48 protein-coding genes and 2 riboswitches (2 of these 50 only partly in view) are annotated in these 57,240 nt (G+C 60.1%); of the genes, 26 read left to right on the forward strand and 22 right to left on the reverse strand.

Translation table 11 applies throughout. The annotated features are described in order from the left end of the window. From ACP0KA_RS12190 to araD, 3 genes are all read left to right on the forward strand, one after another. Window positions 1-511, forward strand: partial view of a multidrug efflux RND transporter permease subunit gene (locus ACP0KA_RS12190; RefSeq protein ID WP_424629040.1) — the end only. Its footprint begins 2,657 nt before the window's first position; 511 of the gene's 3,168 nt are visible here — the last part of the coding sequence; its start codon lies off the left edge, out of view; its stop codon occupies window positions 509-511. 112 nt (window positions 512-623) lie between these two features. Further along, window positions 624-840: riboswitch (cobalamin riboswitch) on the forward strand. A 99-nt stretch (window positions 841-939) separates the two neighbouring features. After that, window positions 940-3,300: a 5-methyltetrahydropteroyltriglutamate--homocysteine S-methyltransferase gene (gene metE / locus ACP0KA_RS12195; protein ID WP_424629041.1), complete on the forward strand. Its 2,361-nt coding sequence runs from the start codon at window positions 940-942 to the stop codon at window positions 3,298-3,300. Window positions 3,301-3,498: 198 nt separating this feature from the next. Continuing rightward, window positions 3,499-5,241 (forward strand): L-arabinonate dehydratase, encoded by a 1,743-nt coding sequence (gene araD / locus ACP0KA_RS12200; RefSeq protein WP_424629042.1) that lies wholly within the window; start codon window positions 3,499-3,501, stop codon window positions 5,239-5,241. On the opposite strand, the gene ACP0KA_RS12205 is transcribed toward araD, so the two are convergent. Then, on the reverse strand, window positions 5,230-7,356 hold the full coding sequence (locus ACP0KA_RS12205) for a molybdopterin-containing oxidoreductase family protein (RefSeq protein WP_424629043.1): 2,127 nt from the start codon (window positions 7,354-7,356) through the stop codon (window positions 5,230-5,232). The genes araD and ACP0KA_RS12205 overlap by 12 nt on opposite strands. A gap of 239 nt (window positions 7,357-7,595) precedes the next feature. Here ACP0KA_RS12205 and ACP0KA_RS12210 point away from each other — a divergent pair, with 239 nt between their 5' ends. Continuing rightward, complete coding sequence (locus ACP0KA_RS12210; RefSeq protein WP_424629044.1) at window positions 7,596-9,908, forward strand: xanthine dehydrogenase family protein molybdopterin-binding subunit; 2,313 nt, start codon at window positions 7,596-7,598, stop codon at window positions 9,906-9,908. 24 nt (window positions 9,909-9,932) lie between these two features. On the opposite strand, the gene ACP0KA_RS12215 is transcribed toward ACP0KA_RS12210, so the two are convergent. Then, window positions 9,933-10,808, reverse strand: a complete 876-nt coding sequence (locus ACP0KA_RS12215) for an SDR family oxidoreductase (RefSeq protein ID WP_424629045.1) — start codon at window positions 10,806-10,808, stop codon at window positions 9,933-9,935. 73 nt (window positions 10,809-10,881) lie between these two features. Between ACP0KA_RS12215 and ACP0KA_RS12220 the strand changes: the two genes are divergently transcribed. Next, complete coding sequence (locus tag ACP0KA_RS12220; protein WP_424629046.1) at window positions 10,882-11,154, forward strand: DUF7662 domain-containing protein; 273 nt, start codon at window positions 10,882-10,884, stop codon at window positions 11,152-11,154. Here the strand turns inward: ACP0KA_RS12220 and ACP0KA_RS12225 are convergent. Then, window positions 11,151-11,861, reverse strand: a complete 711-nt coding sequence (locus ACP0KA_RS12225; protein ID WP_424629047.1) for a molybdate ABC transporter substrate-binding protein — start codon at window positions 11,859-11,861, stop codon at window positions 11,151-11,153. The genes ACP0KA_RS12220 and ACP0KA_RS12225 overlap by 4 nt on opposite strands. A gap of 10 nt (window positions 11,862-11,871) precedes the next feature. Further along, window positions 11,872-12,834: a tripartite tricarboxylate transporter substrate binding protein gene (locus ACP0KA_RS12230; RefSeq protein ID WP_424629048.1), complete on the reverse strand. Its 963-nt coding sequence runs from the start codon at window positions 12,832-12,834 to the stop codon at window positions 11,872-11,874. 200 nt (window positions 12,835-13,034) lie between these two features. Here ACP0KA_RS12230 and ACP0KA_RS12235 point away from each other — a divergent pair, with 200 nt between their 5' ends. After that, window positions 13,035-14,228 carry an ABC transporter substrate-binding protein gene (locus ACP0KA_RS12235; protein ID WP_424629049.1) on the forward strand — a complete coding sequence of 398 codons (1,194 nt, stop codon included), beginning with the start codon at window positions 13,035-13,037 and terminating at the stop codon, window positions 14,226-14,228. 161 nt (window positions 14,229-14,389) lie between these two features. Beyond that, window positions 14,390-14,791, forward strand: a complete 402-nt coding sequence (locus ACP0KA_RS12240; RefSeq protein ID WP_424629050.1) for a DUF1496 domain-containing protein — start codon at window positions 14,390-14,392, stop codon at window positions 14,789-14,791. A 43-nt stretch (window positions 14,792-14,834) separates the two neighbouring features. Here the strand turns inward: ACP0KA_RS12240 and ACP0KA_RS12245 are convergent, their stop codons facing one another. Further along, a complete protein-coding gene (locus tag ACP0KA_RS12245; RefSeq protein WP_424629051.1) occupies window positions 14,835-16,256 on the reverse strand; it encodes a caspase family protein in 1,422 nt (473 codons plus the stop codon). A 343-nt stretch (window positions 16,257-16,599) separates the two neighbouring features. On the opposite strand from ACP0KA_RS12245, the gene ACP0KA_RS12250 reads away from it, so the two are divergent. The 4 genes from ACP0KA_RS12250 (at window position 16,600) to ACP0KA_RS12265 (ending at window position 23,180) form a co-directional block, all read left to right on the forward strand. Then, window positions 16,600-17,769, forward strand: coding sequence for a mandelate racemase/muconate lactonizing enzyme family protein (locus tag ACP0KA_RS12250; protein ID WP_424629052.1), 1,170 nt, complete (start codon window positions 16,600-16,602; stop codon window positions 17,767-17,769). Between the two features lie 94 nt (window positions 17,770-17,863). After that, complete coding sequence (locus tag ACP0KA_RS12255) at window positions 17,864-18,475, forward strand: hypothetical protein (protein WP_424629053.1); 612 nt, start codon at window positions 17,864-17,866, stop codon at window positions 18,473-18,475. A gap of 292 nt (window positions 18,476-18,767) precedes the next feature. Continuing rightward, window positions 18,768-18,999, forward strand: a riboswitch (cobalamin riboswitch). A 110-nt stretch (window positions 19,000-19,109) separates the two neighbouring features. After that, on the forward strand, window positions 19,110-21,989 hold the full coding sequence (locus ACP0KA_RS12260) for a ribonucleoside-diphosphate reductase subunit alpha (RefSeq protein WP_424629054.1): 2,880 nt from the start codon (window positions 19,110-19,112) through the stop codon (window positions 21,987-21,989). A 69-nt stretch (window positions 21,990-22,058) separates the two neighbouring features. Continuing rightward, a complete protein-coding gene (locus ACP0KA_RS12265) occupies window positions 22,059-23,180 on the forward strand; it encodes a ribonucleotide-diphosphate reductase subunit beta (RefSeq protein ID WP_424629055.1) in 1,122 nt (373 codons plus the stop codon). A gap of 367 nt (window positions 23,181-23,547) precedes the next feature. On the opposite strand, the gene ACP0KA_RS12270 is transcribed toward ACP0KA_RS12265, so the two are convergent. Further along, window positions 23,548-25,779 (reverse strand): tetratricopeptide repeat protein, encoded by a 2,232-nt coding sequence (locus ACP0KA_RS12270; protein WP_424629056.1) that lies wholly within the window; start codon window positions 25,777-25,779, stop codon window positions 23,548-23,550. Between the two features lie 394 nt (window positions 25,780-26,173). Here ACP0KA_RS12270 and ACP0KA_RS12275 point away from each other — a divergent pair, with 394 nt between their 5' ends. After that, window positions 26,174-27,406 (forward strand): MFS transporter, encoded by a 1,233-nt coding sequence (locus ACP0KA_RS12275; RefSeq protein ID WP_424629057.1) that lies wholly within the window; start codon window positions 26,174-26,176, stop codon window positions 27,404-27,406. Here ACP0KA_RS12275 and ACP0KA_RS12280 read toward each other — a convergent pair. Together ACP0KA_RS12280 and ACP0KA_RS12285 are read right to left on the reverse strand one after the other, a co-directional pair. Then, complete coding sequence (locus tag ACP0KA_RS12280; protein ID WP_424629058.1) at window positions 27,403-27,924, reverse strand: VOC family protein; 522 nt, start codon at window positions 27,922-27,924, stop codon at window positions 27,403-27,405. The two genes, ACP0KA_RS12275 and ACP0KA_RS12280, sit on opposite strands and share 4 nt — an antisense overlap. Window positions 27,925-27,966: 42 nt before the next feature. Further along, a complete protein-coding gene (locus tag ACP0KA_RS12285) occupies window positions 27,967-28,515 on the reverse strand; it encodes a carboxymuconolactone decarboxylase family protein (RefSeq protein WP_424629059.1) in 549 nt (182 codons plus the stop codon). Between the two features lie 178 nt (window positions 28,516-28,693). Between ACP0KA_RS12285 and ACP0KA_RS12290 the strand changes: the two genes are divergently transcribed. After that, entirely contained in the window at window positions 28,694-29,878 is a 1,185-nt protein-coding gene (locus ACP0KA_RS12290) for an acyl-CoA dehydrogenase family protein (RefSeq protein ID WP_424629060.1), read from the forward strand. A gap of 42 nt (window positions 29,879-29,920) precedes the next feature. Beyond that, window positions 29,921-31,060, forward strand: a complete 1,140-nt coding sequence (locus ACP0KA_RS12295; protein ID WP_424629061.1) for an acyl-CoA dehydrogenase family protein — start codon at window positions 29,921-29,923, stop codon at window positions 31,058-31,060. Between the two features lie 98 nt (window positions 31,061-31,158). Here ACP0KA_RS12295 and ACP0KA_RS12300 read toward each other — a convergent pair whose 3' ends face one another. From ACP0KA_RS12300 to ACP0KA_RS12340, 9 genes are all read right to left on the reverse strand, one after another. Next, window positions 31,159-32,199, reverse strand: a complete 1,041-nt coding sequence (locus tag ACP0KA_RS12300; RefSeq protein WP_424629062.1) for an amino acid ABC transporter substrate-binding protein — start codon at window positions 32,197-32,199, stop codon at window positions 31,159-31,161. A 63-nt stretch (window positions 32,200-32,262) separates the two neighbouring features. Beyond that, window positions 32,263-32,877, reverse strand: a complete 615-nt coding sequence (locus ACP0KA_RS12305; protein ID WP_424629063.1) for a L,D-transpeptidase — start codon at window positions 32,875-32,877, stop codon at window positions 32,263-32,265. A 138-nt stretch (window positions 32,878-33,015) separates the two neighbouring features. Next, entirely contained in the window at window positions 33,016-33,144 is a 129-nt protein-coding gene (locus ACP0KA_RS12310) for a DUF2474 domain-containing protein (RefSeq protein WP_424629064.1), read from the reverse strand. Then, window positions 33,141-34,160: a cytochrome d ubiquinol oxidase subunit II gene (gene cydB / locus ACP0KA_RS12315; RefSeq protein ID WP_424629065.1), complete on the reverse strand. Its 1,020-nt coding sequence runs from the start codon at window positions 34,158-34,160 to the stop codon at window positions 33,141-33,143. Before cydB ends, ACP0KA_RS12310 begins: the two co-directional genes overlap by 4 nt. Next, on the reverse strand, window positions 34,157-35,551 hold the full coding sequence (locus ACP0KA_RS12320; protein WP_424629066.1) for a cytochrome ubiquinol oxidase subunit I: 1,395 nt from the start codon (window positions 35,549-35,551) through the stop codon (window positions 34,157-34,159). The genes cydB and ACP0KA_RS12320 overlap by 4 nt, the downstream gene beginning before the upstream one ends. Before the next feature lie 114 nt (window positions 35,552-35,665). Further along, window positions 35,666-36,424, reverse strand: a complete 759-nt coding sequence (locus ACP0KA_RS12325) for a TonB family protein (protein WP_424629067.1) — start codon at window positions 36,422-36,424, stop codon at window positions 35,666-35,668. Between the two features lie 35 nt (window positions 36,425-36,459). Further along, window positions 36,460-36,894 carry a TonB system transport protein ExbD gene (exbD, locus tag ACP0KA_RS12330; RefSeq protein WP_424629068.1) on the reverse strand — a complete coding sequence of 145 codons (435 nt, stop codon included), beginning with the start codon at window positions 36,892-36,894 and terminating at the stop codon, window positions 36,460-36,462. 8 nt (window positions 36,895-36,902) lie between these two features. Further along, window positions 36,903-37,667, reverse strand: coding sequence for a tonB-system energizer ExbB (gene exbB, locus ACP0KA_RS12335; RefSeq protein ID WP_424631573.1), 765 nt, complete (start codon window positions 37,665-37,667; stop codon window positions 36,903-36,905). A 96-nt stretch (window positions 37,668-37,763) separates the two neighbouring features. Continuing rightward, window positions 37,764-38,945, reverse strand: coding sequence for a PepSY-associated TM helix domain-containing protein (locus tag ACP0KA_RS12340; RefSeq protein WP_424629069.1), 1,182 nt, complete (start codon window positions 38,943-38,945; stop codon window positions 37,764-37,766). 253 nt (window positions 38,946-39,198) lie between these two features. On the opposite strand from ACP0KA_RS12340, the gene ACP0KA_RS12345 reads away from it, so the two are divergent. Both ACP0KA_RS12345 and ACP0KA_RS12350 read left to right on the forward strand, forming a co-directional pair. Beyond that, the gene (locus ACP0KA_RS12345; protein WP_424629070.1) at window positions 39,199-41,550 is read left to right on the forward strand and encodes a TonB-dependent receptor; all 2,352 of its coding nucleotides are present in this window, start codon (window positions 39,199-39,201) and stop codon (window positions 41,548-41,550) included. A 132-nt stretch (window positions 41,551-41,682) separates the two neighbouring features. Next, the gene (locus tag ACP0KA_RS12350; protein WP_424629071.1) at window positions 41,683-42,363 is read left to right on the forward strand and encodes a Fe2+-dependent dioxygenase; all 681 of its coding nucleotides are present in this window, start codon (window positions 41,683-41,685) and stop codon (window positions 42,361-42,363) included. Between the two features lie 73 nt (window positions 42,364-42,436). Here the strand turns inward: ACP0KA_RS12350 and ACP0KA_RS12355 are convergent, their stop codons facing one another. Further along, a complete protein-coding gene (locus ACP0KA_RS12355; RefSeq protein WP_424629072.1) occupies window positions 42,437-43,237 on the reverse strand; it encodes an SDR family oxidoreductase in 801 nt (266 codons plus the stop codon). 130 nt (window positions 43,238-43,367) lie between these two features. Next, entirely contained in the window at window positions 43,368-44,426 is a 1,059-nt protein-coding gene (locus tag ACP0KA_RS12360; protein WP_424629073.1) for a polysaccharide deacetylase family protein, read from the reverse strand. 171 nt (window positions 44,427-44,597) lie between these two features. Between ACP0KA_RS12360 and ACP0KA_RS12365 the strand changes: the two genes are divergently transcribed. The 4 genes from ACP0KA_RS12365 to ACP0KA_RS12380 all read left to right on the forward strand — a co-directional run bounded on the left by ACP0KA_RS12365 (window position 44,598) and on the right by ACP0KA_RS12380 (window position 48,959). Beyond that, on the forward strand, window positions 44,598-45,992 hold the full coding sequence (locus tag ACP0KA_RS12365) for an OmpA family protein (RefSeq protein ID WP_424629074.1): 1,395 nt from the start codon (window positions 44,598-44,600) through the stop codon (window positions 45,990-45,992). 5 nt (window positions 45,993-45,997) lie between these two features. Next, a complete protein-coding gene (locus ACP0KA_RS12370; RefSeq protein ID WP_424629075.1) occupies window positions 45,998-46,294 on the forward strand; it encodes a hypothetical protein in 297 nt (98 codons plus the stop codon). A 279-nt stretch (window positions 46,295-46,573) separates the two neighbouring features. Next, complete coding sequence (locus ACP0KA_RS12375; protein ID WP_424631574.1) at window positions 46,574-47,623, forward strand: lysylphosphatidylglycerol synthase domain-containing protein; 1,050 nt, start codon at window positions 46,574-46,576, stop codon at window positions 47,621-47,623. A 40-nt stretch (window positions 47,624-47,663) separates the two neighbouring features. Next, entirely contained in the window at window positions 47,664-48,959 is a 1,296-nt protein-coding gene (locus tag ACP0KA_RS12380; RefSeq protein ID WP_424629076.1) for an ATP-binding protein, read from the forward strand. A gap of 140 nt (window positions 48,960-49,099) precedes the next feature. Here ACP0KA_RS12380 and ACP0KA_RS12385 read toward each other — a convergent pair whose 3' ends face one another. Beyond that, window positions 49,100-49,609: a GcrA family cell cycle regulator gene (locus ACP0KA_RS12385; protein WP_424629077.1), complete on the reverse strand. Its 510-nt coding sequence runs from the start codon at window positions 49,607-49,609 to the stop codon at window positions 49,100-49,102. 570 nt (window positions 49,610-50,179) lie between these two features. Here ACP0KA_RS12385 and ACP0KA_RS12390 point away from each other — a divergent pair. The 3 genes from ACP0KA_RS12390 to ACP0KA_RS12400 all read left to right on the forward strand — a co-directional run bounded on the left by ACP0KA_RS12390 (window position 50,180) and on the right by ACP0KA_RS12400 (window position 53,448). Then, window positions 50,180-51,367, forward strand: a complete 1,188-nt coding sequence (locus ACP0KA_RS12390; RefSeq protein WP_424629078.1) for an aspartate aminotransferase family protein — start codon at window positions 50,180-50,182, stop codon at window positions 51,365-51,367. After that, window positions 51,364-52,290, forward strand: a complete 927-nt coding sequence (argF, locus tag ACP0KA_RS12395; RefSeq protein ID WP_424629079.1) for an ornithine carbamoyltransferase — start codon at window positions 51,364-51,366, stop codon at window positions 52,288-52,290. Before ACP0KA_RS12390 ends, argF begins: the two co-directional genes overlap by 4 nt. A 153-nt stretch (window positions 52,291-52,443) precedes the next feature. Continuing rightward, a complete protein-coding gene (locus ACP0KA_RS12400; protein ID WP_424629080.1) occupies window positions 52,444-53,448 on the forward strand; it encodes an Hsp33 family molecular chaperone in 1,005 nt (334 codons plus the stop codon). Between the two features lie 100 nt (window positions 53,449-53,548). On the opposite strand, the gene apaG is transcribed toward ACP0KA_RS12400, so the two are convergent. Then, window positions 53,549-53,941 (reverse strand): Co2+/Mg2+ efflux protein ApaG, encoded by a 393-nt coding sequence (gene apaG / locus ACP0KA_RS12405; protein WP_424629081.1) that lies wholly within the window; start codon window positions 53,939-53,941, stop codon window positions 53,549-53,551. Between the two features lie 293 nt (window positions 53,942-54,234). Between apaG and ACP0KA_RS12410 the strand changes: the two genes are divergently transcribed. The 3 genes from ACP0KA_RS12410 to ACP0KA_RS12420 are packed head-to-tail and all read left to right on the forward strand — an operon-like array spanning window position 54,235 to window position 57,100. Further along, the gene (locus ACP0KA_RS12410; protein WP_424631575.1) at window positions 54,235-55,410 is read left to right on the forward strand and encodes an OpgC domain-containing protein; all 1,176 of its coding nucleotides are present in this window, start codon (window positions 54,235-54,237) and stop codon (window positions 55,408-55,410) included. Then, window positions 55,407-56,177 (forward strand): SGNH/GDSL hydrolase family protein, encoded by a 771-nt coding sequence (locus ACP0KA_RS12415; RefSeq protein ID WP_424629082.1) that lies wholly within the window; start codon window positions 55,407-55,409, stop codon window positions 56,175-56,177. Before ACP0KA_RS12410 ends, ACP0KA_RS12415 begins: the two co-directional genes overlap by 4 nt. Further along, the gene (locus ACP0KA_RS12420; protein ID WP_424629083.1) at window positions 56,177-57,100 is read left to right on the forward strand and encodes an SGNH/GDSL hydrolase family protein; all 924 of its coding nucleotides are present in this window, start codon (window positions 56,177-56,179) and stop codon (window positions 57,098-57,100) included. The genes ACP0KA_RS12415 and ACP0KA_RS12420 overlap by 1 nt, the downstream gene beginning before the upstream one ends. A 98-nt stretch (window positions 57,101-57,198) precedes the next feature. Here ACP0KA_RS12420 and ACP0KA_RS12425 read toward each other — a convergent pair whose 3' ends face one another. Beyond that, on the reverse strand, window positions 57,199-57,240 hold the end of the coding sequence (locus ACP0KA_RS12425; protein WP_424629084.1) for an O-succinylhomoserine sulfhydrylase. It continues 1,167 nt past the right edge of the window; only the last 42 of its 1,209 coding nucleotides appear in the window; the start codon falls outside the window, past its right edge; it ends in the stop codon at window positions 57,199-57,201.

Here is a 57,240-nt window from a genome sequence, read left to right on the forward strand (position 1 = left end):
GTATGAGAGCTGGACCATTCCGCTCGCGGTTCTCCTGACCGTGCCGCTCGGCATCGCCGGCGCCGTGACGGCGGCTTCGATGCGGGGGCTTCCCAACGACGTCTACTTCACCGTGGGCCTCATCACGATCATCGGACTTGCGGCCAAGGATGCGATCCTGATCATCGAGTTCGCGAAGGATCTGCGGGCGAAGGGCAAACCCCTCTTGGAAGCCACGGTCGAGGCGTGCCATCTGCGCTTCCGGCCGATCCTGATGACCGGTCTTGCCTTCGTCTGCGGCGTGCTGCCGATGGTGATCGCGCATGGCGCTGGCGGCAAGAGCCAGCAGGCGATCGGCACCAGCGTGATGGGCGGCATGATCGCAGTGGTCGTTCTCGCGCTGCTGATGGTGCCGGTGTTCTTCGTTGTCGTGCAGCGCTGGCTGTCGGGAGATCGGTCGGCGGACGCGTCTGCGGCTGACAAGCCGGAGCTCTACGGTCCGCCGTCGCCGCCGCGGCATATCGCGACCTGAAGTTTGGAAAGCAGCCCACTCGGGACGGCGCCGCAGTGGGCAGCATGGCTTCAACGCCATCCCGCGCAAAGAGTTGGGACATTGCGCGGATTGACCTCCCACGCGCCGCTGCCCATAACGTCCATGTCGTGGTTCTCCGGGGTCGTCGATCCGGAGCTAAGAGGGAATTCGGTGAGCTGAACCTTGAATGGTCGGCAAAGCCGGAGCTGCCCCCGCAACTGTGAGCGGCGAGCTTCACCTGTCGATGCCACTGAGGCGTAAGCTTCGGGAAGGCTGGGTGTGAGCGTTGACCCGTGAGCCAGGAGACCTGCCGCGATGTCATAACGTCCACGGGCGGGGTGCCCCGGTGTGTCGCTTGCAGAAGACGGCATCCCCGCCTTCCTTGTGTGCGCATGTCCGACTCCCCCCAGCAACATCACGGGGTTTCGATGTCGACTCTCTCTTCTGCGACCAAGTCTTCAATTCCAGTCAGCACGCTGGGTGTTCCGCGCATTGGTCTGCGGCGTGAACTCAAAGCCGCACTCGAGCAGTTCTGGTCGGGTAAAATCAATCAGGCGGCATTGCTTGAGATTGCTGCGCAGCTTCGCGCGGCAAGCTGGAAGCGCCAGCACGAGCTGGGTGTGACTATCATCCCATCGAACGATTTCTCTCTCTACGATCACGTGCTCGACACCAGCGTCATGGTCGGCGCCATTCCCGCCATCTACGGCTGGGCTGGCGGACCGGTGTCACTCGAGACGTATTTCGCGATGGCGCGCGGCAGCCAGACGGACGTCGGAGAGCACGGTGCCTGTGGACACGGAGATCATCATCATGGTCATGGCGTTCCCGCACAGGAAATGACGAAGTGGTTCGATACCAATTACCACTACATGGTCCCTGAATTTTCCAGGGATCAGAAGTTTTCGCTCGCCTCGACCAAGGTGATCGACGAATACCGCGAAGCAAAAGCATTGGGTTATCAGACCCGGCCTGTTCTCGTGGGGCCGGTGACATTCCTCAAGCTCGGCAAGGAAGCAAGTGAGGGCTTCGACAGGCTATCGCTGCTGCCCAAACTGTTGCCGGTCTATGTTGAAGTGTTGAAGCAGCTGGCAGCAGAAGGCGCGGAGTGGGTGCAACTGGATGAGCCCTGTCTGGCGCTCGATTGCGATGCGGCCACGGTCGCCGCGTTGAAGACGGTTTACAGTGAATTCGCGCTGAAGGTTCCGGGCATCAAGATCATGCTCGCGACCTATTTTGGCGGTCTCGGCGAGAACGTGAATCTGGTCGCCCGATTGCCTGTGGCCGGTGTGCATCTGGATTTGGTTCGCGGCAAACAGCAGCTGTCGACCGCCTCTCAGGCCATGCCCGCCGACGTTGTCCTCTCTCTGGGCGTGATCGATGGCCGCAACATCTGGCGAACGGATCTGTCGAAGCTCCTCAATGAGATCGAACCTCTCGTTGAAAGCAGGGAACCAGATCGCCTGCAACTGGCGCCGTCATGCTCGATGCTTCACGTGCCGATCGACCTCAACCAGGAAGCCGATCTGGATCCGGATCTGAAGAGCTGGCTCTCGTTTTCCGTCCAGAAGATGGTTGAACTGACCACTCTCAGCCACGCGCTGTCGCTGGGGCGCGATTCGGTGAGTGAAGTACTGCGGGTGTCGGATGCCATTGCCAAAAAGCGCGCGTCATCCCCGAAGATCCACAATCCGGCCGTGAAACGACGCGCTGAAAATATTTCGCCTGAGGTCGCGCGTCGCAACAGTCCGTTCGCGCAGCGCCGCAGGCTGCAAGGCGATGTCCTCGACCTGCCGGCGTTCCCGACGACAACCATCGGATCATTCCCGCAAACAGAAGAGGTCCGCAAGGCACGCGCGGCGCACGTCAAGGGTGCCCTCGACGATGCCAGCTACAACGCTTTCCTGCGCCGCGAGACGGAAGCGGCCGTGCGCTGGCAGGAAGACATTGGCATCGATGTGCTCGTCCATGGCGAGTTCGAGCGGAATGACATGGTGCAGTATTTCGGCGAGCAATTGTCGGGTTATGCATTCACAAAACACGGCTGGGTGCAGAGCTACGGCTCACGTTACGTCCGCCCGCCGATCATTTTCGGCGATGTCTCGCGTCCGAAGCCGATGACGGTCGAGTGGTCGTCCTATGCCCAGTCGCTGACGAAGCGGCCGATGAAGGGCATGCTGACAGGACCGGTGACCATGCTGCAATGGTCGTTTGTGCGTGATGATCTGTCGCGAGACCAAGTCTGCCGTCAGATCGCCTTTGCGTTGCGCGACGAGGTCGTCGATCTTGAAAAGTCAGGCATCGGCGTCATCCAGGTTGATGAGCCCGCGCTTCGCGAGGGGTTGCCGCTGCGCAAGGCGGACTGGAAAGCCTATCTCGACTGGGCGGTTGAGTGCTTCAGGATCTCGGCAGGCGGTGTCACGGATCAGACTCAGATCCATACTCATATGTGTTACGCCGAATTCAACGACATCATCGACGCGATCGGAGCGATGGATGCCGATGTCATTTCGATCGAGACGTCGCGTTCGAAGATGGAATTGCTGGATGCCTTCGTAAACTACAAGTACCCGAATGAAATCGGTCCGGGCGTCTACGACATCCACTCGCCGCGCGTGCCGGACGTGTCCGAAATGACGGCCTTGATCGACAAGGCGCGACGCAATCTGAGCCCCGATCAGATCTGGATCAATCCGGACTGCGGTCTGAAGACGCGCAAATGGCCGGAGGTGAAGGCGGCGCTGTCCAACATGGTGGAGGCCGCGAAGCTGGCGCGAAGTCTTCAGTAACACACTCTTTTCCTGAAAGTCTGTACGAGCGCGTCAGGTTTGACGCGCTCGTTTTATGTCGTGGTCCCGTCACATGCCCTTGTCACTGGCTGAAATCTGCTGCTGTCCCTTGCGCCCCGAGTTCAGTGCGCCCCGTGACCGACGTCGCTGGCGTATGCTATGAGGCGATTAAACCTCCCGTTTCCCGCAGGTGCAGCAATGTCGACTACAACAAGAAAAGACCCCAAATCGCTCCGAAGCGCCCGCTGGTTCGCGCCGGATGACCTGAGGTCGTTCGGGCATCGATCCCGTGCCATGCAAATGGGTTATGCCCCCGAGGAGTGGGTGGGCCGTCCGGTGATTGCGATCCTGAACACATGGTCGGACGCCCAGCCGTGCCACATGCATTTCAAAACCCGCGTGGACGACGTGAAGCGCGGCGTGTTGCAGGCCGGCGGCTTCCCGATTGAATTGCCAGCGCTGTCGCTCTCGGAATCCCTGCTCAAGCCGACGACCATGCTCTACCGCAATCTTCTGGCCATGGACGCCGAAGAGTTGCTGCGCGGTCATCCGGTCGACGGTGTGGTGCTGATGGGCGGGTGCGACAAAACCACACCTGCGCTGCTGCTGGGCGCGACCAGCATGGGGCTGCCGACGATTTACCTTCCGGCCGGACCGATGCTGCGCGGCAACTGGAAGGGCAAGACGCTGGGCTCCGGCTCGGATGCCTGGAAGTACTGGGACGAGCGCCGCGCCGGCAAGATCACAGCCGAAGAATGGGTGAACGTCGAAGCCGGTATCGCGCGCAGCTACGGCACGTGCATGACCATGGGCACGGCCAGCACGATGACGGCGATTGCCGAAGCCATCGGCATGACGCTGCCGGGCGCCTCGTCGATACCCGCGGCGGACGCCGGTCATATCCGCATGAGCTCTGAATGCGGCCGCCGCATCGTGGACATGGTGTGGGAAGATCTCACGCCGCAAAAGGTCCAGACTCGCAAGGCGTTCGAGAACGCGATTACGGTGGCGATGGCGATGGGCTGTTCGACCAACGCCATCATTCACGTCATCGCGCAGGCGAGACGCGCCGGGCAGGACATTGGCCTCGATGATTTCGAGCGGGCGAGCCGCAAGGTGCCGGTGATCGCCAATGTTCGTCCCAGTGGTGATACCTACCTTATGGAGGACTTCTTCTACGCCGGTGGGTTGCCTGCATTGATGATGCGCATTCGCGATCATCTGCATCTCGATGCGCTGACCGTCACCGGTAAAACCCTTGGCGAAAACATCGCCGGCGCGGAAGTCTATAACGACGACGTCATTCGCACGGTCGACGATCCGATTTATGCCGAGGGCGCGTTGGCGGTGCTGCGTGGCAATCTGGCGCCCGATGGCTGCGTGATCAAGCCCAGTGCCTGTGAGCCCCGTTTCCTGAAGCATTCCGGCCCGGCGCTGGTGTTCGACGATTACCCGTCGATGAAGGCGGCGATCGATCGCGAAGATCTCGATGTCACCGCGGATCATGTGCTGATCCTGCGCAATGCTGGTCCGCAAGGTGGTCCCGGCATGCCGGAATGGGGCATGCTGCCGATCCCGACCAAACTGGTGAAACAGGGCGTGCGGGACATGGTGCGGCTCTCGGATGCGCGCATGAGCGGCACCAGCTACGGCGCGTGCATCCTGCATGTCGCGCCGGAGTCTTACATCGGCGGGCCGTTGGCCTTGGTGCGCAACGGCGATCAGATCACGCTCGACGTCGCGGCGCGCACTATCAATCTGGATGTGCCGGAAGAGGAACTGGCGAGGCGCCGCGCGGAATGGAAGGCGCCGGAGCCGCACTACGAGCGTGGTTACGGCTGGATGTTCACGCGCCACATCCGGCAAGCCAATGAGGGCTGCGACTTCGATTTCCTTGAAAGCAGTTTCGGCGGTCCGGTGGACGAACCGTCAATTTACTGACGGTTTGATCCAGACCCGGTTGTCGTGAACGGCCGCGCCGCCATAGGGCGCGATCGGATCGGCGCCGGTCAGGGTATTGATGCCGCGTCCGTCTTCGTAGGCTGCATTCGGCCAGATCGATTCGGCGATCAGCACACCACGCCGGACGCCATCGAACAGCTTGGCATGCAGGCGCACCTCGCCGCGACGATTGCCGAGGATCACCTTGTCGCCGTCGCTAATCGACAGCGCTGCGGCATCGTCCGGATGGATCATCACCGTTGGCTTCTGCTCGCGGCCGAGTGCAGTGGGCGTTTCCGTGAACGTCGAATTGAGGAAGCTGCGTGCCGGTGAGGTCGCCAGCCGGAAGCCGTGCTCTTCATCTGCCTCTTCGATCACCTGCCAGTGATCCGGCAGCACCGGCATGTCATCGACGGGGCCGGAATGCCACGGACTGCGGAACGGCACTGTGGGCCATTCCGGCTTGAAGCGGAATTTGCCGCCGGGCCATGCGAAGCCCTTGGTGTAGTGCGCGGTGTCGAAATCCGGTTGACAGTCGACCCAGCGGTTACGCTTCAGACTTTCCCAATCGCCCCAGCCCGAATGCTGCAAGGTCCAATCGATGATCTCGTGCGGACTCATGTCGAAGCCGCGATGCTCCGCGCCAAGCCGTTTCGCCAACCCAACGATCACCTCGTGATTGGAGCGGCATTCTCCGGGCGCTTCGATCAGCTTGGGCCCGGCGAGAATGTACTGGTGTCCGCCGCCCTGGTAGACATCGTCGTGTTCCAAAAACATGGTGGCCGGCAACACCAGGTCAGCGACCTGGGCAGTCTCCGTCATGAATTGCTCGTGGACGCAGACGAACAGGTCCTCGCGCGCGAATCCCTGTTTGACGAGAGTCTGGTTGGGCGCCACGGAGATCGGGTTGGTGTTCTGGATCAGCATGGCCGTGACCGGCGGGCCGTTCCACAGGGCCTCTGCGTCGCCACACAACACCGCTCCGATGCGCGACTGGTCGAGCGAACGGATCGAGGGATCGACGGCGTCGAGTCCTTCGATCAGTGTCTTGTCCCAGTGAAAGATCGCGCCGTTGTTGTGAAACGCGCCGCCGCCTTCGTAACGCCAGGCGCCGGTGACGGCGGCAATGCAACTCGCCGCATGCATGTTGGGCGCGCCGTTGCGTGAGCGCGAAAATCCGTAACCGAGCCGGAAATACGTTCGCTTGGTATCTCCGACGAGTCGGGCGAATTCCTCGATGGTCTCCACCGGACAGCCGGTGATCCGCGACGCCCACTCCGGCCCGCGGCTGCGCAGATGCTCTTCGAGCTCGAGCGGTGCATCGGTGTGCTGCGCGAGGAAATCGCGGTCGGCTTTTCCGTCACGAAACACGCAGTGCATCACTGCGCAGGCGAGTGCGCCATCAGTGCCGGGGCGGATCAGGATCGGCAGGTCGGCCTGTAGCATGGTGCCGTTCATGTAGACGTCGATGGCGACAATCTTGGCGCCGCGGTCCTTGCGCGCGCGCACCGCGTGGGTCATCACGTTGACCTGCGTGCTCACGGCATTGGTGCCCCAGATCACCACGCAGTCCGACTTTGCCATCTCGCGCGGATCGGGGCCTGCAAGAAGCCCAGTGCCGGCGATGAAGCCCGTCCACGCGGGGTTGACGCAAATGGTCGAATGGAAGCCGGAATATTTCTTGACGTGACGCAGGCGGTGGATGCCGTCCCGCATCACCAGTCCCATGGTTCCGGCATATTGATAGGGCCAGATCGCTTCCGATCCGTGCCGCTGTTCGGCTTTGATGAACGCTTCGGCGACGAGGTCGAGCGCATCGTCCCATGCGATCGGCTCGAACGTGCCGGAGCCTTTTGCGCCGGTCCGCCGCAGCGGCTGCAGCAGGCGATCCGGATGATGGATGCGCTCGGCGTAGCGCGCGACCTTGGCGCAAATCACGCCAGCGGTGTAGCCATTGTCCGCCGCACCACGGACGCGGCCGATGGTGCGTTCGTCGAGGATGTCCACCTCGAGCGCGCAGGTGGAAGGGCAATCGTGCGGACAGGCCGTGGCCGCAGTGCGAATGGGCTTTACCGCAGCGCTGCGAGCGGTCTTGGGACGGAACATCTCGTTCATGGCGCCAAGTTTAGTCGGATGTCCGAGGACATGCAAAGCGTCGCGGAAGGCACCCTTCTGCCTGATTTTAGCTCGGAAAAATCAGTCTGTACGACTCAACGCAGGGGATGCAGATGTGCTATGCGAAGCCCAACCCGCAGGGGGCTATGCTGCTTCCGCCTTGGGGACTATCTCTGTCTTGAAGACGTGGGGAGATGCCGCCCGCATGAGCCCCTGTGAAGCCAATTGAGGAATTGTCGATGAATATTCTGCCCGGCAACATGCGTTTCGGCGCGGGCCAGTCCGTCAAGCGTCTCGAAGACCAAAGACTTCTCACCGGTACGGGGCATTTCATCGACGACAAGCCGGAAGACGGCGCGCTTTGGCTGTACGTCCTGCGGTCGCCACATGCTCATGCGAACATCAAGTCGATTGACGCCAAATCGGCCTCTGAGCTTCCGGGGATCAAAGCGATTTTCACCGGCGCCGATCTGGTCGCGGACAATATTGGCTCGCTGCCGACCTTGCCGATTTTCAAACGGCCCGATGGTTCGGCTTTGGCGGCTCCTCCACGCCGGCTGCTGGCCCATGAGACCGTGCGGTTCGCCGGTGAGCCGGTCGCGGCCGTAGTTGCCACGTCTCGTAGCGCGGCCCAGACTGCGGCTGAAGCCATCGTGGTCGATTACGACGTGTTGCCGGCCGTCGTCGATCCTGTTGCAGCGGTCGCGCCCGGAGCGCCTGTGGTATGGAAGGATGCACCGGACAATATCGCGGCTGCGATGAGCTATGGCGATGCCGAGGCTGTCGAAGCGGCGTTTGCCAAGGCCAAGCATGTCGTATCGCTCGACATCGTGAGCCAGCGCCTTGTGCCGGCGGCGATGGAGCCGCGCAGTACGATTGCGGAAGTCGACAAGAAGACCGGACGGCTGACGCTTTACGTGCAGTCACAAACTCCGACTGCCACGCGTGACGTTCTTGCTGATGCGGTGCTGAAACGCCCGAAGGACAGCGTTCACGTGCTGGTCGGGGATATCGGGGGCGGCTTCGGCCAGAAGACCAATCTCTCTCCGGAGGACGGTATTGTCGCCTACGCCGCAACGAAACTCGGCGGCAAGGTGCGTTGGCGCGGCGAGCGTATCGATGAGTTCGTTGGCGGCTCGCATGGCCGCGACCTGACATCTGTCGGAGAGTTCGCGCTCGATGAAAAGGGACGGGTGCAGGCGTTCCGCGTGCGCTCGTATGGCGGTACGGGCGCCTACCTGACAGGCGCCGGCCTGATCATTCCGCTGGTGCTTGGTCCGTTCGTCGCCACGGGTGTTTACGACCTTCCACTGATCCACTTCGACATCAAGGCGGTGCTGACGAATACTGCGCCAACCGGGCCTTATCGCGGCGCCGGGCGGCCGGAAGCGGTCTTCATTGTCGAGCGATTGATGGATGCGGCGGCGCGCCAGCTCAAGATGGACCCGCGCCAGATCCGCAAGGTGAATTTCATCAAGCCGGCGCAGATTCCCTACAAGAACGCTGTCGGTCAGGTTTACGACAGCGGCGCCTTCGCTCACATGCTTGAACGTGCGTCGGAGCTCTCGGACTGGAACGGGTTTGCTGCGCGCAAGAAGGCGGCGAAGAAGAAAGGCCTGCTCTATGGCCGCGGTCTCACAAGCTACATCGAATGGACCGGCGGTCGCGTGCACGTTGAGAAAGTGACGATTTCGGCGACCACTGAAGGACGCGTCGTCTTGCATTCGGGCACCCAGGCCATGGGGCAAGGCCTGCAGACGGCCTATTCGCAGATCGCCGCGACCGCACTCGGTATTCCGATCGATCGCATCGACGTGATCCAAGGCAACACGGATCTTGCGACCGGCGGCGGCAGCGTAGGCTCGCGCTCGTTGTTCGTTGGCGGCACCGCGGTTGCGGTCTCGACTGTTGATCTCATCGAAAAGGCGCGCGAGAAAGCATCGAACCTTCTTGAAGCTTCATTGGGTGACATCGAATACAGTGATGGCTGGTTGACGGTGGTCGGCACCGACCGTCGCGTCAGCCTGTTCGATCTGGCGAAGCACGAGCAGGGCGGCCGGCTGAGCGTCGACAGCCAGGGCGAGGTGGATGCACCAAGCTGGCCAAATGGCACGCACATCTGCGAAGTCGAGATCGATCCGCAGACCGGCATCACCAGCGTGGTGCGTTACACCACGGTCGACGACGTCGGGATCGCCATCAATCCCATGCTGGTCGCAGGGCAGATCCATGGCGGCGTGGCGCAGGGGATTGGTCAGGCGTTGTATGAAGGCGTCGCCTACGATGCTGAAGGTCAATTGATCACCGCGACGTATCAGGATTACTGCATCCCGCGCGCCAGCGACATTCCGCCGATCGAGGTCACGCTCGATGAAGCGGCGCCTTGCAAAACGAATCCCTTGGGGGCCAAAGGCTGTGGCGAATCGGGAGCGATCGGCGGACCGCCCTGTGTCACCAACGCCGTCATCGATGCGTTGAGCGAGCTTGGCGTCAAAACCCTGCAGACGCCGCTCTCGCCAATGAAGGTCTGGGAAGCCATTCGCGCGGCATAACCGGACGAGCCGGGAGTTGGACCATCAGTTCGGCCCATCTCCCGCTGCCCGGAGCGCGGTCAGGCCTTCGCGATAGGTTGGATAGGCCAGCGTCACGCCGAGCTCGTCGCGCAGGCGGAGATTTCGGACGCGTTTGTTCTCGGCAAAGAATGACCGGCCCATCTCGGTGAGGCCGGCATTTTCGATGTCGAGTTCGCGCGGCGGCTCGCAACCGCAGAGGTTTGCGGCAAACGTCACCACGTCCTGTGGCGGCGCCGGTTCATTATCCGTCACGTTGTAGATTCTTCCCGCGTATGGCCGGTCCAGCGACGCGTCGACCGCGCGCGCAATGTCCTCGACATGGATGCGGTTGAACACTTGCCCGGGTTTGATCACGCGGCGTGCCGTCTCTTTGGCCAATTGCACAAGCTGGTTCTGGCCCGGACCATAAATGCCGGCGAGCCGGAAGATGTGGACCGCGACATCATTCGCCGCGCCGAATGAAAGCCACGCCTGTTCGGCATTCGCGCGATAACGCGAGCGTGCATTGCCCGGATTGACGGAAGTATCTTCGTCAACCCATGCGCCATCATGGTTGCCATAGACGCCAACGGTCGACAGATAGCCGATCCAACGTAAGTTCGGAGCTGCGGCGATATGCTGCGCGAAGGCGATCAGAACCGGATCGCCATCCGCGGCCGGCGGCGCCGAGATCAGCACAGCTTCGGCTGCCTGCAGGTCGGCTTCGATCTCGCCGTCGCTTTCATCCGGGCTGAAAACTCGCGCGATCAGGCCGGAGCTTGAAAGCACCTCCGCCTTATCACGTGAGCGCACGGTTCCAGTTACGCTGTGCCCATTCGCCAGGTGCCGTTCGGCGATGTATCTGCCGCTGTAACCGAGACCGAAGACAAAGAGTTTCACGAAAAGGCCCTGTTCAAAATTACCAATGCAACGTACCTATCGTCCAACAATACTTCAAAAATTGGAGCACTAGGTGAGCGACTACGATCCGCTTCGCGAATATTTGTCGCAGCAGACCGCGATCGAACTGGTTCTGACCTTCGATCAGATCGAGGACATCCTCGGCTTTGCGCTGCCGCGTGCCTCGCAGCGGGCGACGTGGTGGGAGAAAGAACGCAATCCCGAAAATGCGCGGCCTCAACGCGATGCCATTCGCGATGGCGGCTACGAGGCGACACGACTCGGCGACGGCAAGGGTGTTCGCTTTCGTAAGCTGTCCGCGGGCCGATTCAGGCCGAAACACTAATTTCCCGATCTGCTTAGAAAGCCTGCGCGCTGCCTGGCACCGTGCTGTTCAGATGCGGTCAGCAGTTTGATCAGCGTGGTTGCGGCGGTCGCGTGGGTGGTCTGCCCTGTGGGTGTGGCGGCATACATCGTCGCCAACTCGCATCCGGGAGGCAGCGGTCCGATCAACGTTAGCCCAGGTGTGTTGAGGATTTCCGTGGTCTGCGTACAGCCGATCGGACGTGCCGCATCGGATGAGGCAAGGTGGCGCATCGCGGTCGCACCATTGGGAAATTCCCGCAGCCGATCTTTCATGTCGCCGGCGATGCCAAGTTGGCTCAATACTTTGGCGATGTGCTGCCCGGCGGTGGAGGCCTTGGTATCCGGGACAAAGAAGGCGTCGCAGGCGCGCAGAGAATCGCGCAACGCATCGGCCGTATCGACAGCAACAGCCGGATCGGAGGCCCGCACTGCAATAGCAGCTTCGACGAGGCCGACGTCGGTTGCAGCGCCGGACACAATGAACCCGTCACGTGCCAGAGCGTCGAGCACGGCTGTCGTCAGGATCAACACGTCTGCAGGCCGACCGGCCCGCAATTTTTCAGCCATTGTGCCGACCGCACCGAATTCGCCTTCAATGACATAGCCGGTGATGTCGCGGAATTTCGCGGCAAGCGAGTCCACAAGTCCCTGAGCGGCGCCGCCGCTGAGAATTTTGAGCGTGTTCATGGGATGGTTTTTACTGCGCCTTGTTGTCGATAGTTTTGACGACGTTGGCCCATTTGGCGATGTCGCCGCGAAGGAATTTGTCGAACTCTTTCGACGTCATGGACATGGGCGCGGCGCCCTGCTTGGCCCACAGGTCAACGACGTCGGGCCGCTTGATAGCGGTGTTGATCGCGGCGTTCAATCGCTCGACGATGGGTTGCGGCGTGCCGGCGGGCGCCATGATGCCGAGCCAGATGGTGGCCTCATATCCGGGCACGCCGGCTTCCGCTACGGTCGGCACATCCGGCAAGACGCTGGAGCGCGTTGTCCCCGTTGTCGCAAGCGCACGCACTTGTCCCGCGGCGATGTTCGGCGCCATGGTGGTGACCGCATCGATCATCATCTCGATTTGCCCGCCGATGACATTGTTGCGGGCTTCTCCGCTGCCGCGATGAGGGACGTGAACAATGTTGGTGCCGGTCATGACCTTAAAGAGTTCGCCGGCCATGTGATACGGCGTGCCCTGTCCGGATGACGCGTAGTTCAGTTTTCCAGGATGAGCTTTGGCGAGCGCGATGAACTCCGACAGGGCCTTAGCCTGGACCGATGGATGGACCACCAAAACGAGATCGGACCTGTTGATCGGGGCGACAGGGATGAAGTCGCGCATCAGGTCGTAATTCCGTTGCGGCAAAAGGGATTCGTTTGCCGTCTGGGCATTCGACATCATCAGCAGCGTATAGCCGTCCGCGGGTGCCTTCGCGGCTTCCAATGTCCCGATCACAGCTCCTGCGCCGGGTCTATTCTCGACGATGAAAGGCTGTTTGAAGTCTTCCTGAAGAATTTTGCCGATCAGCCTTGCTGTCACATCCGCAGGGCCGCCGGCCCCGAAAGGCACGATGATCTTGACCAGTCGCGATGGAAATTCCTGCGCGAACGATTGCGATGCAAAAAGAGCAGCACAAAAGGCCAGGGCAAACGTCAAGCGACCCATCTGTTCCTCATGCATCGTGGTCTTACTGCAGTAGATGCTGAAAGGGACCGGATTACCAGCCGCCCGACATCTAGGTTGCGCTGCAAAATCCGGATCGTGTCGCAGCGGCTTTAACGATCGCTGCTAAAGTCGAATGACTGTAAGGACTTCGTCGGTATAAAAGGAACGGCCTCAAACAAGAAGTTTACTGGGAGCGACATATGAAATCAAAATTGCTTGCTGCTGCGGTTGCAGCATTTTGCGTATCGACGGCGTTGCCGGCCGCAGCGCAGGTCAAGATCGGCATTCTGAACGACCAGTCCGGTGTGTACGCTGACTACGGCGGTAAGGGATCCGTCGAGATTGCCAAGATGGCTGTCGAGGACTTCGGGGGCGAAGTGCTCGGACAGAAGATCGAGATCGTCCAGGCCGATCACCAGAACAAGCCGGACCTCGCCGTGAGCATCGCGCGCAAATGGTACGAGGTTGAAGGCGTCGACATGATCACCGAGCTGACCACGTCCTCGGTCGCGCTCGCCGTGCAGGATCTGTCCAAGCAGATGAAGAAGATCGACATCGTAGTCGGTGCCGCATCCTCGCGTATTACCGGTGATGCCTGCTCGCCCTACGGTTTCCACTGGGCGTTCGATACTCATGCGCTGGGTGTCGGAACGGGCGGCGCGCTGACTGAAGCCGGCGGCAATACCTGGTTCTTCCTCACGGCGGACTACGCGTTCGGATATTCGCTGGAAGAAGATACCGGCAACATCGTCAAGTCCAAGGGCGGCAAGGTGCTCGGATCGGTTCGCCATCCGCTGAATTCGTCTGACTTTGCCTCCTTCCTGCTGCAGGCACAGAATTCAAAGGCGAAGGTCATCGGTCTTGCGAATGCCGGTCTCGACACCACCAATTCGGTGAAGCAAGCGGCGGAATTCGGCATCGTGGCCGGCGGCCAGAAGCTTGCGGGTCTGCTGCTGACGCTGGCAGAGGTGCATGGTCTCGGTCTGCAGGCAGCCCAGGGTCTCGTGCTGACCGAAGGTTACTACTGGGATCTGAACGACAAGACGCGCGATCTTGGACAGCGCTTCTTCAAACGCACAGGCCGCATGCCGAACATGATTCAGGCGGGCACCTATTCCGCCGTGCTGCAGTATCTGAAGGCGGTGAAGGCTGCAGGAACCAAGGATACGGAGGCGGTTACCAAGAAGCTCAAGGAGCTTCCGGTCAACGACGACTTCGCCCAGGGCGGCAAGGTACTGGCCAACGGCCGCATGGTGCATGACCTCTATCTGTTCGAAGTCAAGAAGCCGTCGGAATCCAAGAAGCCATGGGACTACTACAAGCTGATCTCGACCGTCCCCGGCGACAAGGCTTTCCCGGCTGCGAAGGACAGCGGCTGCCCGCTGACCAAGTAAAGCGAACCACGAAAGTCAAGCATTCCGGTCCGGCGCGTGTTCGCCGGGCCGGAATGTCCAAGCGGCCAAATATTTCAATCCGCGTGAATTTTAATCATTGTTCTTAAGCATCCGGCGCTGATTGTCTTTTTGATGAGACAGCAGCGCGCTAGTAAAATCGCATGAAGCATATTTTCGCCTCCTGTCTGTTGATCGCGCTGTGTGCGCCCGCCGTGGCGCAATCCTCGCCGGCCCCGAAGCCTGCCGCGCCCGCAACGGCTTCTCCGGCGGTGCCGGTTGCTCTGACCTGTGTCTACAACAGCAAGACTTACAGCGATGGCGCGCAGGTCTGCGTGAATAAAAATCTGATGCTGACGTGTGCCGCCGACAGCAGCAAGGCGCTGTGGAATGTGGCGACCGACAAGGATGCCCATGACAAGTGCGCACGCCCCGTCGTTCATCTGACCAAGGCACAAAAGCGTGCGCTCTGGCAGCGGAACAATATTCGTCGGCAGATCACGCGACCGACAGGGTCTCCGCCGTTCTGCTTTGGGTTCGATGATAGCCCGCTTTATTGCGAGTAAGTTTCTCGCTTGAGCTTGCGGCAGCGATCTCGCCGCAAGTCGATCAATTCACCTTGTACACCGAATTGGCCCACGTGCCGCCGCAGGTCTCGTCACGGTTTCCGGTGCACTTGGCGTTGCAGTTGTCGGCCGGGCCGGAGGCGCCGAACTTGTTGCCGCAAAAGCAATATGACGCGTATTGCGTTCCGGCGTGGCTGAAGCCCTTCTCGCGACAGGTTGAGATACACAGCTGCGTGGTCATGTTGCGGTCGTAGAAATTATGTCCGTCGAGATCGCGCTTGCCCTGATCCTTGAAGCACCCGAGATAGTTCGTCGGGGTTGAGGCTGCGGTCGCCGCGGGAGCGGAAGCTGCGGGCGACGAAGCCGCCGGCGTCGTCACCTTCTGCGCCGGCTGCAGCGATCGTTCGTCGGATGTCGCGGCAGCCACCTTGGTCTGCTGCACCTTCAAGTCCTGGATGCGCGCGCGGGCGAGGTCGCCATAGATGCTGTCGCCGAAGCGGCGCACGAAAGCCTCGAGCACGGCGGGATTGCTGGTTGCGGAGACGGCCCGCCAGGCTTCCGCGATGTCTGCCGACGACGGAGCAGGTGAGGATGTGCGTGGCGTCGCGGATTGATCCGCCGGCGCAGCCGCAACCTGTGTGGCTGCCGCGGCCGGCTTGTTTTGAGCTTGAGCGGGCGATGCTGGCGCATCGACGATGGCGATGGTCCTGCCGCCGAGCGAGCCGTAGACGTAGGGCTCCTGTTTGCGGCCCGTCGCTGCCATCACCGAGTCCCGGACCTGGCCAAACGCGATGCGCAGATCGACGCCGGGGACGGCGATGTTTTCGAGCAACGCTGTGGTGAACGGGCTGTTGGCGTTGTCGCCATCGAGCGCGACCGAGCCTGCTTTCGCGGCGAAGGCGATCAGCGTATCGGAGACAGTGGGCTCGACCTTTGCGAGACCACGCCCGACCGAGCGTGACGCGACGGTGCGTTTCATGGTCTTGGAAAATGGATTGTCGCGGCAGGCATCGAGCATCACGAGCCGCAAACGCTTTGCGGGTTCGATCGCCTTCAGCAGACGATCAAGCGACAGGGCTTCATCCTCGATATCGAAATCGCGCGCCAATTTGGCGTCGGCGGGAACAAGGTAGTTCGTCCCATCCACCTCGATGCCGTGACCCGCATAAAACACCACGGCGACATCGGCGTCCTGCGCCTTGTCCGAGAAATCGCCCACCGCCCGGCGCAAGGCGGCAATGCCGACATCGCGATAGGTTTCGACGACGTCAAAGCCTGCCTTTTTGAGCAGATTGGCCATGGCGCCTGCGTCGTTGGACGGGTTCGGCAGCTTGGCGACGTGTTCGTAAGAAGAGATGCCGAGCACCAGCGCAACGCGCTTGTCGGCATGGGCGGACGTCGCGGACAATTGCGCCACAGCCAGCAGCGCGCACACCACCAGGAAAGATCGCAGCGCTGTCAGCACCTTCAATTCTCCAAAAAATGCACTTTCTAAAAAACGTCCGGTGCGCTGTTTATCACACGCGCAGAGGCCCGGAAAAGAGGCGGAAGGTCGCAAAAAATAGTGTGGCGGTTCAGAAGTCCGCATCACTCGTGCGGCGAGTCCGGAATGCGGACTTCTGAACCAAAGCCACACTAGAACAATAGCTTGCTAGCGTCCTTCGATTCCGAAGTTCGCAGACGAATGTGCCGCGGAATGATGCGAACTTCGAAATCGGGACGCTAGCGGTTTCTCTTGAACTTTCCGGCCCGTGGCGTAGACATCGCCGACAGAAATCCAGCCGCCGGAACTCAGGAGAGCGTTGTCAATGTCCGTTCGTATCGTCGATGTTCGCGAAGTCACCAAGCCGATCTCGTCCCCCATCCGCAACGCGTATATCGACTTCACGAAGATGACGACGAGCCTGGTCGCGGTGGTGACCGACGTGGTGCGCGACGGCAAGCGGGTGGTCGGTTACGGCTTTAACTCGAACGGCCGTTACGGGCAGGGCGGATTGATCCGTGAAAGATTTGCGCCACGGCTCCTGGAGGCCGATCCGAAGACGCTCCTCGATTCCACCGGCGATAACATCGATCCCGACAAGGCGTGGGCCACGCTGATGTCGAATGAGAAGCCGGGCGGCCACGGCGAGCGCTCTGTTGCCGTTGGTACCCTCGACATGGCGATCTGGGATGCGGTTGCGAAGATCGCCGGCAAGCCGCTGTTTCGTCTGCTCGCGGAGCGTCACAAACGCGAGGCCAATCCGCGCGTGTTCGTCTACGCGGCCGGCGGCTACTATTATCCGGGCAAGGACCTTTCGATGTTGCGCGGTGAGATGCGCGGCTATCTCGATCGCGGCTACAACGTGGTGAAGATGAAAATCGGCGGCGCGCCGATCGCGGAAGATCGCGAGCGCATCGAAGCTGTGCTGAAGGAAATCGGCAGTCAGGCACAGCTCGCGGTGGATGCCAACGGCCGCTTCGATCTGGAAACCGCGATCGCTTACGCCAAGATGCTGCGAGAGTATCCGCTGTTCTGGTACGAGGAAGCCGGCGACCCGCTCGACTATCACCTGCAGGCTTCACTGGCAGAGTTTTATCCGGGCCCGATGGCCACTGGCGAAAATCTGTTCAGCCATCAGGATGCGCGTAACCTCATTCGCTACGGCGGCATGCGGCCGGATCGCGATTGGCTGCAGTTCGACTGCGCCTTGTCGTATGGCCTGTGTGAATATCTGCGCACGCTCGATGTGCTGAAGACCCACGGCTGGTCGCCCAGCCGCTGCATCCCGCACGGCGGTCACCAGATGTCGCTGAACATCGCGGCCGGTCTCGGTCTTGGCGGCAATGAAAGCTATCCGGATCTGTTCCAGCCTTACGGCGGCTTCCCGGATGGTGTGAAGGTCGAGAACGGTCACATCACCATGCCGGATCTTCCCGGCATCGGCTTCGAAGGTAAATCCGATCTCTATGCGGAGATGAAGGCGCTGGCGTCGTAACGGGCCTTCCGGCGGCTTTTGATTTTTCCGATCAGCCTTGAACTTCCGTCCGCGCTCGCTTGACCAAAAGAGCGAGCGGCGCGGAGGAGTGATCATGGAATATCTGTCACTGACGCGAGGGGGCATTGTTGGCTTTGCGCTCTTTGCCTTGAGTTGCACCGCGCAGGCTGAGCAGCCGAACAGTCCCTATGGTCCATTGGATCGCCTGCTCAAATCGAAAACCGACAGCCTGTGCTTTCGGCGCGACTACAATGCCGCTCATCTGAAGCGCCATTCGGGCCAGATGACGGAAACGATCATGCTGTCGTTTCGCGATGATGGTGTCCGGATTGCATTGAAGCAAAAAGACCGCAAAGCGCCGCGCTATATGTCGGCAAGTTGCAATTGGAGCGAGAGACGCAACGAGCGCTACCCGGAAAGCCACCCGATTCAAGCGTTCAGAAAAGACGCGGGCTACGATTGCATCGTCATTATGTCGCCGGGATCTGCGCAGGAAGGCGGAGTCGTCGTCATTGATCCGGCGAGTGATGGACAATCGCTGGTGCTTTATATTGAAGACTCGGTGGCGGTCCAGGACAGTCTCTCCGAGGATAGAAACGTCCTCACATTCAACCTCGGCCGCGAAGATCGGCAGTTTCGGCTCACCCGCACCGACGCCGCATCGTGCAAGCGGATGGACGATGGACTGGCATCCTTAGGTCTCTAAAGAAAGGCCCGGCTTTCAAACCGGGGCTTTCGAACGCAATACAACTACGTGCTGAAATGATCACCGGCCGTTGCCGCGGCAGCGACCGCCGGGACCGATGTGATACCCGCGCGGGCAGGCATGGGCTGCCGGATTGGCACAGTTTCTGCGGCAGCCGCCATAGAGGCCCCGATGCCAGCCGTTAGCCAGAACCGGTGACACTTCGTTAACGTCTGGGGTAGTCGTCCCCGCTGTCCACCGGTCTCCACCGAGAAAATCTCCGACGACCCATTGACGCGAATCGCGATCTCATACCAGATGTAGTCGTCACGGTTCTTCTGGGCACCAACACCCAGAAGCTAAGAGGGAAGCCGGTGAGCTGTCTGATCTTTCCGATCTGCAGCAATGCCGGAGCTGCCCCCGCAACTGTAACGGCGAGCATCAGCTCTTTTGAAACCACTGGACGACCCATCGGGGTGTATCCGGGAAGGTAGAGCGACGCGACGACCCGGAGCCAGGAGACCTGCCGTGACACCAGAAAACGTCCTCGGGCGGGGTGTCCCGGTGGTCGCCGCTGACGGCTGACATTCGGTCAGCCGCTTTCATGCAGCGTCCCCTCGGCCCAAGCCCCCTGATCCAAGAAGGGGTTTGCCGAATGTCTTTGTCAGTTGAGATTTCCAGTCACGGCCGTCAGGCGCCAGTCATCGCCGCGCGCGCGCCGGAGTTGCCGTTCTCCGCGCCGGCCTTCCACGTCATCCGCCGCAACGGCAGCGTCAGTGGCTTCGATGCCAGCAAGATCCAGATCGCGGTCACGCGTGCATTCCTTGCTGTCGAAGGCCAGGCAGCGGCCGCGTCGCGACGCGTGCATGAAGCCGTCGAAGAGATCACTGCGCAGGTGGTGGCGGCGTTGACCCGTCGCGTCGATGCGCAGCGCGCTCTGCATATCGAAGATATTCAGGACCAGGTCGAACTGGCGCTGATGCGCGGCGGCCATCACAAGGTGGCGCGCGCCTATGTGCTCTATCGCGAGGAACGCGCCAAGGCGCGCCGCGAATCTGCTGGACCCGAAGTCGCTGTTCCTGCCGCTCCGACTTTGAATGTGCGCGGCGTTGACGGCGTTCTGCGTCCGCTCGATGAAGCGCGGCTGCAGCGTGTGATTGCAGAGGCCTGTGAAGGCCTTGACGGCGTGGCGGTGGAGCCGGTTCTGGCCGAGGCCCGGCGCAATCTCTATGACGGCATGACGCTCGATGAGCTGTCGCAGGCGCAGGTGATGGCGGCGCGCACGCTGGTCGAGCAGGAGCCGAATTATTCCTACGTCAGCGCGCGCCTTTTGCTTGATGCATTGCGCCGTGAGGCGGTGTCGTTCGTCGAGAAGCGCGAGCAGCTTCCCAGCCAAGCGGAGATGACGTCGCAATATGCCGATTATTTCCAGACCTATGTCGGCCTGGGCATCGTGCACGAACTGCTGGATCCCGAGCTGCGTCGTTTCGATCTGGCGCGGCTGGCGGCGGCGTTGAAGCCCGAGCGCGATCTGCAATTCCAGTTCCTCGGCCTGCAGACGCTGTACGATCGCTACTTCCTGCATGTGCAGGGCACCCGCATCGAGCTGCCGCAGGCGTTCTTCATGCGTGTGGCAATGGGCCTTGCCCTGCGCGAAATCGATCGCGAGGCGCGTGCGATCGAGTTCTACGATCTGCTGTCGTCGTTCGATTTCATGGCCTCGACGCCGACGCTGTTCAATGCCGGCACCTTGCGCCCGCAGCTGTCGTCCTGCTTCCTGACCACGGTGCCGGACGATCTCGACGGCATCTTCAAGTCGATCAAGGACAACGCGCTGCTCGCGAAATATTCCGGCGGCCTCGGCAATGACTGGACCCGCGTGCGCGGCCTCGGCGCCCATATCAAGGGCACCAACGGCGAATCGCAAGGCGTGGTGCCGTTTCTGAAGGTGGCAAACGACACCGCGATTGCCGTCAACCAGGGCGGCAAGCGCAAGGGCGCGGTCTGCGCCTATCTTGAAACCTGGCACATCGATGTCGAGGAATTCCTCGATCTGCGCAAGAACACCGGCGACGACCGCCGCCGCACCCATGACATGAACACCGCCAACTGGGTGCCGGACTTGTTCATGCAGCGTGTCGAAGCCGATGGCACGTGGACGCTATTCTCACCGGATGAAACGCCGGATCTGCATGATCTTTACGGCAAGCCGTTTGCGAAGGCCTACCAAGCCTACGAGGCCAAGGCGGAGCGCGGCGAGATGCGCGTGTTCAAGCAGGTGCGCGCCGTTGATCTCTGGCGCCGCATGCTGACCATGCTGTTCGAGACCGGGCATCCGTGGATCACGTTCAAGGATCCCTGCAACATCCGCTCGCCGCAGGGCCATGTCGGAGTCGTGCATTCGTCGAACCTCTGCACCGAAATCACCCTGAATACATCAGATCGTGAAGTTGCCGTCTGCAATCTCGGCTCGATCAATCTTGCGGCGCATGTCACGCCGATGGGAATCGATCAGGCCAAGCTCGCGCGCACCGTGAAGACAGCGGTGCGGATGCTCGACAACGTCATCGACATCAATTTCTACACCATTCCGGAAGCGCGCAATTCCAACCTCAAGCACCGGCCGATCGGTCTCGGCCTGATGGGCTTCCAGGATGCGCTGCAGACCCTGCGCTTGCCCTACGCCTCAGATGCGGCGGTGTCCTTCGCCGACGAGAGCATGGAAGTCATCAGCTATCATGCCATCTCGGCATCGGTTGATCTCGCTGCCGAGCGTGGCCGCTATCCGTCATTCGATGGGTCGCTGTGGAGCCGGGGCATCTTGCCGGCGGATTCCAATGCTTTGGTCGAGGACGCGCGCGACGGCAGTCATGCGTTCGATCGCTCGGCCACGCTCGACTGGGAGCCGCTGCGGACCCGCGTCAAGACGGTCGGCATGCGCAATTCCAATGTCATGGCGATCGCGCCGACCGCAACCATCTCCAACATCTGCGGCGTCGCGCAGTCGATCGAGCCCTCCTACGAAAACCTCTACGTGAAATCGAACATGTCAGGCGATTTCACGGTGGTGAATGCTGCGCTGGTTCGTGACCTGAAGGCGCGCGGCCTGTGGGACGATGTGATGATCTCGGACCTCAAGTACTTCGACGGCAGCGTCGGCCAGATCGACCGGGTGCCGGACGATCTCAAGGCGCTCTATGCCACTGCATTCGAAATCGACCCATCATGGCTCATCGAAGCCGGTGCGCGGCGGCAGAAGTGGATCGACCAGGCGCAATCGCTCAACCTCTATATGGCGGATCCGTCGGGCAGGAAGCTGGACGCGCTCTATCGTCTGGCGTGGCAGCGTGGTCTGAAGACGACCTATTATCTGCGATCCCGCAGCGCGACCCACGTGGAGAAGTCCACGCTGAAAGGCACCGACGGCAAGCTCAATGCCGTGTCAGCCCATGCGGTTGAGGCTGCACCGGAGCTCATTCTGGTTCCGGAACTCGCCTGCAACATCAACGATCCCGATTGCGAGGCGTGCCAATAAGCACGCGCCATCGTGTCATGCCCGGCGTGAGGCCGGGCATGGCTGAACCGGAATTCTCTGGAGTGAATGATGCTGGACTGGTCTGAAACATCTCCGTCGCCCGCTGCAGCGGCCGGCATCCCGAAGCCGCCCGTTGCTGCCGCGAGCAACGCTGGACCGATCGATCGTGCGGGTGGGCGCGTGCGCGTCGACGACAAGGCGATGATCAATTCGCGTGCTGACGTCAATCAGTTGCTGCCGCTGAAATACAAATGGGCCTGGGAGAAGTATCTCGCCGGCTGCAACAATCACTGGATGCCGACCGAAGTCTCAATGCAGGCCGACATCGCGCTGTGGAAATCGCGTGACGGGCTGACCGAAGACGAGCGGCGCATGATCAAGCGCAATCTCGGCTTCTTCGCTGCGTCGGAGTCACTGGTCGCCAACAACATCGTGCTGGCGATCTATCGACACCTCACCAATCCCGAATGCCGGCAATATCTGCTGCGCCAGGCCTTCGAGGAGGCGGTGCATACCCACACTTTCCAGTATGTGGTGGAGAGCCTCGGTCTGGACGAAGGTGAGCTCTTCAACATGTACCGTGAGGTGCCCAGCATCACCGAGAAGGCGGCGTGGGCGTTGAAGCACACCCAGGCGCTGGACAACCCCCAGTTTGCGACCGGAACGCTGGAGAACGACCAGACCTTCCTGCGCGATCTGATCGCGTTCTACGTCGTGTTCGAGGGCATGTGGTTCTACACCGGTTTCGCACAGATCCTGTCGCTGGGCCGCCGCAACAAGATGGTCGGTATCGCCGAGCAGTATCAGTACATCTTGCGCGATGAATCGATCCATCTGAACTTCGGCATCGACGTCATCAACCAGATCAAGATCGAGAACCCGCATCTGTGGACGGCTGCCTTCAAGGAAGAGGTCCGCCAGATGCTGCACGATGCGGCGCAGCTCGAGGCCGGCTATGGACGGGATACCATGCCGCGCGGCTTCCTCGGGCTGAACGCTGCATTGTGCGAGCAGTACATGCACTTCATCGCCAACCGCCGTTGCGCTCAGATAGGCCTCGCGCCGGTGTTCCCGGAGGCGGAAAATCCGTTCCCGTGGATGTCGGAGGCCATGGACCTGAAGAAGGAAAAGAACTTCTTCGAGACGCGCGTGATCGAATATCAGAGCGGCGGCGCGTTGAGCTGGGATTAAGAGCGTGCAGCGCCGGGCATAGTATGTCTCCTACGGCGACGCCTCCTATTTCGGCGTAGTATGTTTCCTAATCAAAAACCCGCCGATCATGGCGGGTTTTTCCGTTCGGAGGGCGCGGCTGGCTCCGGCAGGCGTAAATGATCTCATTGGTCGCGACAGAGGCATCGGCAGCGACCATGTCCGCCCGCTAAGCAGGCGGATACCTCAACGCACCCCGTGTTCAGCGTGGCATGCTCTGCCGATCCGGACCGCTCGTTCCGCGGATCCGCGCGACCGACCACGGAGCCGCCGATCGGTTCGTGGCCGAATGATCGCCACAAGGCCGCCTCAGCGATCACCCCACCGACATAGGGCCTATGTCCGAATTTCAGTTGGGAGTGAACGCGGTGCGAAGCGCGTCGTTCACTTGATCGAGAACAGTTTCCCATTTCCTGGACGCAGTCTGTCTGAAGAGTTGCGCGGTCGGATACCAAGGGCTGTCATCGCGATTGATAAGCCACCGCCAATCAGGAACATAAGGCAAAAGTATCCACACGGGCCGCTGGAGGGCCCCTGCCAGATGGGCGACGCTTGTATCCACTGAAATGACAAGGTCGCACTCAGCAATGAGCTCAGCCGTTTCAGTGAAGCTGGTTAGTTCGGTACGAAGATCGAGAATTTCGCTGTGTGACTTAAGGATATCGGAATCGCGTGGCCTGACCTCTTTCTGCAAGCTTACAAAAATCCCATCAACTCCATCCAGAGCCCGGATAAACATATCGATCGGGATCGAGCGATTGTAATCATTCGGATGGGCAGTGCCGCCTGACCACACAATACCTATTCGTGATTTTGTTTTAGGAAGGAGCTTGTCCCAGCGCCCGCTACGAACCGGTTGAGGGAGGTAAGGCTTGTTGGGGATGGTCTCGAGCGTCGTGCTAAATCCAAGAGGAAGACTCAACAGCGGACAATGAAAATCGAACTGTTCGTATTTCTCGTCTGACCGCAAAACAACATTAACGCCTTCAATGCCGGATAGAATTGAATTCAGCGCTCGGTCAGCATCCAAGATGACCCTTGCGCCTTTGGCTGCCAGCATCGGTATGTAACGAGCAAATTGAATGGCGTCTCCAAGACCCTGTTCGTTATGAACGAGAATCGTTTTGCCCTCTAGTGGTTCTCCCTTCCACATTGGTTGAGAAAATCGACGATAGGGCTTGAGAGCCTCCTCGGATTTCCATCGCCACTCACTCTTTTCCCATCCCACTTTAAGATCTCCTGTCAAAAGTCGAGCGATGGCTTCGTTCCAGTGGGCATTGGCTAGATTTGGATTGAGTAAGATAGCCTTCTCGAAATCCCGAAGAGCCTCATCGTAACGCGCGAGATCCAGCAAGGTGATCCCCCGGTCTTGGAATCCTTCAGCAAATTCGGGATTCATCGCGATTACCCGGTCATACTGACCGAGTGCTTCCTCAAAACGGTTCAAGCGATGAAGGACGGCGCCCAAATCGACTATTGCTTGGAAGAAATTTGGGCGCAATTCGATCGCGCGCTCAAAATCTTTCACGGCTTCCGCAAGCTTCTTTGTGTCTCTGAGTGCTCTTCCTCGAGTATGAAAGGCTTCCGGCATAGAGGGGTGCAAAGCGATCGCTTGATCGCAATCCGCAATTGCCCTCGCATGCTGTTGCTGCCTTAGAGCTATTTTGGCTCTATTGCTAAACGCTTCCGCCGAAGCCGGATGTCGTTCGATGGCATCGTTGTAGAATCTAAGAGCTTCATCCAGCCGATCGAGATCTGCCAATACGACCCCTTTACAATTCAGCAGCTCTGCTGAATTTGGAGAAAGGGATAGTCCACGGTCACAAATCTCGAGGGCCTCGGTAAGCCGCCCAGTCTTCTTTAGAATGTCTACACTATTGTTAAAGGGGAGAAAGTCTCCACCGCGACTCGTTTCAATTGCGTGCTCATAGGCAATAAGAGCTTCGTCGAGACGGCCGAGAGCCTTAAGGATGATCCCGCGATTATTGTAAAGGCCGGATACATTCGGAAATCGAGCAAGTGCGCGATCACAGGCCGCCAGTGCATCTCCTGTTCGACCAGACTCGTGTAAAACGACAACTAGGCTCCGGTGAGCATCGAGGTGGTCAGGTTGGAGTGCAAGAACCTTATTGAATTGTTCGATGGCCTTTTCCCTCGATCCGATGGTTTGAAGGACTCTGGCTCTCATGAACAAGGCGTCGACCCAATTCGGCTTCAGGTCGATCGCGAGGCGGTAACACTCTAATGCCTCGTTTAATTTCCCAAGCTTCTGAAGGGCGCCGGCAAGAGTGACGAAAAAATTAGAGTTCCGGTTGTTCAGCTGAATTGCCTGACTGATCCAGCCGATAGCAGCATCATACTGCGCTGCTTTGATGGAAATTGCGCCCAGCAGATGCATCGCTTCGGCGTTTTGTGGGGTATTTTCCAGTACCTGCCGGCAGCACTTTTCTGCCTCGCTTAGTCGTCCAGCCTGATAGTGCGCAACAGCGATATTGAGACGCGGATCTGAGGCAATGTGTGATTTGGCCCCGTTCGTTTGTTGACCGGGTTTCGCAGCTGCGCGACGTTGATGTCGATTCATTTTTTGCCAGCCGGTAAAAATAAATCAACCGATAGTTGATTCTTAAGAGTGCTGAAAGAGGCGCGAGCCTTCGTTGCGGTCGATCGAAAAGGACGTGGCGCGACAATAGACCGGCTCGGCAGGGAAAATCACGAACTGCCAGAGGTGTGTTTGCGAGCTATGTTTCGCGTCACGGTCATGCGTTTATGGACCGCGCGTTATATCTTCCAAGGGAATAGACCAACGATCCCGATCGTCTGGAAGCCGCACGAGATGCTGTCGGTCCATATCTCGTTTTCCGGAACCATCCTGTTTCTGTCCGGAAAACGGGTTCTCATCGCTCTCGAAACCACGTTAAGGTCCGCGGCCCTGCCGATGCGCGTTGCATCGCGCAAGTCCGGGGATTTTAACAACAATGACCACGCCGCGCGCTGCATCCGCCGTCGACGAAACATCCTCCAAGTACGTCGGCTGGCGTGTTGTCGGGGTCTGCTTCCTCGTTGCGACGTTCGCCTGGGGTGCGGGGTTCTATGGTCAGGGCGTGTATCTCGCCGAATTGCAGCGTCTGCACGGCTGGCCGGCCTCGCAGATCTCCACGGCGACGACCTGCTATTACCTGTTCAGTTCAATTCTGGTCGCCTTCGTCAGCGAGGCCATCCGCATCCTTGGCCCCCGCGTGCTGTTGATGTCCGGCATCGCCTGCATGGCAGCAGGATCAGCGCTGGTCGGGCAGGTGACATCGCCGTGGCAGCTTTATGCGGTGTATGCCGTGTTTGCCTTCGGCTGGGCGGGGACCAGCGTTGCGGCCATCAACAACACGCTCGGGATGTGGTTCGATAAGCGCCGCGGCATGGCGATCAGCCTTGCCTTGAATGGAGCCAGTTGCGGCGGCGTCATCGGCGTGCCGCTGCTCGTTGCCGCTATCGGCCGATATGGCTTCGCCTCGACCATGATCATTGCGGCGCTGGTGATCGTGGTAACCGCGATCCCCGTTATAGTGCTGTGGGTCGGGCATCCGCCGAAACATGCCGCTGCTCCATCGGCGTCCGCCTCCACCGCTCTGTCAGCCGCGCAGATCCGCAGCGCTGCATTCAGCAGCGTGACGTTCTGGACCATTGTCGTGCCGTTCTCGCTGGTGTTGGTGGCACAGGTCGCGTTCATCGTGCATCAGATCTCGTTCTTCGATCCCATCATGGGCCGCGAACGCGCCAGCATCGCCGTTTCGCTGATGACCGCGATGGCGGTGGTCGGCCGGGTGGGGCTTGGCACGGTCATCGACCGGTTGGATCAGCGCAAGGCGTCCGCGGCATCATTCGCCAGTCAGGCCATGGCCCTTCTGGTGATGATCAACACCCATAACGAATACGCGTTGTTTGCCGCGAGCGCAGTGTTCGGCTTTTCCGTCGGCAACGCCATCACGCTGCCGTCTCTCATCGTTCAACGGGAGTTCAGTGCAGCGTCGTTCGGCGTGCTGGTCAGTCTGGTCACCGCAATCTGCCAGTTCACTTACGCCTTTGGGCCGGGATTGATCGGCCTGCTGCGAGATGCGTTCGGCAGTTACACGGTGCCGTTTTATGTCTGTGTGGCGTTTGAACTGATCGCGGCGGCCGTGGTGCTGATCCGCGGGAAACCATCGGTAAAAATCTAGGTCGTCTCGCGGTCCCGCAACAGCGCCTCGACATCGAGGCGGCGCGTGAACATTGCCAGCGATCCATCGGGATTGCGCGGCCATTCCGCCTCCGGCCGGTCGCGGTACAGCTCGACGCCGTTTTCATCCGGATCGCGCAGATAAAGCGCTTCGCTGACGCCGTGGTCGCTGGCCCCATCCAGCGCAATTCCCGCCTGAAGTACGCGATAGAGCGCATCGGCCAACGCCGCGCGGGTGGGGTAGAGGATTGCGGTGTGAAACAGCCCGGTGGTGCCGGGCGGCGGCGGGCTGCCTCCCTTGCTGTGCCATGTGTTGAGGCCGATGTGATGGTGATAGCCGCCCGCGGAAATGAACGCGGCCTGGTCGCCATAACGCTGCATCAGCTGAAAGCCGAGAACGTCCTGGTAGAAACCAAGAGCCCGATCGAGATCGGCAACCTTCAAATGCACGTGGCCGATGCGCGTGCCCGCTGCGATGGGTCTGGAAGGTGTTTCCGTGTTCGTGTCAGGCAGCGACATCATCGTCTCCACATTGTGTCACGCTGATCTAGGATGCCTTCGCTACGGCACAAGGTCAGACGTTTCACCTTTCGGCAGTTCGACCTCGAATGTGTTGAGCGTCATGGACACCAGCGTGTAGTAGCCGAGCAGGCCGACAAGTTCGACGACGCCCTTCTTTCCCAGCACTTCGATTGCTTTGTCGTAAAGCAGCTTCGGCACATTGTGGTTCTCGTGAAGTGCCTCGCTGAATTCATAAATCAGCTGCGCCTTGGGATCGTCGAAGTCCGGCACGTGCCGATGATTGATGGCATCGATGATTTCGGCATCAAGTCCCGCTTGCAACGCCAACTTCTTATGCGCGTACCATTCGTACTGCGCACTCCAGTATCGGGCGGTCACGAGGATTGCGAGCTCGGAATAACGCGCGCCTAAAGTGGTGTCGTAACGCAGATAGGCGCCAAGGCGGCTGGAATGGCGCGCCACCTCGGGGGCGTGGATCCAGGCGCGGAGCGGCGGTGTGACAACGCCGCGTTTGCTTACCTCGGACTCGGCATAGATTGCCTTTTGATCGTCGCTCATTTCGCTAGGCGAAAGTGTCGGCAAGCGCATGCTGGTTTCCCTTGTCTTTTCAATCCTTCGATGGAGCGTGCACGCCGAGCATATCTCACAACCGCTCGCTTTCAGCAGGGAGATATTGAATTCCCGCAGGCGGGCAGTACAGTCCGGCCAAACAAGCACTGATTGCCGCGCGTGCGACGCCGACGGCGAATGAAGAGGAAACAGCGCTATGGAAAACCTTGAGCAATTTCGCGCCGAGACGCGCGCCTGGCTGGAAGCCAATTGTCCGCCGGAGATGCGCAAGCCCGTCGCGAACGAGAACGACGTGTTCTGGGGCGGCCGCAACACGGTCTATTCGTCCGAACCGCAGCGGCTCTGGTTCGAACGCATGCGCGACAAGGGCTGGACCGTGCCGGATTGGCCAACGGAATATGGCGGCGGCGGTCTCAATCCCGAAGAGACAAAAATTTTGCGCCAGGAAATGGCGACGATCTCGGCGCGGCTGCCGCTGTCGAGCTTCGGCATCTGGATGCTGGGACCGGCATTGCTCAAATACGGCACCGACGAACAGAAGCGCGAGCACCTGCCGAAGATCGCCGCCGGCTTGATCCGGTGGTGTCAGGGTTATTCAGAACCCAACGCGGGGTCTGATCTTGCATCGCTGCAGACGCGCGCGGATATCGACGGCGATGATTACATCATCAACGGTCAGAAGATCTGGACCTCGATGGCGAATTTCGCCGACTGGATCTTCTGTCTGGTGCGGACCGATTTCAGCGCCAAGAAGCATGATGGTATCAGCTTCATCCTGTTCGACATGACGTCGAAGGGTGTCTCGACCAAGCCGATTCTCCTGATCTCCGGCAAGTCGCCGTTCTGCGAAACGTTCTTCGACAATGTTCGCGTGCCACGCGCCCATGTGGTCGGCACCGTCAATCGCGGATGGGACGTGGCGAAGTATCTGCTGCAGCATGAACGCTCCATGATCAGCGAAGTCGGCGAGCGCCGCGGCGCGCGCCCAGTAGGGCAAGTAGCCGCAAACTCAATCGGCACCGATGAGCAAGGGCACCTCGACGATCCGATGCTCCGCGGTCAAATTGCGGCCTTCGATATCGACGAAGCCGCCATGGCGTGTGCAGCCGAACGCGCGGTGGATCTGGCAAAGGCGGGGCAAGGGCACCCAGCTTATTCGGCGGCGCTGAAATACTATGGCACCGAATTGAACAAGCGTCGCCATGAAATCCTGATGTCGTCCGGCGGCACCGATGTGCTGGAGTGGGAAAGCCCGCGCTCGAATGAAGGCCTCGCGGCGCGATCATGGCTGCGTACCAAGGCGAATTCGATCGAGGGCGGCACCAGTGAAGTGATGCTCGGCATCGTTGCCAAGCGCATTCTTGATCTACCTGGCGCGTAACGTCGCTGGTTTGTTTCACATCGTTTTATTCGGATTTTGAAGATGGCTCTCGTCCTTAACGAAGAACAGTCAATGCTGCGCGACAGCGCGCGCGGTCTCATCAGCGACAAAGCTCCGGTCGCCCATCTGCGCAAGCTGCGCGACACCAAAGATGCCACCGGTTTCTCACGCGAATTGTGGGCAACGTTTGCCGAAATGGGCTTTGCCGGATTGCTGGTTCCGGAAGATTTCGGCGGTAGCGGTCTGGGCTGTGTCGAAGCCGGCGTGGTGATGGAAGAAATCGGTCGCACGCTGATGCCGTCGCCGTTCCTCTCCACCGCCGTGTTGGCGGCGACCGCGCTGACCCGTGGGGGCAGCGATGCGCAGAAGTCGGAATATCTGACCAAGCTCGCCAAGGGCGAATTGATCGCGACTCTTGCTGTGGATGAGGGCGCCAAGCACCGCCCGGCCAAGACCGCGATGCAGGCGGTCCGTTCAGGGAATGGCTTCAAGTTGAATGGCGCCAAGGCATTCGTCGTCGACGGTCATGTGTCGGATCTTCTGATCGTCGCGGCACGTTCCGCCGGAAAGCCGGGTGAACCCGACGGACTGACGCTGTTCCTGGTCGATCCAAAGGCCAAGGGCGTCGAGATTGAACGCACTGCCATGGTTGATGCGCACAACGCTGCGCGCATCGTATTCAACAATGTCGAGGTCACGGCTGACAGCGTGCTCGGCGACGTCGATCGCGGCGGAACCCTGCTCGCCGGTATTCTCAATGTCGGGCGCGCGGCGGTCGCCTCCGAGATGGTCGGCATCGCCGAGGAAGCATTCGGCCGCACCGTTGCGTACATCAAAGAGCGCAAGCAGTTCGGCAAACTGATCGGTGAATTCCAGGCGCTGCAGCACCGCGCGGCGCATCTCTATACCGATATCGAGATCACCAAGGCTGCGGTGATAAAGGCGCTGCAGATTCTCGATACGAGCTTCGACAGCGCGGACGCGGCGATCGCGGTTGCCAAGGCGCGCGCCGGTTCAACCGCCACGCTGGCGGTTCAGGAAGCCGTGCAGATGCACGGCGGCGTCGGCATGACCGATGAATTCGATATCGGCTTCTTCATGAAGCGCGCACGGGTGTGCCAGGAATTGTTCGGGGACACCGCGTTCCATGCGGAACGGCTGGCAGAATTGAAAGGCTATTGAGCCTGACACCTGCTCCCGCGGTAGAGTGGCGTCCAAGTTCAGTCGTAGGGTATTGATGACCTCTCTCCATGCGGAGAGAGGTCATTGCATTTTGTTTGTTACCTGATGGGCGGGGCGTACTGGATGCCGCCGGCATTCCAGAGTTGGTTCAGTCCGCGTGGAATGCCGAGTTTCGATCCCGTTCCGACGTTGCGCTCATAGACTTCGCCGTAATTGCCGACGTGGCGAATAATGCGCGCGGCCCAGTCCTTGGTCAGGTCCATTTCCTCGCCGTATGAGCCTTCGGTGCCGACCAGCCGCATGACATCCGGCTTCTTCGACTTCATGGCCTCGTCGATGTTCTTCGAGGTGATGCCAAGCTCTTCAGCGTTGATCATGGCGTAGATTGCCCACTTCACGATCAAAAGCCATTCGTCGTCGCGCTGGCGGACCACAGGTGCCAGGGGCTCCTTCGAGATCACATCCGGCAGGATGACGTGCTCGTTTGGCTTCGACAGCCGCAGCCGAAGCGCATAAAGCTGCGAGACATCGGTTGTTAGAACGTCGCACTTGCCGGAGTCATAGGCTGCAATCACATCCTCAAGCTTCGGGAAGTTCATTTCCTGATACTTGATGTTGTTCGCACGGAAGTAGTCGGCGAGGTTGAGCTGCGTCGTGGTGTTGGCTTGTACGCAGACCTTGCTGCCATCCAGTTCCAGGCCCGAATCGATATTGCGCGACTGGCGTACCATGAAGCCTTCGCCGTCATAGTAGGCAACGGCGGCGAAGTTCAGGCCATATTCGGTTTCACGCGACATGCTCCACGTCGAGTTGCGGGACAGAATATCGACCTTGCGGTCCCGCAATTCCTTGAAGCGTTCAGTGGCGTCCAGTGGAATGAATTTGACCTTGTTCGGATCGTCAAAGATCGCAGCCGCAACCGCGCGGCAGATATCGACGTCAAAGCCGGACCAGTTGCCCTTGTCGTCGGGCATCGAGAAGCCGGGCAGTCCGGTGTTCACACCGCAGAGCACCGCATCGCGGCGCACGGTGCGCTTCAAGGTCCGTGTGTCGTAGCGTTCATAGGCAACTGCAGCCGCGGCGACGCCGAAGGCCACGGCGAGGCCGATCAGAAGTCCTGCCCGGAAATTCCACTTCATAAGGATGTCTCGCTGGTGAGCTGGCGAAAAAATAGGGTGATGCTGAAAACGTGATGTATTCGATCAGAGTTCAGGTTTCTGGCGAATGATCACCTTCGTGCCGACGGGAACGCGATTATAGAGGTCAGCGACATCGGCGTTGACCAGCCGGAAGCATCCGGACGACACGGCGCTGCCGATGGTCTGCGGCTGATTGGTGCCGTGGATGCGGTAGACCGTGGCACCGAGATAAAGCGCACGTGCGCCCATGGGATTGCCGGGGCCGCCCGCCATGAAGCGAGGGAGATACGGTTGGCGCTGGATCATTTCCGGCGGAGGAGTCCAGTCCGGCCATTCCTGCTTGCGGCTGATTTTCTGCAGGCCCTGCCACTGGAAACCTTCGCGGCCGACGCCGATGCCGTAACGCAGCGCGCGTCCATTGCCTTGGATGAGATAGAGATAACGCTCGGACGTGCTGATGATGATCGTGCCCGGTGCCTCAGTGGTCCGATAGAACACCGCCGTTCGCTTGTACTCCGGCGGCAGTTCTTCATCAGCCTCGTTCGGAACATAGCCCGGCTGATCGGCGAGGTTCATCATCTCGCGGCCTTGTGCGAATGCCTGCGGCACGGCGAGAAGAGACGTCATCACAAGACACGCTGCAGCAACAGCGAAGTGCAGAAGCCTGATCTTTGTCATTCGAGAATCCTGCGTTAGCCCTTGAGGAAACATAAAACCCCAGCCACGGGCGGCTGGCAAGTCACGGGCCCGTCCGCGCGGTGGCGCCATGTGTCGTAAATCCTTTAAAATACTTATGAAAGTGCCTGCAGCGGGCGGTCAGTGCGGGGCAATCCATAGCCGCAAGATGAAGGCGATCAGGCCGACGGCGCCAATCCCCAGCAGCCAAAGCGCCGCGAACCACAGCAGTTTCTGGATCAGCGGGCGTGGATGCTGGTGCGTCGTCATGAATGGTAGCCGCCGCTGTCGGCGTGGACCTTGCCGCGAAACACCCAATAAGCCCACGCGGTATAGATCAGGATGATCGGCACCAGGATGGCGACGCCAACGATCATGAAGTTGAGGCTGGTGTCGGGAGCCGCGGCCTCCCAGATGGTGATGCTCTGCGGCACGATATAGGGAAACATGCTGACGCCGAGACCCGCATAAGAAAGTGCGAACAATGTCAGCGTCAGAAAGAACGGCCTGTAGTCTTGTTTGTTCGCGACGCTCTTGAGCAACAACAACGTGACCACGATCACCGCGATCGGGATCGGCGCCGTGAAGATAATATTCGGCCACTGAAACCAGCGTCGCCAGTAGTCTGCCTGAAGGAATGGCGTTGCGAGGCTGACAGCCACGATCGCAACCAAGGTCGCAACCAGCAGCCACCACGTCAGCCGGTAGGCGTGCTCGCGTAATTCGCCTGTTGTCTTCATCACCAGCCATGTGGCGCCAAGCAGTCCATAGCCGGCAACGACTGAAAGCCCGGTGAGGATGCTGAACGGCGTCAACCAATCCCACCAGCCGCCAGCGTAACTGCGCCCTGCGACATGGATGCCCTGAAGAATCGCGCCAAGTGCAACGCCTTGCGACAGCGCCGCCAGGAATGAGCCGCCGGCAAATGCGACGTCCCAGCGATTGCGCTCGCTTTGCGTTCGCCAGCGAAATTCGAACGCGACACCGCGAAAGATCAGGCCAATCAACATGGCGATGATCGGCGTGTAGATCGCGGGCATCAGCACGCCGTAAGCCAGCGGGAATGCGGCGAACAATCCGCCGCCGCCAAGCACCAGCCAGGTCTCGTTACCATCCCACACCGGCGCGACCGTGTTCATCATCACGTCGCGGTCTGCTTTCTTCGGAAACATCGGAAACAGCATGCCGAGACCGAGATCGAAGCCATCCATCACGATGTACATGAAGACCGCGAAGGCGATGATGAAGGCCCAGACCAGGGGCATGTCGATCGGGAAGCCGGTCATGGTGTGACCCCCTGCGCCGGCGTAAGGCCCGCGGCACGGGCCGGCACGTCGGTGCGAGGACCTTCCTCGCCGTGATGTGGCGGGGCCTTCATCAGGCGCAGGATGTAGAACACGCCCATGCCAAACACGATGAAGTACACGATGATAAAAGCGATCAACGATGACGCAACAGCTGGCGCTGCGAGAGGCGAGGCCGAGTCAGCGGTGCGCAGCAATCCGTAGACCGTGTAAGGCTGCCGTCCCGCTTCGGTCGTCACCCAGCCTGCAATCACGGCAATGAAGCCGGCCGGTCCCATCACAAGGGCAAAGCGATGCAGAAGCTTCCAGTCGTATAATGTGCCGCGCCATCGTCCCAAGAGGCTGAGCATGCCGATGCTGAGCATCAGGAGGCCGATGCCCACCATCACGCGGAATGACCAGAACACGATATCGACCCGCGGCCAGTTTTCACGCGGCACGGTGTCGAGGCCTTTCATCGGTGCGTCGAGGGAGTGTTTGAGAATCAGTGACCCGGCATGTGGAATCTCGATCGGATATTTGATCACGCCCTCTGCCTGATCGGGCAGGCCGAACAAGATCAATGGCGCGCCGTCGGGATGGCTGGTGAAATGGCCTTCCATCGCCATGATTTTCACGGGCTGATGTTCTAGCGTGTTCAGGCCATGCTGGTCGCCCGCGAGGATCTGGATCGGCGCCACCAGCGCGGCCATCCACATCGCCATGGAAAACATCACGCGCGGCCCGTCGAGCGCGGAGTTCTTCAAGAGATGATAGGCGCCAACGGCGCCAACCACGAATGCGGTGGTGAGGTAGGCGGCGAGTACCATGTGCACGAGGCGATAGGGAAACGACGGATTGAAGATCACCTTCCACCAGTCGGCCGGGACAAATTGCCCGGCTGCATTGACAGCGTGACCGGTCGGCGTCTGCATCCACGAATTCGCCGATAGAATCCAGAACGCCGAAACCAGCGTGCCGATCGCGACCATCAGTGTTGCGAAGAAGTGCAGCCTGTGGCCGACGCGCTCCAGCCCGAACAGCATGACGCCGAGGAAGCCGGCTTCGAGGAAGAACGCGGTCAGGACCTCGTAGGCCATCAGAGGTCCGATGACCGGCCCGGTCCTGTCGGAGAACACAGCCCAGTTGGTGCCGAACTGGTAGGACATCACAATGCCGGAGACGACACCCATGCCGAACGCGACGGCAAAGATCTTCAGCCAGTAATTGAAGAGGTTGATGAAAACCTCGCGGCCGGTCCACAGCCACAGCGCCTCGAGGACCGCGAGATAGCTTGCAAGGCCGATGGAGAAGGCCGGGAACACGATGTGAAAGCTCATCGTGAACGAGAATTGCAAGCGGGCCAGCGTGATAGCGTCGAAACCGTCGAACATCGCAACCCCCGATGTGGCCGATGGGGATGCTTATACCATGCTAACCGTCACGCTCATATCGCTGACGCGCCGCCCACGGTCGGGGCAATTTGCCCCGACGCACCAACCGCCGGTTCAGCGAATGCTGTATCTGAACGGTACCGAGAACGACAATGCCGAGGCGGGCATATCGGAAGGAGGAATCGGCAGCGGCTGCGCGCTGCGGATCGCGCTGAGGGCCGCGGAATCGAGCGCGGAGTGGCCCGATGAGCGAACGAGCCGAACGCCGACAGCCTGCCCGCCGCGTGTGACCGAGAACGCCACCGTTGCGACGCCCTGTTCCCCCGCCGACTTTGCGCTGGATGGATATTGTTTGTAGCGCTGGATGTGCGCCGCCAGGATGCCGCTGTAATTGGCGCGCGCGGCCTGTGACGCCTGGGGTGGCGCGGTGGTGCGCGGTGCGGGCGTATCGGTCGGCTTCTTCGGCTTCTTTTGGACAACGGGCTTCGGCTTCGGCTTGACCGGCTCCGGCGTTGGGTCCGGCTTCGGCTTTTCCGGCGGCGCGACCACCTCGGGCGCTTCCTGCACCGGTGTCGGCGGAATTTCTTCCTTCTGGGCCTCTTCCTGCTTTTCGGGTTCCGGCGCCGGCGGCTCGGCTTCCTGCATCGTCGGACCGGGCGCGATATCCGCCACCGGCGGCTCCGGCGTCGGAGGTGCTGATTCAAGATCGAGCATGATGGGCTGCGATGCCGTGCCGACGGCATCGGGTGGTGGTGGCACCAACCATACGCCCGCCGCGATCAGCGCGCCATGAATGCCCACAACCAGCAAAGCGCACAGGCCCCAACGCCAGAGGCCGGACCGGGATGGGCTGTAGAGAGCAAGAGCATTCATGACAATCAGCGTCTTCTTTGGATTTTTCTTGGTTGTCAGTTCTGTCTTGCGTCGAGGCCGACCAGCGCGATCTTGAGGTAGCCTGCGTTGCGCAGCAGGTTCATGACCTCCATCAGATCACCGTAGTTGACGGTCTTGTCCGCCCGCAGGAACACCGGATCAGCTTTCTTGCCGCCGGTTGCGGTGTCGAGAGCGCCGATAAAGGTGTCGCGCGGAACGATATCTTCGCCGACAGCCAGCGACAGGTCGGGCTTCACGGTCACGAAGATCGGCTTGTCCGGCCGAGGCGGCGGCGTCGCGGTGCTCGCAGGCAGATTGACACCCACGTCAACGGTTGCGAGCGGCGCTGCCACCATGAAAATGATGAGGAGCACCAGCATCACGTCAATGAACGGCGTAACGTTGATCTCATGGGTTTCGGCGAGATCATCGTCGCCGAGACCGAGATTTCCACCCAGTTTTGCGCCCATGACTTAACTTACTCCGCGGCTCGCGCGACGCGCAGGGAACGACGGCCCTGGTCGCGGCTGATCAGCAGCATTACTTGCGCCGACGCATCACCCAGCAAAGCGCGGTAAGCCGAAATCTGGCGGGCAAGATGGTTGTAGATCACGACCGCCGGAATGGCCGCGATCAGGCCCATGGCGGTCGCAAGCAGAGCTTCGGCGATGCCGGGCGCGACGACGGCGAGGTTCGTCGTGTGCGATTCCGAGATGCCGATGAACGAATTCATGATGCCCCACACCGTGCCGAACAGGCCGACGAACGGTGCGGTCGCGCCGATGGTGGCGAGCACGCCGGTGCCGCGCGAGATTTTCCGCGCCATGGCGGCCTCGACCCGGCTCAGGCGAAGTTCGACACGTTCCTTGAAGCCTTCGTCGAACGCTTCCGACAGGCTTGCTTCCTTGACAGCCGATTGCACGAGCTGCGCGACGGCGTCGTTTTTGTCGCGGCTATCGCGATCAGCCTCAGCCATTGATGCATCGTGCGAGAGCACCTTGATACGCTTCTTGGCTTTGCGGGTGTCGGCCTTGAGCTCCACCATTTTGGCGAAGCAAACCGTCCAGGTGACCAGCGAGGCGAAAGCAAGACCGATCATCACCACTTTGACGACGATGTCTGCATTCATGAACATGCCCCAAGGGGACAGGTTATGCGGCAGCAAAGGATTAGGAGACGCGGCTGCATCCGGTGTCGTCGCGACTGCCGTAGCAGCATCTTGCGCAAAGGCGACCACTGGCATCGCAAGCCAGACGACAGATGCAATAAGCGACGAGACGACGCGCCGGGCGGTGTGGGTGTCAAACGAGATGTTGTTTTTCATGTTGGACCGATCCGGTTATTCCGCGGGAGTGGTGTTGCTGATTGCGCCGCTGGGCGCGTTTGCTGAAGCGAGTTGTCCGTGATTGCCGCTCTTCATTAAAGCGCGCTGACGGCGCTGGCGCAGCCACACGAGAATGCCGGTGACGCCGAGCACAGCCGGCATCAATCCGGTGACAAAAACAATCAGGCGCCAGATCGCTCCGGCGTGGCTGCCTTCATGCAGCCAGCGAATCCAGAATGCGATCCGGTCACCTGCCAGTGGTTCGACGGTGCTGACGGCGCCGCTACGGTCATTGATCAGGATGGTTGTCGGTTCGGACTTTCCGGCTTCGCGAAGCTGAACACGCCATGCACCGGTTTGCGGTGAAGGAAAGAAGATTGCAGCCACCGCTGCGTTCGGCCGTGCCGCTGCAACTGTGTAGATTTCTGCCGGAGAGCGCTGGGGATTGGCGATGGCCTGAGGTCCGCCGCCGCCTCGCTGCTGCTCAGTGATCGGCGCGACTGTGGAGAGCACAGAGCGGCCCTGCTGCGGCCACGCGAGATAAATGCCGGTGAGCGACAGGAAGGCGAGCGGAGCGCAGACCCAGAAGCCGGCCAAGTAGTGCAGGTTCGAGGATGTCGCCGGGCTGCGTCTCCACGCAAACGCGCGCGCCCACTGGTTATGACGCGGCCACCACAGATACAGACCCGTTAATGACAATACGAGCATCGCGACGCCAACCCAACCAACGATGTCACGGCCATAATAGAACGGGATCGTGAGGTTTTCATGGAAAACGTGCATGAAACCGAAGAACGACGCGCGGAAATCGACCAGGTTCAAGACGCGTGAGTCGTTGCGGTCCACGTAAGCCGTCAGAAAAGGCGGCCTTTGCCCTTTGGGTGCCTGTCCGCGCAGCGAGATCGTCATCGGGGCGCGCGGACTTTCCGGAAAGCGGACGACGGTCGGCTGGAATTTGTCGCCGGCTGCCTGCTTCGCATTGGCAATCGCCAGCGGCAAATCAACGGGGCCTTGCGGCACGGATGCTTCGCGAGGCGTCCGCATCATTTCGTCGATGTCGTCGTGATAGACGAGGATCGCACCTGACAGAGCGATCGGCACCAGCAGAACGAACAGGCCGATACCAAGCCACAAATGAATATTGCGCCAAAGCCGCTGCGGCCATCCACGACGGCGATGTGATGTTCGTTCTGACATTTGGATTCGTTCTAAAGTGAGCGATCTAGATGAATTCTAAAAAGGCGCCGTGATCGCGTCTTGTGCCACTTCTTCTAGTCGCAGTGCACACATGCTCGCAATTCCAAATGGCGCGAACGGGCGCAGTTTGCAGAGGTTCTAATTTTACCTCTCTTGTCTTGCGGCCCGCGATTTTCCAGAACCTGCCCTGCGATCGCCGTTCACGTGAACGTGCGAGACGTTTCCAAAATTTAAGTTGGTGGGGCGAGCAGGAATGTATCGGGGTCCGATCGGCGCAGTTGAGAACAACGGGCGCGATAACAACAACATGAATGGGGCTTCGGTCCAGGCGCTGTCGTCATTTGTCCGCGCGGCGAAAAAGCCGGCGCCTGCCATGTTGAGCCTCGCATCGATGATGCTGGCGACCGGCGCGATCGCTCAAGAAGCGCTCCCGACCATCGATGTTCAGGAAACGAACAACAATGGTGCCAACGGTGGTGGTTATCAGGCAACGAGCTCGCAGCTCTCACGCATCCCGACGCCTCTGATTGACACACCGCAGACGATTAACGTCGTGCCGAAGCAGGTCATTCAGGAGCAGCGCCAGACCACGATGGAAGATGCGCTGCGCTCGGTTCCGGGCATCACCTTCGCTGCGGGTGAAGGCGGCCAACAGGGTGACAGTCCCATTATCCGCGGCTTTGCGGCGCGCGGTGACTTGTTCCGTGATGGCGTGCGTGACCCGGGCTGGTACACGCGTGACCTGTTCTCGGCCAATAGTGTCGAAGTTTACAAAGGGCCGTCCGCATTCGCGTTCGGTCGTGGCGCCACCGGCGGCGCCATCAACGTCACCAGTAAGCTGCCGACGTTTAATCCGGTACCTTATCTTGAGGGCACTGTGACGGGCTCGACAGGGCCGGGCATTCGCGCGGAACTGGATGCGGCGGGCACAAAGGGTGAAGTCTCCGGCCGCATCGCGGCTCTCTATCAGGACGTGGATACGCCGACGCGCGATGACGTCTACGTCAAGCGCTGGGGTGTTGCGCCGTCGATCTCGGCGAATGTCGACGACAAGACCAAGGTGACACTGAGTTACCTCTATCAAGGTGAAGAGAGCAGGCCGGACTATGGCTTCACCTTCTTGCCAACGCCTAGCTACAATAAGCAAACAGGGGCATTAAATCCTGGCACAGGTGCAGGCTATTATGGCAACGGCGCGCCAACACCGCCGATGCCGACGCCGCGCGATACATGGTTCGGTGTGAGGGACGGGGATCTGCGTGATCTGACGACCACTGAAACCCACATGGGAACATTCAAGGTTGAGCGAGAGATTACTGATGACGTGAAGCTGGCGAACACGACGCGCTATATTGTCAACGATCGCTATTCTCTTCCTACGGCACTTCGAAATTTCGGTGCGTTTAGCTTTAACCAAAATCCGTTCACGATGACGGTGGGGCGCGAGCGTCGCCAGCGTTGGACAGATAACACCTATGCGGTCAATCAGACCGACCTCAATGCCAAGTTCGAGACGTGGGGAGTGAGACATACTCTCGCTGCGGGCTTGGAATTCACCAGTGAGACGCGCTCTCAAACGCGCATTGATCGGTGCGACCCTGCAGATCCCGCGTGCCGCAACAACGTAATGAACCCTTATCCGATTGGCTCGCCGACGGGCGGTCTGCAGACGGTGTACAATCCCGTCAACACAGGAGCGAACAATCAGGCAGTATTCGTTACCGATCAGGTCAAATTCAACAAATACTTCGAATTATTGGGATCGATCCGCTACGACCGCTTCAGCACCGTCTACGACGATTGGGGAATCCAGCCTACTCCAGTTCCTGCACATTTCGCGCGCGTCGATAATCTGACGAGCTATCGCGTCGGCGCGATTGGACATCCGACGTCCAATTCCAGCGTCTATATTGCGTACGGAAATTCCTACAATCCGTCCGCGGAACTCGGCACTCTGACAAGCCCCAGCCTTGCAGCACTCGCGCCGGAGCAGACAAAGACCCTGGAAGTTGGCGCAAAAGCCGATGTGCTTAACAATCAGCTTAGCCTGTCTGGCTCGATCTTCCGAATCGAGAAGACCAATCTGCGCATCATGGATCCGATCAATACAACCGTTTCGGTTCTTGATGGCATCGCACGCGTCGATGGTGTTGAGTTTGGTGTCGTTGGCAAGTTGACAGATCAGTGGAGCATATTTGCTGGTTATAGTTATCTTCAATCGAGAATTCTTGATACGCGAGACCTGAGCCTTCTCGGTCGTGAGCTACCAAACACGCCACATAACAACCTGACAGTCTGGTCAACCTACGCGATCACGCCGGATTGGACCATCGGTGGTGGCGCGACCTATCAGTCGATGGCCTGGGCCAGCCAGAACGATGTTAGCTACGTGCCAGACTATTGGAAGTTCGATGCGATGGTCAGCTACAAGGTTACGCCGAATTCGACACTGCAGCTCAACGTCTACAACCTGACCGACAAGCTGTATTACGCGCAGTACTCGGGCGGCAACGTGGTGCCGGCGTCGGGACGCTGGGCCTCGCTCACCTATCGCTACAAGTTCGAACCGCCGCCTGCTGTGACGCCGGACAAGGTCGTGAAGTAAGCGAATTGATCATCTGTTGCGGCCGCTCCATACAAGGAGCGGCCGTATTGTTTTGAAGTTACAGTTCTTGCCAGACTTGGACGGCCAACTGTTCGGCGCTATCGCTGTTACGCCGATGATGGAGACGAAGCCATGATGCTGCATATCCCCAACGTGCTCACCCCGGAGCAGGTCGCGCGCTGCAAGGACGTCATGATGAAAGCAGCGTGGGTGGACGGCAACGTCACTGCCGGGCATCAGTCAGGCAAGGTTAAATTCAATCTGCAACTGCCGGAAGACTCCGCCGAGGCCCGTGAGCTCGGGGACATGGTGCGCGGCGCGCTGGCGCGCAATCCGATGTTCATGTCGGCGGTGCTGCCGATGCAGGTGTTTCCGCCGCTGTTCAATCGCTACGATGCCGGCATGACGTTCGGATCGCATGTTGATAACGCGATCCGCACCCATCCGCATCAGCCGGTGCGCATCCGCACCGATGTGTCGTCGACATTGTTCATCTCATCGCCCGAAGATTACGATGGCGGTGAACTCGTCGTCGAAGACACTTATGGCAGCCACAGCGTCAAGCTGCCGGCGGGTGATCTCGTGATCTATCCAGCCACCAGCCTGCATCACGTGACGCCGATCACGCGCGGCTCGCGCATTGCATCGTTCTTCTGGACCCAGAGCATGATCCGCGATGTCAGCCATCGCACCATGCTGTTCGATCTGGATATGTCGATCATCCGCCTGACGCAGGATGTGCCCAATCATCCGTCATTGGTTGGCTTGACCGGGCTCTATCACAATCTGCTGCGGCAATGGGCCGAGCTGTAAGGCTTCAGCACGCGGCAAGTTTGATTCAGGAGAAAATTGCCGGGGCATGCCCCGGCAATTTCATTTTGTATGATCAGCCGGCGATCTCGAGGCCGGGATTGGCATAAACAACGCCGCCGTCGACCGCGATGGTGTTGCCGACGACGTAGTCGCCCGCGCGCGAGGCGAGATAGATCGCAACGCCTGCCATATCTTCGTCAGAGCCGATGCGCTGCGCCGGAATGCGCTTGGCCAGGACGTCGGCGTGGTCACGTGCCGCCGTGTTCATGTCGGACTGAAACGCGCCCGGCGCAATCGCAGTTACCACCACATTGTCCTTGACCAGCTTCGCCGCCATGCGCCGCGTCAGATGGATCACCGCCGCCTTGCTCGCCTGATAGGAATACGTCTCCAGCGGGTTGACGAAAATGCCGTCGATGGAGGCGATGTTGATCACCTTGGCGGGACGTTCAGGCGAGCCTGCGGCGCGCAGCGGCTTGGCCAGCGCCTTGGTCAGGAAGAACAGCGACTTGACGTTGAGGTTCATCACCTTGTCCCAGCCGCTCTCCGGAAATTCGTCAAACGCCGCGCCCCATGCGGCGCCGGCATTGTTGACCAGGATGTCGAGCTTCGGTTCGCGCTTGATGATCTCGTCCGCGAGCGTCTGGCAGCCGGCCACGGTGGAGATGTCGATCGGCAAGGCAACGCACTCGCCGTCATACTTTTCGGTCAATTCCTTGGCTGTCGCCTCGCACGGCCCTGCCTTGCGCGCTGTGATGTACACGCGCGAGGCGCCGTAGGCGAGAAATCCGCTGGCGATCATCTTGCCGATGCCGCGCGAGCCGCCGGTCACGACAGCGACGCGGCCTTTCAGCGAAAACAGATTTTCAAACATGCATCCTCCTGACTGCTTTGGTGCGGATATAGCGCCCGCAGCGACGGGAGAGTCAAGGAAGGCTCACGTAAGATGCGTGTTTGAAACGCTGTTCTGAGTTTGAGGCCGATGTTGGTCGCGCCGAACGAACTCAGGCGGCGTCCACCCGGCGAAAACCATTCCACACCGCGGTCGCGGCGCCTGATGTGAGCACCGAAAGGAATCGTGTGCTTTGGTAATTGCCGTTGAGCGAAATCCGCGGCAGCGCCGTGAGGTGATCGGCGTTTTCGGGAAAGATCATCCCGGGACGCGTGGTGACCGCAGTTTTAAATCCAAGCTTGTGTGCGATGGCGAATTCGCGGGCTGTCGCAGCGGTCTTGTAACCGTAAGGATAAGCGAAATGCAGCGCTGGCTTCTGTAACTCGGCCTCTACTCGTTCGCGGCTGACGCGCATCTCGCGAGAGGCTTCGTGTTCCGTTTCGTTCGCCAGATTGCAGTGACTGATGGTGTGCGCGCCGATGGTCACCAGCGCATGGTTTGCGAACGGCTTGAGTTCGTCCCACGACATGCAGAGCTCGCGTGCGATTCCGGAATCATCGACGCCATGGCGCGCGCACAGGCTGCTGACGGCATGTTGAACGTGCATGTCGCTCGGTAACCCCTGAAGCCAGTTGAGCATCCGGTTGAATGCGTCCTGCTTGGCGTCGGTGCCGCGCGCATCGATACGCGTTGCAATACCATCGAGCTCCACGTCGAGCGTGTCGACTGCGGCAATCAACCGTTCAAGGGCCACCCACCACAGCCGGCCTCGGCCATCGGCGAAATCACTGGCAACATAGACCGTGAACGGAGCGTCGAAGTCTTGCATGACCGGCAAGGCATGGTCGCGATTGTCGCGATAGCCATCGTCAAACGTGAAACAGGCGAAACGGCGGCTGAAGTCTCGCGCCGTCATGCGTCGGTAAGCTTCGTCTACCGAGACGATATCGATGCTCAGCGCGCGAACGTGGACCAGGACCTCGCGGAGGAATTCGGGGGTAATTTCGAGGTGCCGGTTGGGCTGGAACAAAGAGTCGCGGGCAGGACGGACGTGATGCAGCATGAAAATGGTGCCAACGCCTGCCAGAATGGGCCGCAGGACATGGTGGGCGCCGGTGAAGTACAGCGCATCGAAGCCGGCGCGGATGATGTTGTTGCGAAGCTGCTTCATGGGCGGTGGGCCGGGCCATTTTGGGTATCAACGGCGGAATATTTGACCGGAACGGCTGAACAAAGGGTTAGGCAAGCGGGCAAAAGGCAGGCAATGCAGCCGGCTTCATTTCTAGTTTGACACTCAGCCAAGGGTTTGTTTTGTCTGCTTTCCATCAGGTAAAGGTTTGGAATGAGCCGATTTTCCCGCTGGGGACGTAAATGGTGGCCGGGGTTGATCCCTCTTGCCCTGGTCTGGATCGCCGCGATCTGGACCAGCAGCGCGCCCATCGAGAAAGATCTCGGTGCGCGGGCCGTTGATGCGCTCAGAGACACCGTGCTCGATAAAACCCGGGTCGATGTTTCCGGCCGTGATATTCGGCTGTCAGCGGAGGCGTTCTCGGAGGAGGGGCGACGCAGCGCGCTTTCGCAGGTCGAGGCCGTCAATGGTGCACGGCTTGTGAACGATGACACGCGTTTGATTGCCGAAGCCAAGCCGTTTGTATGGTCGGCGGAACGTGACGTTGTCAGGGTGACCCTTGGCGGCAGCGCGCCGTTGCCGGCAGTGAAAGCGAAGCTGTTGGAGGCCGCACGCGTCTCTCTCAAGGGCACGGAAATCGCGGACCGTATGACAATGGCACGCGGTGCACCGCCGCGCTTCGAGAGCGCGGTCCTGTTGCTGATCGATCAGATTGGTCGCCTCAAGGAAGGCAAGATTACCCTCAGCGATACCAGCGTCAGTCTTTCCGGCATGGCCCGTGAAATCGGTAGCCGCGAGGCGATTGCTGCCGCGCTCAAGAACTTGCCCGAGGGGTATTCGGTTGCTGAGAACGCCATCAAGGCGCCGCCCTATATTTTCCAGGCCAACAAAGACCCCGTTGCGAATACCATCACGCTCGCCGGTTACGTTCCGGACAACAACACCCATGCGGCGATTGTCGCCGCGGTCGGCCGCAAGTTTTTCAACGAGAAGATCGTCGATAATCTGAAGGCCAGTACGGGTGCTCCCTCCGGATTCTCAAATGGCGTTATTTCGGCCCTCGGTGCACTGTCCCGCGTTTCGACCGGATCGCTGGTTGTCTCTGATCGCGATGTCAAACTGTCGGGCGATGCGCTTTATGCCGTGGCAGCCAATCAGATCCGCGGCGGCCTGAACAGTGATCTGCCGCAGGGCTGGAAGGCCAATGCGGAAGTGTCGGTGAAGCCAGTCGCAAGTCCTGTCGATGCGACAGTCTGTCAGCAGCTGTTTGTCGACCTCCTGAGCAAGGCGAAGATCAGGTTCGATTCCGGCCGTGCAACCATTGATCCGGATTCCATCGGCCTTCTCGATCGTCTGATCGAAACCGCGCTGCGGTGCCCATCCGCCAATATCGAGGTTGCAGGCCATACTGATACCGATGGCGACGATGCGGCCAATCAGGCGCTTTCTGAAAAGCGCGCGCAGGCCGTGGCGGATTATCTGATCAAGGCCGGATTGCCGCCGGACAGGTTGAGGGCGGAAGGTTACGGCAGTTCCAGGCCGGTTGCCGATAACGATACCGACGAAGGCAAAGCCAAAAACCGGCGCATCGAGTTCGTGGTGAGGTAGGGCCCATGTTGTATCTTGCCATGTTCAATTGGCCCTGGTTGCTGGCGGCGGCCCTGATCGGCCTGGCGATGGGGTGGATCGCGGTGGTTCACCGCGGCCAGGGATTGACCAACGCCATGATGCAGAAGATCGGCGTCTTCCTCGCAGCGTTGATCATCGCTTCCGCCCTGCACCTTGCTCCCGGCCGGGCGGGTTACTGGCTGGATCTCGGGTTGATCCTGTTTGCCGTCTATATCGCAGGCTGCGCAGTGGGATCCTGGCTGCGCAACCTCGTGGTTTCACGGGATATCCCGGCGTCTTGAGGCTTCGCTCCGACGCCCTATTTGAGTGGGGCATGGATTTCACTGCGCCATTGGATGGCCTCCGCCGAGGTCCAATTTGAGTGTTTTTCAATGGTTGGCAGTTGGCCTCTGCCGTGTCCCCGGCTGCATCAAAAAGTATCGCCGCGGTATTCAACCATTCGAATTAATCTCGCGGGCCTCGCGGTTGCCGGGCGGGTCTGCTAGGACCTTTGTTAAGCCGATGCATGATAATATCGTAGGTCATGCATGCGTGCTGATCATGTCGGGTTCGAGGTCTTGATGCTGGAAACACTGCGCGGAGCGATCGCGTATATGCGCGAGAAGCAGCTTCTTCATAAGCTCGGCGTTGCGCTCAGCGTCGCGATCATCGCAGCTGCCTGCTACATCCTTTACACCATGCTCCAGGATCTCGATCTCGACGATCTCTATGGGGCGCTGCGGGACACCGAAGCCCGTACGGTGATCATGGCCGGCCTCTGCGTCGCCGCAGGTTACTTCACCCTGACATTTTATGATCTTTTCGCTCTGCGGACCATTGGTCGGAGCGAAGTGCCATACCGGATCGCGGCTTTCGCCGGCTTCACGAGCTATTCCATCGGTCACAATGTCGGCGCCAGCGTCTTTACCGGTGGTGTCGTCCGATACCGCGTTTACTCAGCGCACGGCCTCTCTGCCATCGATGTTGCCAAGATCTGCTTTCTGGCGGGGCTGACGTTCTGGCTTGGCAACGCAGCCGTGCTCGGCCTGGGCGTCGCATATCACCCGGAGGCGGCCGCTTCGATCGACAAGCTGCCGGTTTGGCTGAACAGGTTTGCCGCCATCTGCATCCTGATAACCTTGGCCCTTTACGTCATCTGGGTTTCGATCCGTCCGCGCGAGGTCGGCCGTGGCAATTGGACGGTTACGCTGCCGGGAGGTTCGCTGACCTTGCTGCAAATCGCGATCGGCATCGTCGATCTCGGTTTCTGCGCCCTGGCCATGTATTTCCTGGTTCCGGATGAGCCGCACGTCGGTTTCGTCGTGGTCGCCGTCATCTTCGTGTCGGCGACGCTGCTGGGCTTCGCCAGCCACTCGCCGGGCGGTCTCGGCGTCTTCGATGCCGCCATGCTGGTCGGGCTGTTCCAGTTCGACAAGGAAGAACTGCTGGCAGGCATGCTGCTGTTTCGCGTGCTCTATTATCTTGTGCCTTTTGTTCTTTCCGTCATCTTGCTCTCGCTTCGAGAGTTTATCGTCGCGCTTCGGGCGAAGCGGGTCGCGGCAGCCTTGCGCAGGCTGGACGAAGCTGCCAAGCCGCAATCGGCCCATGGTTCGCGGTCTCCCGCCTCATAGTTCGAGACCGTATTTTTCATACAGGCAGTTTTCCGGCGGCATGACGACGAATTCAACCACCTCATCGAGCTTTGCAGCGTGGCCGGACCGGCTGCGGCGATCGGCCATCGTTTTGATGGCTGTGATGCTCGGCTTGTCTGCATCTGTGATGTTTGGCGGTCTCTCGCTTCAGCATGCGGGATTAATTTTTATTTGCGTGCTGGGTGCCGCGCTGGTGCCATGGAGTTTGCACCACGCCGTGCCCGTCACCGACGATCAGGCCGGCATGCGGCCCGCCGAGGCGCCCGTTGTCCAGGCGCTGGTGGGCGGGATGCCGGAGGCTGCGGTGTTGCTCGATCGTGCCGGCCGGGTGCTGCACTTCAACGTCGCCGCGGCTCAACTCGCTCCGGCTTTGCGCAAGAACGAGCTCGCGCTGTTTGCGTTGCGCACGCCGGAGATCATTACCGCCCTGCGTCAGGCGATTGCGACGCGCGAGTCGCAACGCGCAACGTATGTCGATCGCGTTCCGATTGAGCGCTGGATGGAAGTGATCGTGACGCCTCTGTTGCTGCCGACGGCATTCGGCGGCACCGAATATTGTATTCTCATGACGTTCCACGATCAGACGCCGCTGCGGCGCGTCGAGGAAATGCGCGCGGATTTCGTTGCCAATGCGAGCCACGAGTTGCGTACGCCGCTGGCAGCGCTGTCCGGATTCATCGACACGCTGCAGGGACCGGCGCGGGATGACGTCAGGGCCCGTGAACGGTTTCTCGGCATCATGCATGCGCAGGCGACGCGCATGGCGCGGCTGATCGACGATCTGCTCTCGCTTTCCCGCGTCGAACTCAGCGCCCATGTGCGCCCGGACACGTTGGTCGATATCGTTCCGCTGGTGCATCAGGTGATCGATGGGCTTGAGCCGCTGGCAAGCGAACGGCAGGTCACCATCGAGGCTGAATTTCCCAACACAGCAGTCACTATCGCCGGCGATACCGAGGAATTGCTGCGCCTGTTCGAAAACCTGATTGAAAACGGCCTCAAATACGGCGCGTCGGGTGGGCGGGTTGCTGTTTCATTGACGGAACCTTCTACCAATGACGGTAGCGAAATCCGCTTCGCAGTTCGCGATTTTGGACCCGGCATTGCGCCGGAGCATTTGCCACGACTGACGGAGCGGTTCTATCGCGTTGACGTCGGTGACAGCCGTGCGCAGGGCGGCACCGGCCTTGGTCTGTCGCTGGTGAAGCATATCGTGCAGCGGCATCGTGGCCGGTTGCTAATCGAGAGCGTGTTCGGTCACGGTGCCACGTTCACGGCCTGCTTTCCCACACTGAAGGGCGCGGCGAAGGAGTAGCGCCGGGGTGCAGGCCAAGGCTTGCACCGCCTCATGTCGCTGCGGCACGTCGTCCGCAACTTGCAACGCTCCAAACACGAAAAAAGCCTCATCGGTGAGACCGATGAGGCTTTTCGCATGAAGCTGAGAAAGCTTTTGCTTTACTTGCCCGGAACGCGTGCCTGGCGGCGACGATCGCCAGCGGGCTGATAGGCGATGCGTGAGTGATGCGCGCAATACGGCAAGCTGTTCAGGGCCTTGCCGCCGCAGAAGAAGAAGTCCGGGCTGCCCGGATCGCCGACCGGCCAGTGGCAGGTGCTTTCGTTTAACTCCAGCAGCGACAGCCGCTGGCTCATGGGAACCACATTGTCGTAAGCGATCGGATCCGGCTCGGCCTCGATCTCGAAAGCTTGGGCCAGGGCGGTATTTCCGCGCGAGACCGGGCGGGAGATCCGCATCATGTGTTGAGCGGGGCGCACCTTGCGCTGGCGCGGCGCCGCTGAGGATGGGCTCTTGGCGCGTCCCGACAGTCCCAGCCGGTGAACTTTGCCGATCACGGCATTCCGGGTGATATTTCCAAGCTCGGCTGCGATCTGGCTCGCCGAAAGACCGGCTTCCCAGAGTTTTTTCAGTTGTTCAACGCGATCGTCGGTCCAGCTCATTACCGTCATCGCACAGTTCCTTTTGGTATCGCACCGGCCTTCTGGCGCGGCGTCGCGATTGCAAATTTCCCAAAATCCCTGCGGTCAGAATCCCTTAGCCCTCGCCGACCGTATGAAACGACCGGGCGTTTACGCCTACTACCGGGACCATCGAGGATCAGAACTGCCGCACGAGATGTCGTATCCGACAATTCGAAAGCTACAATATGGCGCGACTCACGCGCAAGAGTCGGCCATTGCGCGTCCACATGTTCCGAAGAAAAAGCAACTGAATTCGTCGTTCTGTCATGTCGCAAAAGACGCCCGCGTATCTTCCGAGGGGTTTACGCGCGTGCATTGCAGAACGTTCCGGGCCTGTTTTTGAAGGCCAGATGACGCTCGAAAACGGCTTTTGTCCGTGTTGACACCGGTAGGCTCCCCAATAGAATGACCGCCACGTGCCGCCTTTCCGGGCGGCACGTTTTGTTTCCGGGCCAGGCAAGCGAGTCACGACGTCACAGTGCTCGCTATTGTTGCCAGCCTAACACTGCAAATCAGGTCGTCATGAACCAAAGCGCCACGCCGCAAGTCGAGTCCCACATGTTGCCGGTTTTTGCCCGGGTCGATGTCGCGTTTGAGCGCGGCGAAGGCCCCTGGCTGATCTCGACCAATGGCGACCGCTATCTCGATTTTACGAGTGGTGTTGCGGTGAATGCGCTCGGGCACGCGCATCCGCATCTTGTCGCTGCGCTGCAGGAGCAGGCGGCCAAGCTTTGGCATGTTTCCAATCTTTTCAGGATTCCGGAGGGCGAACGTCTTGCCGCGCGGCTGTGCGAGGCGAGCTTTGCCGACGTTGTCTTCTTCTGCAATTCCGGCGCGGAAGCGATGGAAGCCTGCATCAAGATGGCGCGCAAGTATCAGGCCGCGAACGGCAAGCCGGAACGCTACCGTCTGATTACATTTGAAGGTGCTTTCCACGGTCGCACGCTCGCGACGCTCGCGGCAGGCGGCCAGCAGAAATATCTCGAAGGCTTCGGCCCCGTTGTCGAAGGCTTCGACCAGGTGCCGCTTGGAGACCTTGAAGCGACCAAGAAAGCGATCGGTCCACACACCGCGGGCATCATTATCGAGCCGTGGCAGGGCGAGGGCGGCGTGCGTGCCGCGGATCCTTCATTCTTCCGCGCTCTGCGCCAGCTCTGCGACGAGCACGGCCTCGTGTTGGTGTTCGACGAAGTGCAGACCGGCATGGGTCGCGTCGGCTCCCTGTTTGCGCATGAACGCACCGGCGTCACGCCCGACATCATGGCGCTGGCAAAAGCGCTTGGCGGCGGCTTTCCGATGGGCGCTTGCCTTGCGACGTCGGCAGCGGCTGTCGGCATGACGCCCGGGACGCATGGTTCGACATTCGGCGGCAATTTGTTGGCATCGGCCGCCGGCAATGCGACGCTGGATGTGATGCTCGCGCCGGGATTCTTCGATCACGTGCAACGCATGTCGCTGTTCATGAAGCAGAAGCTTGCAGCAATCGTCGATCGCTATCCTGATGTCGTGAGCGGCGTGCGCGGTGATGGCCTTCTCATCGGCCTGAAAGCCGTCGTGCCGGCTGCCGATCTCGGCGTTGCGTTGCGCGATGAAAAGCTCCTGACGGTCGGAGCCGGCGAAAATGTCGTGCGCCTGTTGCCGCCGTTGATCGTCACTGAAGCCGAGATCGAGGATGCTGTTGCACGCGTCGAGCGGGCCTGTGCGAAATTTGCGCAGCCGGCGGCGGTGCGGGGGGCTGCGCAATGAGTGCAGCGCCGCGTCATTTCCTCGATCTGTTCGATGTTCCGACTGCGGAGTTGCGGTCGATTCTCGACGCCAGTGTCGCGATCAAGAAGCAGCTCAAGAGCAGCGCCAAGCCGGACAAGCCGCTTGAGGGCAAAACGCTTGCGATGATTTTCGACAAACCGTCGACGCGCACGCGCGTGTCGTTCGATGTCGGCATGCGCCAGCTCGGCGGCGAAGCGATCATGCTGACCGGCGCCGAGATGCAGCTGGGCCGCGGCGAAACCATCGCCGATACCGCCCGTGTGCTGTCGCGCTTTGTCGATGCCATCATGATCCGAATCCTGAGCCACGATGCGCTGATGGAACTCGCAACCTATGCGACCGTCCCGGTGATCAATGGCCTGACACGCCGCTCGCATCCGTGCCAGGTGATGGCGGACGTCATGACGTTCGAGGAACATCTCGGCCCGATCAAGGGACGCACCGTGGCGTGGACCGGCGATGACAATAACGTGCTGGCGTCATGGGCGCATGCGGCGGAGCGTTTCAGCTTCAATCTTCGCGTCGCGACGCCGCCGGAACTGGCGCCGAACAAGCTGCTGAAGGACTGGATCAAGTCGGTCAACGCACCGATCGTGCTGGGCACAAGCCCGGAAGACATGGTGCGCGGCGCGGACTGTGTCATCACCGATACGTGGGTGTCGATGGGCGACAAGGACGGCGAACATCGCCACAACCTGCTCAAGCCCTATCAGGTCAATGCCAAGCTGATGTCGCTCGCCAAGCCAGATGCGATCTTCATGCACTGTCTGCCGGCGCATCGGGGCGATGAGGTCACCGATGAGGTGATCGACGGTCCGCAGTCCGTGGTGTTCGACGAGGCCGAGAACCGGCTTCATGCTCAAAAGGGCATTCTGGCCTGGTGCCTTAACGCGGTTGCGTGATTTGGGCCTCTCACGGTCTCTTTTTCGCGCGGCGAAGTGACCTATATAGGTGACGTGTGCTCCGGCAGATCTCCTGCGCTGCCGGAGTTTTATGTTTCGCCGGTTTGAGCGTTCATCTGCTGCAAGCCAAATCCACCTCATCAGAGAATGCTCATGACGCTTGAGACCTCCGTCCGCGCTCCGTCAGCCACGCCTGTCGATGATGCCGTCCTTCCGTTCGAGGTGAGCGCGTTGGATGTGCGCGGCCGGTTGACGAAAATGGGGCCAGCCCTCGATGAGATTCTGACCAAGCATGACTATCCGGCGCCGGTCGGCAAGCTGCTTGGTGAGGCCATTGTGCTGACGACGCTGCTGGGCTCCTCGTTGAAGTTCAACGGGCGCTTCATTCTGCAAACACAGACCGACGGCCCGGTGTCGCTGATCGTGGTCGATTTTCATGCGCCTGACCGGCTGCGTGCCTATGCCCGCTTTGATGCCAGCAGGCTTGAGGCCGGCCAGGACTCCGCAGCTCTGCTCGGTCATGGTCATCTCGCCATGACTGTCGATCAGGGGGCGGATATGAGCCGCTATCAGGGGTTGGTCGCGCTGGAAGGCGGTAATCTCGAGGATGCGGCGCATGAGTATTTTCTGCGTTCAGAACAGATCCCGACACGGGTGCGCCTTGCTGTCGGCGAAGAATTTCGCGGCGGTGACGGGCCAAAGCACCGTTGGCGCGGCGGCGGCATGCTGATGCAATTCCTTCCCAAGGCGCCGGAGCGCGCGCGGCAACCGGACCTGCACCCCGGGGATGCGCCGGAGAACGCCGTGGTGCATGAGGTGCCTGAGGACGATGCATGGGCCGAAGGGCAGTCGCTGTTCGGCACCATTGAAGACCTCGAGTTGATCGATCCTGAACTGTCAGGCGAACGCCTGCTGTTCAGACTGTTCCATGAGCGAGGTGTCCGGGTGTTCCCAACCCAGGACGTCCGTGCGCGGTGTTCCTGTTCGCGTGAGGCGGTGGCGGGGATGTTGTCCAGTTTCACGCCGGAAGACCGTGCCAGTATGGTGGAAAATAACCAGGTCGTTGTGACCTGTGAGTTCTGCAGTTCGGTCTACGAATTCACGCCGCAGGAAGCGGGCGTCGTGCCGGACGCCGGGACTGGGACGGCTCAAGACTAGAGGATATTCGGTTCTGATTGAGACAGAACCGAAGCTCTCACTTCTTGTTTTTGATGGGTTTTCTTCAGGCGCACCGGCCGCGGCTTGGCTCGAAAGCGCCCTAATTCAGGGTTCGCCTCAGGCCGGGGCTGTCGAGCGAAAACGCTGGAATGTCGATTTCAAATGGTTCGCCGTCCTCGGTGACCATCTGATAGCTTCCGGTCATGAACCCCGACGCGGTCGAGAGCGGTACGCCACTGGTGTATTCGAACCGTTCTCCCGGCTCGAGGATCGGCTGCTCCCCAACGACACCTTCACCGTGCACCTCTTGGTTCCGGCCCGTTCCGTCCGTGATGATCCAATGTCGTGTTTTGAGCTGGACGGTTTCAGGCCCTGAATTCACGATCACGATGGTGTACGCCCAGAAAAACCGCCCATCCTCGGTAGAGGAGCGTTCCGGCAGAAAAGTCGGCTCGACGATCACTTCGATCTGGCGGGTGACGGCGCGGTACATGGGTTGGTCCAAATCCGGTATTATCCCAGGATGCAAGGGCTTCCGCCCAACCATCCAACTGCCTTCAATACTAGCTCCGGTCTCAACGGCAAGATACGACCCGGAACGATCATTGTTTCACGCGGTTTTTATCCACCATGCTTCGGGAGGCGTGTCCATTTGAATGGTTGCAAATTGCGAGCCGTATTGATCTTCCGTAAGACTGCGGAACGTGGTTTCCCAGACGGTGCCGAAATCGAATGACGTTCGTGACCCCCCAGATGACCGATCGGGCCGTCGCGGAGGTGCCGTCCATGAAGGTGACAGCACCGGTATCCGCAAGCGAGCGCGAGCTGCGTCTCGACCTCTTTCGCGGCATTGCCTTGTGGCTGATCTTCATCGATCACCTGCCGCCCAATATTCTAACGTGGTTCACAATCCGCAATTACGGATTCAGTGACGCGACCGAGATCTTCATTTTCATTTCCGGATACACGGCAGCGTTTGTCTACAGCCGCGCCATGCTCGACCGCGGCTTCGTGGTCGCAAGCGCAAGGATTTTCAAGCGGGTCTGGCAAATTTACGTCGCGCACGTGTTTCTGTTCACGATCTACCTTGCCGAGATTTCCTATATCGCCACGCGGTTCGAAAATCCGCTCTACGCGGAAGAAATGGGAATTCTCGATTTTCTCAAGCAGCCGGACGTGACGATCGTGCAGGCGCTGCTATTGAAATTCCGTCCCGTGAACATGGACGTGCTGCCGCTCTACATCGTGCTGATGATTTTTTTGCCGCTGATCCTGTGGTTGATGAAGCGCAGGGCGGACCTCACGCTGGCGCTCGCGGTCGTCCTCTACGCCATCACCTGGGAGTTTGACCTTTATCTTCCGGCCTATCCGAACGGCTTCTGGGCCTTCAATCCGCTCGCCTGGCAGCTATTGTTCGTCTTCGGCGCGTGGTGCGCCCTTGGCGGCGCGAAACGGATGGCGCGTATTCTTTCGTCGCAGATCACGTTCTGGCTTTGCATTGCCTATCTTCTGTTCGCCTTCTGCGTGACTTTGACCTGGCACGTCCCACAGCTCAACATCTTCATGCCGCGCTGGCTGGAGAGCTGGATGTATCCGATCAACAAGACGGACCTTGATGTTCTTCGCTTCATCCATTTTCTTGCGCTGGCCGCGATTGTCGTGCGTTTCCTGCCGAAGGACTGGCCTGGCCTGAAATCGCCTTGGCTGCGCCCCGTTATATTGTGCGGCCAGCACTCGCTTGAAATCTTCTGTATCGGCGTCTTTCTGGCGTTTGCCGGGCACTTCGTTCTGGCCGAGTTTTCCGGGGGCGCCTGGACGCATTTTCTCATCAGCGTTTCGGGGATCGTCATTATGTCCGCCGCGGCCTGGCTTTTTTCGTGGTACAAGGCTGAGGTGGGTAAGAGCGGAAAACGGGCGAAAGCCGCAGAGGGCGATGCCGACCTCGCTGGAGGCGGATCATGAAGGCGGTACTGACTGCAGGTGTCATAGCGGCCCTTCTGAGCCTCGCTCCTGCACGGGCCGAGGATGCGCCAACCTGCACTGTGCCGTCCTATCTCATTGCCACTGAAAGCTCGCTCGCGAAGGTCGCCGCGGCCGTCAAAGCGGGCAAGCCGCTCAATATTCTCGTGGTGGGTAGCGGCTCATCTGCCCTGGCGGGGCCTGACGGTGCAAATGCGGCTTATCCGGCGCGGCTGGAAGCGGCGTTGCGTGAGAAGCTCTCCAAATCCACCATCAACGTCAGGACTGATATCAGGGCGAAGAAGACCTCAGCGGAAGTGGCTGACAGCTTCGAGTCCCTTGTCGAAAAATTACCCGAGGACCAGAAGCCGGCTCTGGTGATCTGGCAAACCGGGACAATCGATGCGATGCGGTCGATCGATCCTGACGATTTCCGGACCGCGCTTGGTCATGGGGTTGATGCACTGCAAAAGGCAGGCGCGGACGCCCTCTTGATGAATTTGCAATACAGCCCACGTATGGAGACGATGCTTTCGGTCTCGCCATACAACGACACGATGCGGGTCGTCGCGCAGGAGCACGATATCCCGCTGTTCGATCGCTTCTCGATCATGCGCCACTGGAATGATGCCGGCGACTTCGATTTGTTCGGCCCGGTCCACGGCTTTGGCATGGCAAGGCAGGTTCACGATTGCATCGGCCGGTCGCTTGCGACGATGATCATCGAAGCGTCGCGCATCAATCCGGCGGAGCTTGGGATGCAGCGTTGATGCGCGTTAATTTTCGATCGGTTATTTCTTCGACAGTCATCGCCGCGTTCTTGTTGTTTCACCCTATTCAAGTGTTCGCGCAAACCGAAGCAGCGAAAACGGATGCGGCAAAGCCGCCCGTGCGGAAGGGGCTCGCAACAAAGGCTCTTGAAGCGGCGAAAAGTGCTGCGCGAGAGGCCGGTGATATTTTGAAGCGCGTTCCATGCCTGCCGGCCAAGGGGTTGACCGAGGTGCCGGGCTCGCTGCCGAGAGTTGCTCGCCGGATCGCGGCAGGCGACCCTGTGAAGATCGTCGCTTTTGGCTCGTCCACGACGGTGGGATACGGCACGTCCTCGCCGGCCTATACCTATCCGAACCGACTTCTGGAGCAGTTACGGAGAAAATTTCCGAGCGCCGATATCACGATCGTCAATCGCGGCATGGGCGGTCAGGACGCGCCCGAAATGATGAAGCGCTTCGATGCGGCCGTTCTCGCGGAGAATCCGGATCTGGTGATCTGGCAGCTTGGCACCAACACCGTTCTCCGCGGCGGCGCGGCGGACGTGGCCGCGACCGCAGCTCTGCTCGAGGATGGCATCGCGCGGCTTCAGGCACGCGGCATCGATGTCGTGCTGATTGATCCGCAATACGTGCCTGCGATCACCGCAAAAGCCGAGAACGCCAACGCGATGGTGAAACTGCTCGCCGAGGTCGGAAAGCTCAAGCACGTTGCCGTGTTTCCGCGCTTCGAGGTGATGCGGCAATGGCATCAGGACGAGAAAATGCCGTTCGACAAGTTCGTCATTGGCGACGGCCTGCACATGAATGACTGGGGTTACGCCTGCTTTGCGCAACTGCTCGGCGACACCATCATCAAGTCGGTAGGGCAGGTGAAAGCCGGCGCCAATACCCCGACCAACGTTATGACATTTCGTCCGATGTGAGCGGGCACCGCCGTTGCATCGTTGTGGGGTGAGGTCGCTCGAAAGGTCAGGAGCGCGAGATGTTGCTTCTCGCACTCCTTACTCTGTCTGAAGAGGCTTTAAGCCTTTTCCAGCGCCGCCGTGAAATCCTCGATCAAGTC

The organism is Bradyrhizobium sp. SYSU BS000235 (genome assembly GCF_049747295.1).
Lineage (GTDB): Bacteria > Pseudomonadota > Alphaproteobacteria > Rhizobiales > Xanthobacteraceae > Afipia.

Excerpts from the sequence above, each read along its gene's own strand:
- metE (WP_424629041.1), top strand. The coding sequence starts at position 940 with ATGTCGACTCTCTCTTCTGCGACCAAGTCTTCAATTCCAGTCAGCACG.
- araD (WP_424629042.1), top strand. The coding sequence starts at position 3,499 with ATGTCGACTACAACAAGAAAAGACCCCAAATCGCTCCGAAGCGCCCGC.
- ACP0KA_RS12205 (WP_424629043.1), bottom strand. The coding sequence starts at position 7,356 with ATGAACGAGATGTTCCGTCCCAAGACCGCTCGCAGCGCTGCGGTAAAG.
- ACP0KA_RS12210 (WP_424629044.1), top strand. The coding sequence starts at position 7,596 with ATGAATATTCTGCCCGGCAACATGCGTTTCGGCGCGGGCCAGTCCGTC.
- ACP0KA_RS12225 (WP_424629047.1), bottom strand. The coding sequence starts at position 11,861 with ATGAACACGCTCAAAATTCTCAGCGGCGGCGCCGCTCAGGGACTTGTG.
- ACP0KA_RS12230 (WP_424629048.1), bottom strand. The coding sequence starts at position 12,834 with ATGGGTCGCTTGACGTTTGCCCTGGCCTTTTGTGCTGCTCTTTTTGCA.
- ACP0KA_RS12235 (WP_424629049.1), top strand. The coding sequence starts at position 13,035 with ATGAAATCAAAATTGCTTGCTGCTGCGGTTGCAGCATTTTGCGTATCG.
- ACP0KA_RS12240 (WP_424629050.1), top strand. The coding sequence starts at position 14,390 with ATGAAGCATATTTTCGCCTCCTGTCTGTTGATCGCGCTGTGTGCGCCC.
- ACP0KA_RS12250 (WP_424629052.1), top strand. The coding sequence starts at position 16,600 with ATGTCCGTTCGTATCGTCGATGTTCGCGAAGTCACCAAGCCGATCTCG.
- ACP0KA_RS12255 (WP_424629053.1), top strand. The coding sequence starts at position 17,864 with ATGGAATATCTGTCACTGACGCGAGGGGGCATTGTTGGCTTTGCGCTC.
- ACP0KA_RS12260 (WP_424629054.1), top strand. The coding sequence starts at position 19,110 with ATGTCTTTGTCAGTTGAGATTTCCAGTCACGGCCGTCAGGCGCCAGTC.
- ACP0KA_RS12265 (WP_424629055.1), top strand. The coding sequence starts at position 22,059 with ATGCTGGACTGGTCTGAAACATCTCCGTCGCCCGCTGCAGCGGCCGGC.
- ACP0KA_RS12270 (WP_424629056.1), bottom strand. The coding sequence starts at position 25,779 with ATGAATCGACATCAACGTCGCGCAGCTGCGAAACCCGGTCAACAAACG.
- ACP0KA_RS12275 (WP_424629057.1), top strand. The coding sequence starts at position 26,174 with ATGACCACGCCGCGCGCTGCATCCGCCGTCGACGAAACATCCTCCAAG.
- ACP0KA_RS12280 (WP_424629058.1), bottom strand. The coding sequence starts at position 27,924 with ATGTCGCTGCCTGACACGAACACGGAAACACCTTCCAGACCCATCGCA.
- ACP0KA_RS12285 (WP_424629059.1), bottom strand. The coding sequence starts at position 28,515 with ATGCGCTTGCCGACACTTTCGCCTAGCGAAATGAGCGACGATCAAAAG.
- ACP0KA_RS12290 (WP_424629060.1), top strand. The coding sequence starts at position 28,694 with ATGGAAAACCTTGAGCAATTTCGCGCCGAGACGCGCGCCTGGCTGGAA.
- ACP0KA_RS12295 (WP_424629061.1), top strand. The coding sequence starts at position 29,921 with ATGGCTCTCGTCCTTAACGAAGAACAGTCAATGCTGCGCGACAGCGCG.
- ACP0KA_RS12300 (WP_424629062.1), bottom strand. The coding sequence starts at position 32,199 with ATGAAGTGGAATTTCCGGGCAGGACTTCTGATCGGCCTCGCCGTGGCC.
- ACP0KA_RS12305 (WP_424629063.1), bottom strand. The coding sequence starts at position 32,877 with ATGACAAAGATCAGGCTTCTGCACTTCGCTGTTGCTGCAGCGTGTCTT.
- ACP0KA_RS12310 (WP_424629064.1), bottom strand. The coding sequence starts at position 33,144 with ATGACGACGCACCAGCATCCACGCCCGCTGATCCAGAAACTGCTGTGG.
- cydB (WP_424629065.1), bottom strand. The coding sequence starts at position 34,160 with ATGACCGGCTTCCCGATCGACATGCCCCTGGTCTGGGCCTTCATCATC.
- ACP0KA_RS12320 (WP_424629066.1), bottom strand. The coding sequence starts at position 35,551 with ATGTTCGACGGTTTCGACGCTATCACGCTGGCCCGCTTGCAATTCTCG.
- ACP0KA_RS12325 (WP_424629067.1), bottom strand. The coding sequence starts at position 36,424 with ATGAATGCTCTTGCTCTCTACAGCCCATCCCGGTCCGGCCTCTGGCGT.
- exbD (WP_424629068.1), bottom strand. The coding sequence starts at position 36,894 with ATGGGCGCAAAACTGGGTGGAAATCTCGGTCTCGGCGACGATGATCTC.
- exbB (WP_424631573.1), bottom strand. The coding sequence starts at position 37,667 with ATGCCAGTGGTCGCCTTTGCGCAAGATGCTGCTACGGCAGTCGCGACG.
- ACP0KA_RS12340 (WP_424629069.1), bottom strand. The coding sequence starts at position 38,945 with ATGTCAGAACGAACATCACATCGCCGTCGTGGATGGCCGCAGCGGCTT.
- ACP0KA_RS12345 (WP_424629070.1), top strand. The coding sequence starts at position 39,199 with ATGTATCGGGGTCCGATCGGCGCAGTTGAGAACAACGGGCGCGATAAC.
- ACP0KA_RS12350 (WP_424629071.1), top strand. The coding sequence starts at position 41,683 with ATGATGCTGCATATCCCCAACGTGCTCACCCCGGAGCAGGTCGCGCGC.
- ACP0KA_RS12355 (WP_424629072.1), bottom strand. The coding sequence starts at position 43,237 with ATGTTTGAAAATCTGTTTTCGCTGAAAGGCCGCGTCGCTGTCGTGACC.
- ACP0KA_RS12360 (WP_424629073.1), bottom strand. The coding sequence starts at position 44,426 with ATGAAGCAGCTTCGCAACAACATCATCCGCGCCGGCTTCGATGCGCTG.
- ACP0KA_RS12365 (WP_424629074.1), top strand. The coding sequence starts at position 44,598 with ATGAGCCGATTTTCCCGCTGGGGACGTAAATGGTGGCCGGGGTTGATC.
- ACP0KA_RS12370 (WP_424629075.1), top strand. The coding sequence starts at position 45,998 with ATGTTGTATCTTGCCATGTTCAATTGGCCCTGGTTGCTGGCGGCGGCC.
- ACP0KA_RS12375 (WP_424631574.1), top strand. The coding sequence starts at position 46,574 with ATGCTGGAAACACTGCGCGGAGCGATCGCGTATATGCGCGAGAAGCAG.
- ACP0KA_RS12380 (WP_424629076.1), top strand. The coding sequence starts at position 47,664 with ATGACGACGAATTCAACCACCTCATCGAGCTTTGCAGCGTGGCCGGAC.
- ACP0KA_RS12385 (WP_424629077.1), bottom strand. The coding sequence starts at position 49,609 with ATGACGGTAATGAGCTGGACCGACGATCGCGTTGAACAACTGAAAAAA.
- ACP0KA_RS12390 (WP_424629078.1), top strand. The coding sequence starts at position 50,180 with ATGTTGCCGGTTTTTGCCCGGGTCGATGTCGCGTTTGAGCGCGGCGAA.
- argF (WP_424629079.1), top strand. The coding sequence starts at position 51,364 with ATGAGTGCAGCGCCGCGTCATTTCCTCGATCTGTTCGATGTTCCGACT.
- ACP0KA_RS12400 (WP_424629080.1), top strand. The coding sequence starts at position 52,444 with ATGACGCTTGAGACCTCCGTCCGCGCTCCGTCAGCCACGCCTGTCGAT.
- apaG (WP_424629081.1), bottom strand. The coding sequence starts at position 53,941 with ATGTACCGCGCCGTCACCCGCCAGATCGAAGTGATCGTCGAGCCGACT.
- ACP0KA_RS12410 (WP_424631575.1), top strand. The coding sequence starts at position 54,235 with ATGAAGGTGACAGCACCGGTATCCGCAAGCGAGCGCGAGCTGCGTCTC.
- ACP0KA_RS12415 (WP_424629082.1), top strand. The coding sequence starts at position 55,407 with ATGAAGGCGGTACTGACTGCAGGTGTCATAGCGGCCCTTCTGAGCCTC.
- ACP0KA_RS12420 (WP_424629083.1), top strand. The coding sequence starts at position 56,177 with ATGCGCGTTAATTTTCGATCGGTTATTTCTTCGACAGTCATCGCCGCG.